The following is a 57,439-nucleotide window of genomic DNA, read 5'->3' as shown; positions in this document are numbered from 1 at the left end:
GGCCGAATGCGCGCCCGGCGAAAACGACGAGCTGTTTTGCGCGACGATCAGCGGACTGGGTCTCACCGGCGTGATCGAATGGGTCGAAATCCAGCTGATGCCCGTGCGCTCCAGCCGCATTTCGATGACCAGTATCCGTTTTGGCGACCTGGACGAGTTTCTGTCGCTATCGAGCGAACTCGATCCGCAGCACGAATATGGCGTCGCGTGGGTCGATTGCCTCGCGAGCGGCGTCCAGTTGGGGCGCGGCATCTACATGTCGGGCGATCATGCCGCCGACGGCGATTTCACGCTGAAAGGCAAGCGCCTGCGCAACGTCCCGTTCGTGCTGCCGTTGTCGCCGCTGAACCGCTACACGCTCAAGGTCTTCAACGAGTTCTACTACCGGCGACAGGCGCAGCGCGTCGAACACACCAGCGTCGATTTCGCGAGCTTCTTCTATCCGCTCGACGGCGTTCGCAACTGGAACCGGATCTACGGGCGGCGCGGCTTCCAGCAACATCAGTGCGTGATTCCCGAGGCGGCGTCGCGCGACGCACTGAAGGCCATTCTTGCGACGATTGCAAAGAGCGGTCTGGGTTCGTGTCTCGCCGTGCTGAAGCGTTGCGGCACGCTGGTTTCGCCGGGGCTGCTGTCGTTTCCGATGCCCGGCGTATCGCTCGCGCTGGATTTCCCGCAGCACGCGCGCCGCAATGAAGCGCTTTTTCGGCAGCTCGACGCAATCGTCAACGAAGCAGGCGGCCGCCAGTATCCGGCCAAGGACGCCCACATGAGCGGGGCGGACTTTCGCGCGGCGTATCCCGCGTGGCAGGAACTTGAACGCAATCGCGATCCTGCCCTGATGTCTCGTTTCTGGAAACGGACCACACAATCATGAAAAATATCCTGATCGTAGGCGGCTCGTCTGCCATTGCTGTCGCGTGCGCGCGGCGCTGGACGAAGGAGGGCGCGAACCTGTTTCTGACGGGCCGGCACGAAGTCCGGCTGGAAGCCGTCGCGCAGGATCTGCGGGTGCGCGGCGCGCCTTCGGTCGAAACCCACCTGCTCGACATGAACGATCACCTGCAGCACGCCACGATGCTGAAGGCCTGTCAGGCGGCGTTTGGCCGGATCGATATCGTGCTGATCGCGCATGGCACGCTGTCCGACCAGGCGCAATGCGAACGCGACGTGGAGGCGGCGATGCGCGAACTGCAGACGAACGCAATGTCGACCATCGCGCTGCTTACGCTGCTGGCCGGCGTGTTCGAAAGCCAGAAGAGCGGCACGATCGCCGTGATTTCGTCCGTTGCGGGCGACCGCGGGCGTCCGTCGAACTACGTGTACGGGGCCGCTAAGGCCGCGGTGGGGACCTTCTGCGAAGGATTGCGCGCGCGGCTCTTCAAATCCGGCGTGCGCGTGTTGACGATCAAGCCAGGATTCGTCGATACGCCGATGACCGCCGGGCTGTCGTTGCCGGGGCCGCTGGTGGCGTCGCCGGATCGGGTCGCGACGGATATCGTGCGCGCCATCGAACGCGGCAGGGACGCGCTGTACACGCCGTGGTTCTGGAGCGGGATCATGCTGATCATCCGCTCGCTGCCCGAATTCGTTTTCAAGCGGGTTTCGCTGTGAACGCGGCCACACGCGCAATCGCGTGGCTTTCGTGCCGGCGATGCCCGGCGTTTCGCGCGCGGAGATCGACATGAACAGTCCGACATTCGACGCGCCCTTTGGTCGCTCGCGCCTTGTAGTCTGGTACGCGATTTTCGCGGCGATCTCGATCGGCGCGAATCTCGGCAGCCAGAAGCTCGCGTTCTGGCTTTATCAGGGACGGTTTGCCGTGCCGCTTTCGGTGTGTATCGGCACGGGCGTCGGTCTCGTCGTCAAATACCTGCTCGACAAGGCGTGGATCTTCCGCTATCCGCACCGTAGTGTCGCGCACGGCATTCAGACGTTTGTGATGTACGTCGCGATGGGCCTCGGGACCACACTGGTCTTCTGGGCGGTGGAATTCGGCGCCGACGCCATCTTCCATTCCGAGCCTGCGCGGCTCACCGGTGGGGCGATCGGCCTCACGCTCGGCTATCTCGCCAAGTATCACCTCGATAAACGCTTCGTCTTCGCGTAATCCGAAGTGCGCTGGCGCACAGAGTTGCGCGCGCCGCGTCGATAGCATTCAGGCAGGTCATGCGTGATTCCGTCAACGGAACGCGCATTACACCGACCGCGTCGCTGTTCATGGTGCCCATGCCGTTCGGGCCACGTGCCGGCGCGGCGGCAAAACCCGGTCCAATGCGAAACCGACGCTCTGGCGGCGAGGTGTGATATGACAAGCGCGACGATCCCGCTGTGTGTGGATCTGGACGGCACGCTCACGCGAACCGACTTTCTGCTCGAAAGCTTCTTCGTCCTGCTGAAGCAGAACCCGTTCGCGCTGTTTCTGTGTATCGGCTGGGTGCTGCGCGGCAAGGCTCATCTGAAAGAACAGATCGCAAAGCGCGTGACGATCGACGTCGGCGTTCTGCCGTACAACACACAACTCGTCGACTATCTGCGCGACGAACATTCAGCGGGCCGCACGCTCTATCTGTGCACGGCGTCGAACCAGCGTTTCGCGAGTCAGGTCGCCGATCATTTCGGGCTCTTCAAGGGCGTGCTGGCGAGCACGGCTGACCATAACCTCATCGGTCGCAACAAGGCCGATGCGCTCGTCGAACAGTTCGGCGATCACGGCTTCGACTATTGCGGCGACGCGCTCGCGGACGTGCCGGTGTGGCGAAGGGCGCGGCAGGCGATCGTCGTCGGCGACAAGAGCATGGCGGCCGCCGCGCGCAAGGTGAATCAGGCAATTATTTTCTTCGAGCGCAAGCGTCAGATCATCCCGCTCGTGCTGAAAGAAATGCGCGTGCATCAGTGGGTCAAGAACGTGCTGATTTTCGTGCCGTTGCTGACCGCCCACAAGTTCACCGATCTCGGGGCGATCATTGCCGCGTGCATCGCTTTCGCGTCGTTCAATCTGTGTGCATCGTCGGTGTATCTGCTCAACGACATGCTCGATCTGGACGCGGACCGGCGCCACGAACGAAAACGCAGCCGGCCATTCGCATCCGGGAATCTGCCGCTGTCATTCGGTATCGTGATGACGATTGGGTTGCTGGTCGCGGGCGCAGGGCTCGCGGCGTTGCTGCCGTGGCAGTTCGGCGTCGTGCTCGCGGGTTACCTTGCAGCGACCGTCGCCTATTCGTTCAGCCTGAAGCGCATGGCGCTGATCGATGTGTTCACGCTCGCGTGTCTCTACACGGTGCGCGTGATCGCGGGCGGCGCCGCCAACGACATTGCGTTGTCGTACTGGTTGATCCTCTTCTGCGTGCCGATCTTCCTGAGCCTTGCGATGGTCAAGCGCTACGTGGAACTCGAAGGCATTCTGCGTCTCGGCAAAATGGAAGCGGCGGGGCGCGGCTACATCACGCAGGACATGTCGATCCTGCGCTCGTTCGGTACATCGTCGGCATATCTTGCGGTGCTCGTGCTGGCGCTCTATCTGAACTCGCCGGAACTCAAGCTGCTGTACCGTCATCCGCAGATGCTGTGGGCTGTGTTCGCGCTCACGCTTTACTGGGTCAGCCGTATCTGGATGTTCGCGTTTCGCGGACAGATGCACGATGACCCGATTGTGTTCGCATTCAAGGATCGCGTGAGTTGTGCGGTGATCGGACTGTGTGGTGTGAGTATGGTGCTCGCGATCTAGTCTTCTACGCGGCTCAGTTCGCTGCGCGTGATGTGACACGTGGCGCAGAAATAAAACGCGGCGGTGCAGGTGCTGAGCCTGTGCCGCCGCGCTGTTATTGACCCCACGCTTGACGTGAAGCCTTGAAACGATCTCACACCGCCGGAATCACCAGCACCTGGCCCGGATAGATCTTGTCCGGGCTCTTCAGCATCGGCGTGTTCGCCTGGAAAATCAGATCGTTCTTCGCGCCGCTGCCGTAATACTTTTCCGCGATCTTCCACAGATTGTCGCCAGAGACGACGGTGTGGAACTGTGCTTCAGGGGCGGGACTGGTGACCGTGAGCTGATCATCGACTTTCTCGACGTTGTGCACGTTACCTGCCGCGACCAGGATTTTTTCTTTCGTTGCCTGATCAGGCGCTTCGCCCGATACGGTGACAGTGTGGCTCGCGCCATCGTATGTGACCAGCAGGTTAGTAGCGCTCAGCCCCTGCACGCTGATGTAGTTCGCAATGGCGTCACCGGCAATCTTGTTCAGCGCGTCGACATCGACTGGTGCAGCGGCGGGAGCATCCTGAGCGGCTTGCGCCGGCGCGGATGCGGTGCCGAACAGCTTTTCGCCTGCTTCCTTGATGAAACTGAGAATACCCATCGATCATTCTCCTGACGTGGTGAACGGGACTGATGCAGTCCTCGGGAATCTGATCGCGAAACAACCAGACGGAACCGATCCATTGTAGGAAAGAATGCCGGGAAGAGTTGTCAAAAAAGGTAGGGGCAGACGGCCCTTTAATCCGGGCAACGCTGCCGTCTATGCAGGAACATGAAATCCGACAGCCGGACACCCGACGACGACGTCTGACCGACCAAGGCTTCCCCGGCATCGCCGGGCGCCGCTGCGGACCCCACTGGCCGCTCTCAGCCCAGAGCGGCTCGATGCCTCACCCGTCACGCGTGCCGCGCACCGGACGAAGCGCCCCACTGATCAGCAGCCTTGAAACGCACGGCCGCTGTGTTCTGGTGCGATGTATTTTGTCGACCCGTATCCGCATCTGTCGTTCCACGATGTGCGCTGGACCGTCGATATGCGTAACGGGCCGTCAAAAGGACTCCGTTCAGGCCGCCTTCGCCTCGTTACCCGGCGCCTGTGCGACTTCGAAGTTCGCCATGATTTCAAGCGCGCGCACCATCGCCGAGTGATCCCATGCCTTGCCGCCGTTTGCCGCGCATACGCTGAACAGTTGCTGTGCGCTCGCGGTGTGGGGCAGCGCGATGCCGAGTTTGCGCGCGCCGTCGAGTGCGAGGTTCAGGTCCTTCTGATGCAGTTCGATACGGAAGCCCGGATCGAACGTGCGCTTCGTCATGCGTTCGCCATGCACTTCGAGAATGCGCGACGCAGCGAAGCCGCCCATCAGTGCCTTGCGCACACGCTCCGGATCGGCGCCCGAACGCGCGGCGAACAGCAGCGCTTCGGCAACCGCTTCGATGTTCAGCGCGACGATGATCTGGTTCGCAACCTTGCACGTCTGGCCCGCGCCGTTGTCGCCGATCAGCGAGATGTTCTTGCCCATCAGGTCGAACAGCGGCTTCGCGAGATCGAACGATTTTTGCGGGCCGCCGACCATGATGGTCAGCGTCGCTTCACGTGCGCCGACTTCGCCGCCCGAGACCGGCGCATCGAGATAGTCGCAGCCGAGCGCGTTGATCTTCTTTGCGAATGCCTGGGTTTCGAGCGGCGAGATCGAACTCATGTCGATGACGAGCTTGCCCTTCGTGAGACCGTTCGCGACGCCGTCGTCGGCGAACAGCACGTTCGCGACGTCAGGCGTGTCCGGCACCATCGAGATGACGATGTCCGAGGCCTTCGCGACAGCAGTCGAGCTCTCGACGACGGTCGTTTGTGTGCGCAGATCGTCCGGCACCGGATACGCGCCGTTGACGATCAGCGTGTGACCGCCCTTGATGAGGTTGCGCGCCATGTGCGCGCCCATGATGCCGAGGCCGATGAAACCGACTGTTGCCATTGATGTGTCTCCAGGATGTTGGGTTTGGATCCGGATGCGGGGTGCGCTGCGTGACGCTCACGCAGCGGCGTGTGCCGCACCGCGCGTCTGGCCGGCGATACGCTGGACCCAGCCGAGACCTTCGGTGGTCGTCGTGCGCGGCTTGTATTCGCAGCCGATGTAGCCTTCATAGCCGAGCGAATCGAGCAGCTCGAACAGGAACGGATAGTTGATTTCGCCGGTGCCCGGTTCATTGCGACCGGGGTTGTCGGCGAGCTGGATGTGCGCGATCTGCGGCAGATTCTTCCTGATCGTCGCGGCGAGTTCGCCTTCCATCCGTTGCATGTGATAGATGTCGTATTGCAGGAACAGGTTGTCCGAACCGACGGCGCGGATCACGTCCAGACCTTCCGACGAACGGTTCAATGCGAAGCCCGGAATGTCGTAGGAGTTGCACGGTTCGACGAGCAGCCTGATCCCTTCTTTCTTTAGTTCGCCTGCTGCAAAACGCAGGTTGTCGACGATGGTCGAGCGCGCCTTGTCCGCGTCGATACCTGCCGTCGGAATGCCGACGAGGCAGTTCAGTTGCGGCACCTTCAGCGCCTTCGCATATTCGATCGCGCGGCCGACGCCTTCCTGAAACTCGCCGACACGGTCCGGCAGACACGCGATGCCACGTTCGCCTGCTTCCCAGTTGCCAGCAGGCAGGTTGTGCAGGACGAGCTTGAGACGATTCTGTTGAAGACGCTCAACGAGCTCCTCGACCTTGTACGGATACGGGAACAGAAATTCGACTGCGTTGAAGCCCGCATCCGCCGCCGCCGCGAAGCGGTCGAGGAACGGGACTTCGTTAAACAGCATGGTCAGGTTGGCTGCAAATTTCGGCATGGTGTCAGTTGATTCCGGCTGGTCGGTCAGTTAAACGAAAGAAGCTCAGTCGAGCATGCTGATGGCGGTCGGCGCGTCTTCGCGCCTTTCGGCAAGCTCTTCGAACTCGTTGATCGCATCGATTTCGGTGCCCATCGAAATGTTGGTCACACGTTCGAGGATCACTTCGACGATCACCGGGACGTTGAACTCGGAGAGCATCGACTGCGCACGTTCCAGCGCAGGCTTCAGTTCTTCCGGCTTGAACACGCGGATCGCCTTGCAGCCGAGACCTTCGGCCACCGCGACGTGATCGACGCCGTAACCGTTCACTTCCGGCGCGTTGATGTTGTCGAATGCGAGCTGTACGCAGAAGTCCATGTCGAACGCGCGCTGTGCCTGACGGATCAGGCCGAGGTACGAGTTGTTCACCACCACATGCACGTACGGCAGCTTGAACTGCGCACCGACGGCCAGCTCTTCGATCATGAACTGGAAGTCGTAGTCGCCGGAGAGCGCGACGATCGGGCGTTGCGGATCAGCGGCGCGCACACCGAGCGCCGCCGGAATTGTCCAGCCGAGCGGGCCGGCCTGACCGCAGTTGATCCAGTTACGCGCCTTGTACACGTGCAGGAACTGCGCACCGGCGATCTGCGACAGACCGATCGTGCTCACATAGCACGTGTCGCGGCCGAACACCTGGTTCATCTCTTCATACACGCGCTGCGGCTTCATCGGCACGTTGTCGAAGTGCGTCTTGCGAAGCATCGTGCTCTTGCGTTGCTGGCAATCCTTGACCCATGCGCTGCGATCCTTCAGCTTGCCCGCAGCCTTCCATTCCTTCGCCACTTCAACAAAGAGTTCGAGCGCCTTCTTCGCATCCGACACAATGCCGAGATCCGGACCGAACACGCGGCCGATCTGCGTCGGCTCGATGTCGACGTGCACGAACTTGCGGCCCTTCGTATAGACCTCGACGCTGCCTGTATGGCGGTTTGCCCAGCGGTTGCCGATGCCGAGCACGAAGTCGGACGCGAGCATCGTTGCGTTGCCGTAGCGATGCGACGTCTGCAGACCGACCATGCCGACCATCAGCGGGTGATCGTCAGGAATCGCGCCCCACGACATCAGCGTCGGAATCACCGGCACGCCGAGCGTTTCTGCGAATTCGACGAGCAGATCTTCGGCGGCTGCGTTCAGCACGCCGCCACCGGAGACGATCAGCGGCTTGTCTGAATCGTTGAGCATCGTGAGCGCGGCTTCGATCTGCTTGCGCGTCGCGGCGGGCTTGTAGACCGGCAGCGGTTCATACGTATCGATGTCGAATTCGATTTCGGCGAGCTGTACGTCGATCGGCAGATCGACCAGCACCGGACCCGGACGGCCCGAGCGCATCAAATGGAATGCCTGCTGGAAGACGCGGGGCACGAGCGCGGGCTCGCGCACGGTGACGGCCCACTTCGTGACGGGCTTCGCGATCGATTCGATATCGACGGCCTGGAAGTCTTCCTTGTACAGACGCGCGCGCGGCGCCTGGCCCGTGATCGCGAGAATCGGAATCGAATCGGCCTGAGCGGAATAGAGACCGGTGATCATGTCGGTGCCGGCGGGGCCCGAGGTGCCGATACACACGCCGATGTTGCCCGCCGATGCCCGCGTATAGCCCTCGGCCATGTGCGACGCGCCTTCGACGTGCCGTGCCAGCACGTGGCTGATGTTGCCGGCCTTGCGCATCGCCGAATAGAACGGGTTGATCGCGGCGCCCGGCACACCGAATGCCGTATCGATACCTTCTCTCTCGAGCACGAGTACGGCTGCGTCGACGGCTCTCATCCTGGCCATGGAATGTCTCCTGATGTCTGCGAATATTTCTTGAACTGCGTCGGACGGACCGTTGCAGGCTGTTGGGATCCACTTTAGGCTTCACGCGAAGGTTTGATAAGATCGGTTCAGGTCGCTTATTTCGAAACAAAAAGTACGGAATGAGGGTTTTGCCCCCGGCGCGTGAAAGCGGGGCAGGCGCCGCCGAAAAAGGGCAGCAACGATCTTGCATGGGACCAGAGCACGACGCTAAAGCGTCAACTCTGGGCGACAGGAGACAGGGAATGGACCGCTTCAAGCAGATCGAAACCTTCGTGCGCGTCGCTGACGCGGGCAGTCTTGCGGCGGCGGCGCTGGAAGAGGGCGTGTCGCCGGTGATCCTCGGACGGCGTATCGACGCGCTCGAAAAACGGCTCGGCGTGAAGCTGATGTACCGCTCGACGCGGCGGCTTGTCGTCAGCGAGGAAGGCGCCGCGTTTCTCGAACGGTGTCGCGGGCTGCTGACGGAGTGGGATCAGGCGGAAGACGAGTTGACGGCAGGGCGGCGCGCGGTGACCGGCCATCTCATCGTATCGGCGCCGGCAGCGTTCGGACGCAAGCACGTCGCGCCGCTCGCGCCCGCGTTTCTGGCTGACAAGCCAGAATTGCAGCTGTCATTCAACCTGACCGATCGCGTGGTCGATCTCGTGCGCGAGGGTTACGACCTGTCGATTCGCATCGGCGGCGCGGTCGATCCGAATTTCGTCGCGGTGAAGCTCGCGACGAACCGGCGCGTGGTGTGCGGCACGCCGGAGTATTTCCGCAAACACGGCCGGCCGAAGACGCTCGAAGACCTGCCGCAGCACAATTGCCTCGCGTTCAACCTGCAGGGCGGCCAGAACCGCGGCTGGTACTTCCGGCGCAATGGCAAGCTGGCGACGGTACGCGTCGGCGGGACGCTCGATTGCAACGACGGCGAACTGCTGCATCGCTGGGTGTCGGAAGGGCTCGGGCTCGGCTGGCGCTCAACGTGGGAAGTGCAGCAGCAACTCGCCCGCGGCGAACTCGAAACCGTGCTCGATGAATTCGCGCTGCCCGACTACGACATTCTCGCGGTGTACCCGCAGCAGCGTTACGTGCCGGCGAAGGTGCGCTACTTCATCGATTTTCTGAAGGACGTGTACGCGCGCGACGGTTACTGGAGCGGCGTGGTGTGATCGCGTGAACTGCACGGAGAAGAAATCGTCGTCGCGTGCCCGGTTCCAGCCGGGCAGCCCGGACGCGGGCCTTATTCCTGATTTATTTCGCCGTGATGCGGCAGGTGCGGGAATAAACTCGGTGTGCAACCAGTATTCCAGCCGTGAAGCCAGGAGGGCCCGCGTGCGCCAGACCGAAACAACCGCAACAGGAAACGGCGACGAAGCCGCGCGCAGTCGTCGTTTCCAGCAACTGGCGCTGCCGCATCTCGATGCTGCTTTCAACCTCGCGCGCTGGTTGTCCGGCAATGCCAGCGATGCCGACGACATCGTCCAGGAAGCCTATATGCGCGCATTCCGTTTTTTCGATACGTTCCGTGGCGACAATGCCCGCCCATGGCTGCTCGCGATCGTGCGTCGCACGTGGTACACGGAGTGGCGCAGAAGGGCGTCGTCGCGCGAAGTCGCCGGGTTCGACGACTCGCAGGAAGAGGCCGCGTTCGACGGCTGGAGCGAGGCGAGCATCGATCCGCAGGCACTGCTGATCCGTGAGGAAGACACGCGGCGCGTGCATGCGGCGCTCGAAAAACTGCCGGTGGAGTATCGCGAGGTGCTGATTTTGCGTGAACTGGAGGAACTGAGTTATCGCGAGATCGCGATCGTCGCCGATCTGCCTGTCGGGACGGTGATGTCGCGGCTGGCACGGGGCAGGCGAAGGCTGGCTCTGGCGTTGACCGCGCTGGAGGCGCGGGGTAGCGAGCGGAGGCATCCGGATGCCGATGGCGGACGGGATAGCGCACGAACTCGCCAGGCGGACGCTTCGGCGGAGCGTGCTTCCGCGCGGGGCGCGTCTGAAGGTGGTTGGACGTCGTCCGGGGATCCGGGTGCCGCGGCCGCTGGAGCAAACCGGGAGACGCCAGATGGACTGTAACGAAGTGCGTCCGCTCCTCGATGCCAGCGTCGACCGGGAGCTGCCACCGGTCGATGAGCGCCGCGTACAGCAGCATGTGGCCGGTTGCGCGGCGTGCCAGCGTGAAACCGAGATCGTGCGTGCGCTGAGCGGTGCGATCCGTCAGGCGGACTATCATCGTGCGCCGGATGCGCTGCGCTCGCGCATTCTCGCGGGTCTGCCTGCGGCGGAGTTTTCATCTTTGCCGGCGGGGGCGCGAAAGCGTGGCTGGCGGTTTCCCTGGTTCGACGGTTTGCGCCTGCCGGTGGGTGGGGGCGGCGGCGCGGCATATGGAAGGACGCTCGGCTCGGGCTGGCTGACCGTGCTGATGATCGCGTTGTGTGCGGTCGTCGCGAGCGTCGCGTTGACACTGCGTCGTCCCGCCGACGCCAACCCGTTCGTCGACGAACTGGTATCGAGCCACGTCCGCGCACAGCTGTCGGGACGCGACATCGACGTCATCTCGTCGGATCAGCACACCGTGAAGCCGTGGTTCAACGGCCGGCTCGACTATGCGCCGCCGGTTGTGGATCTCGCGGCGAGCGGTTTCCCGCTGGCCGGCGGCCGGCTGGATTACGTCGGCCATCGGAGGGTGGGAGTGCTGACCTACCGCTACCGCAAGCACGTCATCGACGTGTATGTGTTTCCTGACGCGGATCCGGGGGGCGCGGGCGGTTCCACCGCTACGTCCGCTTCGACGCAGGTTCGTGACGGCTATTCGCTTGCGCGCTGGCACGAAGGGGGCATGATCTGGTGGGCGGTCACGGACGCCGCGCCCGAGACGCTGACTGCGCTGGAGGCGGCGTTCAAGGCCCGTCCGCAGACGTCTGAGTGAGTTTATTATCCGGATTCGCCCGGATCCGCGATGATTCGTGCCGGTTTGCACCCGCACGTGTCCGCACTTGCCCGACCGTGCCGTCAGTCATTGACGGCCCGTAGCTTCTCCTCTGGGCCGATTCGACGGCGATCGTTGTCCCGCGCGATAACCCATTGAAAACACGGTTGAATCGATGCGGAAATCCACGTCAGGCCTTGCGTGCTGACCCCATTCGTGCTACATTCTCCGGCTTCTCACTTGCCACACCGGTTTCGACGCCCGGGTGGCTTCTATCCATAAGTCAGCACAAGGAGTGAATATGCGTCATTACGAAATCGTATTTATCGTGCATCCCGATCAAAGCGAGCAGGTGCCCGCCATGATCGAGCGTTACAAGAGCACGATCACGTCGCACGGTGGTCAGATCCATCGTATCGAAGACTGGGGCCGTCGCCAGCTGGCCTACATGATCGAGAAACTCGCGAAGGCACACTACGTCTGCATGAACATCGAATGCGATCAAACCACGCTCGACGAGCTGGAACACGCATTCAAGTTCAACGACGCGGTTCTGCGTCACCTCATCGTCAAGCAGAAGAAGGCTGAAACCGGCCCGTCGCCGATGATGAAGGAAGTGCAGCGCGAAGAAGCCAAGAAGGCGGCTGCTACGCAACCGTCCGAAGCGCAGGCTTAAGACAGTTAGTTATTTAAGCCACCAGGAATAAAGCGTCGCTCTCGTGAACAGGCTGCAACTGACAGGCAGCGTTGTCGAACGCGAACCGGTGCGGTACACCCCCGCCGGCGTTCCGATTGCAAGCTGTACGTTGCTTCACCGCACGGAAGTCGTCGAAGCCGGCATTACCCGGCAAGTCGAACTGACCATGCCGGCGGTGGCCGCCGGCGAGACGAGCGGCAGGCTGGAAAAGTGTGGAATGGGCGTCGAAACGCTCTTCACCGGTTTTCTGGCTAAAAAGAGCCGCAACGCGCGAACCCTGGTGTTTCACATCACAGAATTGCAGGACATTGGAAAGGACTGAACATGCCCCGCCCGACTGGTAAGAAATTCGACAAGCGTCGTCAGCAACAAAATCCGCTCTTCAAGCGCAAGAAGTTCTGCCGTTTCACGGCAGCCGGTGTCGACCAGATCGACTACAAGGACATCGAAACGCTGAAGGACTTCATCGGCGAGAACGGCAAGATCACGCCGGCGCGTCTCACGGGTACGAAGTCGCACTATCAACGCCAGCTGGATACGGCAATCAAGCGCGCGCGTTTCCTCGCGCTCGTGCCGTACACCGACCAGCACAAGGCCTAACCCGACGACGCAACAAGGAGCATCCGAATGCAGATCATTCTTCTCGAAAAAGTCGTCAACCTGGGTAACCTGGGCGATATCGTCAAGGTCAAGGACGGTTACGCACGTAACTTCCTGATCCCGAACAAGCGCGCTCGCCGTGCCACGAAGGAAGCGATCGCTGAATTCGAAGTCCGCCGCGCGGAACTCGAAAAGATCGCCGCTGAAAAGCTGGCAGCCGCTCAAGCCCAAGGCGAAAAGCTGGCAGGCTCGACGGTTCAGATCGGCCAGAAGGCTGGCGTCGACGGCCGTCTGTTCGGCTCGGTGACGAACGCTGACATCGCTGACGCACTGGTCAAGCAAGGCTTTGCCGTTGAGAAGGCGCAAGTGCGTCTGCCGGAAGGTCCGCTCAAGCTGGTCGGCGACCATCCGGTGCAGATCTCGCTGCACACCGACGTTCTCGTCGATGTGACGGTGTCGGTGCTGGGCGAGCACGTCTAAGACGACGCCCACGTACTGAGCAGTATTTGCCAGATTGTTTCTGGCAGAAGGCGGGAGCCGGGTAACCGGCTCCCGCTTTTTTGTTTCTGTCGTTTCCGTCCCCGACGCTGCATTTCTGGTTTCCTGACGCCGTCATTTACCCGATAATCCGTTTCCATGAACGCACCGTCGAAAGATCCCCAACTCGAATCGCTGAAAGTCCCGCCGCACTCAATCGAGGCCGAGCAATCGGTGCTCGGCGGCCTGCTGCTGGACAATGCCGCGTGGGACCGCATTGCGGATTTCCTGTCGCAGAGCGATTTTTACCGCTACGACCACCGGATCATATTCGAGCACATCGGCAAGCTGATCGCGGCGACGCGTCCGGCCGACGTGATCACGGTGTACGAGGCGCTCGGGACGTCGGGGAAGGCGGAAGACGTCGGCGGCCTCGCGTATCTCAATGCACTCGCGCAGAACACGCCGAGTGCGGCGAATATTCGCCGGTACGCGGAAATCGTGCGGGATCGGGCGGTGTTGCGGCGCCTCGTTTCGGTGGCTGATGAAATTTCGGCTGACGCGTTCAATCCGCAGGGCAAGGAAGTGCGCCAGTTGCTGGACGAGGCGGAATCGAAGGTGTTTTCGATCGCCGAAGACGGTGCGCGCGGGACGCAGGGCTTCCTGGAAATCGGACCGCTGCTGACGCAGGTCGTCGAGCGGATCGACACGTTGTACCACACGGCCAATCCGAGCGACGTCACGGGCACGCCGACGGGTTTCGTCGACCTTGACCGGATGACGTCCGGTATGCACGGCGGCGAGCTGATCATCGTCGCCGGCCGGCCTTCGATGGGTAAGACGGCGTTCTCGATGAACATCGGCGAATACGTCGCCGTGGAGTATGGCTTGCCGGTTGCGGTGTTCTCGATGGAAATGCCGGGCACACAGCTGACGATGCGTATGCTCGGCTCCGTCGGCAGGCTCGACCAGCACCGGATGCGAACCGGCCGCCTGACCGACGAAGACTGGCCGAAACTGACGCACGCCGTGCAGAAGATGAGCGAAGCGCAAATCTTCATTGATGAAACCGGCGGTCTGAACCCAATGGAACTGCGCTCACGCGCGCGACGCCTGTCGCGTCAGTGCGGCAAACTTGGCCTCATCATCATCGACTACCTGCAGCTGATGAGCGGTTCGTCATCGGGTGAGAACCGGGCGACCGAAATTTCTGAAATTTCCCGTTCGCTGAAGAGTCTGGCCAAGGAACTCGATGTCCCGGTGATCGCGTTGTCGCAGCTGAATCGCGGCCTCGAACAACGTCCCAACAAGCGTCCGATCATGTCGGACCTGCGTGAATCCGGTGCTATTGAGCAGGACGCGGACGTGATTCTCTTCATCTACCGCGACGAAGTCTATAACCCGGACAGCCAGGACAAGGGCACGGCCGAAATCATCATCGGCAAACAGCGTAACGGCCCGATCGGTCCGGTTCGGCTCACGTTCCACGGTCAATTTACGAAGTTCGACAATTTTGCCGGCGCGCAGAACTTCTACGGCGAGTAAAGCCGTATCTGGCTGATCTGTTGTAACCACGCTGTCACAAGTGCGACATCCCGGTCGCGACGGTACAATATTGCGGTTTTATGACAGCCACAACCGTGACTAATTTCCGGGATCCCAATGTTCGGTCGATTCATGCCCACCGAGGGCAAGTTCTTTGAAATTTTCAACGCGCACGCCAGTTGCATTATCTTGGCAAGCCGCGAACTCGAGCTGCTGATCGACAACCTGTCGGACGCCGAGATCCACAAGCAGAACGTGCAGTCCGCCGAAAAGGCCGCCGACAAGCTGACGCACGAAGCCATCGACCTGCTGCACAAGACCTTCATCACGCCGCTCGACCGCGACGAGATCCACAAGCTGATCACGACGATGGACGACATCCTCGACCTGATGGAGGACGTCGCTACCGCCATTTCGCTCTATGACGTGCAGGCGGTGACCTCCGAAGCGAGCCAGCTGGCGCATATCTGCACGGCCGCGTCGGAGCGTGTGCAGTTCGCGGTCAGTCTGCTATCCGACATGAAGCAGGCGAGCCAGATACTGAAGGCGTGCGAGGACATCGACCGTCTCGAATCGGAAGCGGACCGCGTACTGCGTTCCGCGATGTCGAAGCTCTTCCGCGAGGAAGACAACGTGAAGACGCTGATCAAGCTCAAGGCAATCTACGAACTGCTCGAGACGATCACGGACAAATGCGAGGATGTGGCGAACATCATCGAAGGCATCGTGCTGGAAAACGCCTGAGATGCAATCGATTCAACTCGCTATATGGATAGTCGTCGCCCTCGTCGCTGTCGCCCTTGTATTCGACTTCATGAACGGTTTTCACGACGCCGCGAATTCGATCGCGACCGTCGTATCGACTGGTGTTCTGAAGCCGCAACAGGCAGTAGCTTTCGCGGCGGCTTTTAACGTCATCGCGTATTTCATCTTTCACCTGAAGGTCGCGCAGACGGTTGGCAAGGGCACGATCGACCCGGGCATCGTTGACCACTACGTCATATTCGGCGCGCTTGTCGGTGCGATCGGCTGGAATGTCGTCACGTGGTACTACGGTATTCCGTCGAGTTCGTCGCATGCGCTGATCGGTGGTCTCGTCGGCGCGGCGCTGGCGAAGTCGGGGTGGGGGGCGCTCAATTTCGACGGCCTCCTGAAAACGGTCGCGTTCATTTTCTTCTCGCCGCTGCTGGGCTTTGTGCTTGGATCGTTCTTCATGCTGGCGGTGTCGTGGCTCTATTTCCGTACGCCGCCAAGCAAGGTCGACCGGCGTTTCCGGCGGCTGCAGCTGGTGTCGGCTGGACTGTACAGCCTCGGTCACGGCGGCAATGACGCGCAGAAAACCATCGGCATCATCTGGATGCTCCTCATCGCGACCGGCTACGCGTCGGCAACAGCCGATGCTCCGCCGATCTGGGTGATCGGCGGCTGCTATCTTTCGATGGGCCTTGGCACCCTGTTCGGCGGCTGGCGGATCGTCCGTACGATGGGCCAGAAGATCACGAAGCTCAAGCCGGTCGGTGGTTTTTGCGCTGAGACGGGCGGCGCGATCACGCTGTTCATCGCTTCCTGGCTCGGCATTCCGGTATCGACCACACATACGATCACCGGCGCGATTGTCGGCGTCGGTGCAACGCGAAAGCTGAGCGCCGTACGCTGGGGCGTGGCCGGCAACATCGTCTGGGCCTGGGTTCTCACGATCCCGGCATCGGCGGCGCTCGCTGCGGCCGGATGGTGGGTCGGTCACCGTCTGATGTAAGTCTGTCAGACTGGTCGCGCGCCGCATCGCTTCAGATCAGCGGCGCGCTTCCACCGTCCATGGGGATGATCGCACCCGTTACGTAACTCGCGCGGCGGCTGGCGAGGAAGAGGACGACGTCGGCGATTTCTTCCGGCTTTGCGTAGCGCCCGAGCGGCACCTTCGCCTGTCCACGCGAGAGCGCTTCTTCTGTGCCGATACCCTGCTGGTCGGCTTCCAGTTTCAGGGCTTCCTCGACCCGCTCGGTCAGCGTTGCGCCCGGGTTGATTGCGTTGATCCGGATACCGTAGCGCGCGTAATAGTGCGCGAGCCCGACCGTGGCCAGCATCAGTGCCGCGTTCGCGGCGCCCCCGGCGATGTGAATGTCGCTGGCGATCTTCCCGCCCATTCCAATCACGTTCACGATCGTGCCGGGCTCCGATCCTCCTCCCGCCTTTACGCGTTCGACCATCCGGCGTAGCACTTCCTGCTGGGGATAGATGTACGGAAAATATTTGGCCTCCATCGTTGCCTTGAACGCGGCCGCGTCGAGCGACTCCGGATCGTAGCGTTTCGCGGCGCCAGCGCTGTTGATCAGGATATCGATGGGGCCCATGGCCTGGCTGGCTTCTTCGACGACATCCGCAGCACTGTGCGGCTCGTGCAGATCCGCTCGCGTCAGGTGAACATGCAGACCTTCTTTCGCCAGTTGCTCGCGGGCACGGGCGAGATTCGCAGGGTCGCGGGATACGATCGCGACTTTCGCGCCTTCAGTGGCAAATGCGCGTGCACAGGCGAGCCCGATACCTTTGCTGCCGCCCGTGATCAACACTACTTTGTCTTTCAGACCGAGATCCATCGTTTGTCACCCGCCGTCAGGAGAATATGGGCAACGATAGCAGAGCCTCGGACCTCCGGCGAGTCGGCCGAACGGCATATGGACTGAGCAAAGCGAAAGTCAGAAACTGCCGATAGCGAAACGGGCGATTGGGTCATCGCCGGTTTGAGTGGGAGCGGGAAGGGGGCGAGAGGCGGTCGATGCGCGCATGATCGGTACGCCGCTATCGCCATCGGATGGCGGCGTTTGTTGTGTCTGCCGGGATTGTTGCGCCTGCTGTGCCTGACGCGCTGCGACCGCAGCGGGCGGCGGTGGTTCGAAGGCATCGGCTGCGGCGTCGATGGCGTCGGGCACGCGGGCGGTTGCGGTCGAAGGCGATTGCGATGACGGAGAAACGGCGGTTTGGGCTGAAGCGGGCACACCCGAGTCCGTCTGGGCCCGCGCGCCGGATACGACGAGCGGAGTCGTCGCACCGGCGCCCTGCGCCTGTATCTGTGCAGCGGTCATGCCGGGAGGCGGTGGCTCGAACGGATCGGGAGATGCCGCACCCGGAGAGGCCGGAACGGTGGCAAGCGCGGCAGGCGAAGGCGCGGTTGACGCGCCCGGCGACATCGTACGCGGCGCACTGGCTACGACGCGCATAGACGGCTGCGCGGACGAAACGCCCGCACCAGCGGCGCCGTACGCAGACTGGGCGGCCGGCCGGGAGCCCGCCTGCGCAGGAGACGAGCCGTCAGACCCTGGCGCAACCGATGCCTGATAAGTCGGCGTATCGAACGGCGCGGGCTTCGCACCCGGCGGCGCAACCCGGCGTATGCCGTCGAACCGCTTCGCCCAGTACGGATTTGTCAGATAGTCGAGTCGCACGGTGCCACCGGTCGAAGGGGCATTCACAAAGCGGAGTTTGCCGACGTAAATGCCGACGTGCGAGTGCGGTCGTCCGGTCGTGTTGAAGAAAATCAGGTCGCCGGTTGCGATTTCGTCAGGTTCGATCGATTCGCCGCGGCCGCTCATGTCGGCTGTCGTGCGCGGCAGGTCCACGGAAGCGGCTCGCGAAACCACATACCGCACCAGCCCGCTGCAGTCGAAGCCGCTATCCGGTGTATTGCCGCCCCAGCGATACGGGACGCCGACGAGGCTCATCGCCTGAATTGAGATTTCTTCCCGTCCTACCGTATGGTCGATGAAGTTGGGGAAACCGGGCGGGGTTGTGCGATAAGCGCCGGCGGTCGATGTGGAGGACCCGGCGGTGCCGCGCGTAGTCTTCTGCGGCGCGCCGGAGCAGGCAGCGAGCAAAAGCACGATCAGCAGCGAAAACCCGAGTCGGCGCATGGCGACGCGGACGAGCGTAAGCGTCCGCTTAAGGCGAAGATGTGGCGATGTTAGCCCGTCTGAAGAGGGCTGGGCAACAAAACCTGATAATTTACTTGAAGTTAACGCGCTAAGTGTTGCCTTCGCGAAACGCGAAGCCATGAAAAAAGCCGCGTCGGATCTAACCGGCGCGGCTTCCAGACCAACCAGAAGAACCTGGACCTACAGAATCTCGGACGCGTAATCCGCCAGCCGTGAACGTTCGCCTCGCGCCAGCGTCACGTGCCCGCTGTGCGCCCAACCCTTGAAGCGGTCGACCACATACGTCAGGCCCGAACTCCCTTCCGTCAGGTAAGGCGTATCGATCTGCGCAATGTTGCCGAGACAGATGATCTTGGTACCCGGACCCGCGCGCGTGACCAGCGTCTTTATCTGTTTCGGCGTCAGGTTTTGCGCCTCGTCGATGATCAGATACTTGTCCACGAACGTCCGGCCGCGCATGAAGTTCATGCTCTTCACCTTCAGGCGCGAGCGGATCAGTTCCTGCGTCGCGGCGCGGCCCCATTCGCCGGCGGCGTCGTCGGTTTTCTGGAGCACTTCGAGGTTGTCGTCGAAAGCGCCCATCCACGGCTGCATCTTTTCTTCTTCCGTGCCCGGCAGAAATCCGATGTCTTCGCCGACCGGCACCGTCGCCCGCGTCACGATGATCTCGTTATAGCGCTTGTCGTCCAGCACCTGCGCAAGCCCGGCCGCCAGCGCGACGAGCGTCTTGCCGGTACCAGCCTGCCCGAGCAGCGTGACGAAATCGATCTCCGGATTCATCAGCAGGTTGAGCGCGAAATTCTGCTCGCGGTTGCGCGCCGTGATGCCCCACACGTTGTTCTTGTGATGGCCGTAGTCGCGCAGCGTCTGCAACAGCGCCGTCTTGCCGTTCAACTCGCGAACGAGCGCGTGGAACACCGGCTCGCCGTTCTGCGGCTCAAGGTAGACGAATTCGTTGACGAGCATCGACGCACACAGCGGACCGGTCACACGGTAGTACGTGGTCCCGGTCTTCGTGTCCTGCCAGCTTTCCATGCCCTTCGCGTGCTTCGTCCAGAAGTCCTGCGGCAGCGCGCGAATACCGGAATAGAGCAGGTCGCTGTCTTCGAGAACCTGGTCGTTGAAATAATCTTCCGCGGGCAGCCCGAGCGCGTGCGCCTTGATCCGCATGTTGATGTCTTTCGACACCAGCACGACCTGGCGATCCTCGCGATCACGCTGCAACGCACGCACCACGCCGAGAATCTGGTTGTCCGCCTTACCTTGCGGCAGGCCTTCAACGGGCTCGATGTGCGTCAGTTTCGTCTGGAAGTACAGCCGGCCGGCGGCCTCGCGGCTGCCAAGGCGGGAAAGCGAAATGCCTTCCGACATTGCGCCTGCGTTGGCGACGAGCGCGTCGAGCGTCCGGCTCACCTGGCGCGCGTTACGCGCGACTTCCGACATACCTTTCTTGTGGTTGTCGAGTTCTTCCAACGTCATCATCGGCAGATAGACGTCGTGTTCCTCGAAACGGAACAGGCAGCTCGGATCGTGCATCAGCACATTCGTGTCGAGCACGAACAGCTTGCGGACTTCGATTTCATCCGTTTTGCGGCCGCGGCTTTTCGCCGTGCCGCGGGTAGTCGGCGCGGCTGCGGCGGGCGTCGCGGCATCCGCCTGCTTGCCCGCGCGGGCCACAACAGGCTGTGTCGCGGGTTGCGCTGGCTCGGCGCGCGCGGACGGCACCGGCTGCAGCAACGCGGCGGTCTGTTTCTGCTTGCGGCCACGTCCGGGCGCGGGTGCTTCAGCCGGCGCGGCAGCGGACGACGCCGGAACAGGGCGCAGCGTCGTGGCGGCGTTGGCCGCGTGCGTCATTGGCGTGGCGACATGGGCGCGGCCGTAATCGGTGGGCTGCGCGGCCGTCTGTGCCGGCTCTCCTTCGTGTGCCTGTTTGCGGGCGGATTTTGCCGCAGTCGTGGCTTTCGCCTTGTATTCGTCAGGCGGCAGGAGATTGCCGAGCTTGCTGGGTGCGGTAGGCAAAGGCATGGTTTCCCTCGAAAAAGCGGGTCACATATCGTGCGTCGCCTGTCGCATCCTGCCGTGCCTGAACCGCGCACGCAGTTTGCGTCCGGAGACGCGCTTTGGTCTAGAAATGCCGGTTCGCCTGAGTTTCGATGAGCTCCTTGAGGAAAACGCGTTGCTGTACGAAAGAGCGGCTTCGCGCAAATAAAAAAGCCGCCGCCCCGGCAACCGGGGCAAGCGGCTCAACTTCGGTCGTCGCGTTGCGCCTCACTTCTCCGACGGGAGCGGTATCAGAACCGGCGTCGAAGGCGGCACAGCGGCGGAAAGAATGGGATGGACAGTCACTCATTGCAGCCCAATATAACGCGCCTCAAAGGCCTTGTACAGTTTCCAGAATCTCGTCGACATGCCCCGGCACCTTGACGCCGCGCCATTCCTGGCGCAGCACGCCTTCGGCGTCGATCAGGAACGTCGAACGCTCGATGCCACGTACTTCTTTGCCATACATTTTCTTCAGTTTCATGACGCCGAAGAGCTGACACAACGTTTCTTCGGGATCCGATACCAGAGTAAACGGCAGTTCGAGCTTTGACTTGAAATTGTCATGCGAACGGACGCTGTCGCGCGACACGCCGACGATCTCCGCGCCAGCCTTCTTGAACTTCGGATACAGATCGCGGAACTGCAGGCCTTCGGTTGTGCAGCCCGGCGTGTTGTCCTTCGGATAGAAATACAGCACCACCTTCTTGCCCCGAAGACTGGACAGCGTGAACTCGCCGCCCGTTGCGGCAGCGGTGAAGTCGGGGACGGGTTGGTCGACTGCGATGGGCACGAGGTTCTCCGGTTGTTATTGGCCGGCGCGCCGCGGTGAAACGGCTGCGCAGGACCTTAAGCATCGAGCGGGGGAATAGGCGAATCGGCGAAACAGCGAACTGGCGCGGTACGCGGGACGGCCGGAAAACGCGGCACAGATCAGTCAGGCTGGACGATCAGTTCGCCGGAGCGGCCGGGAATTTCACCCCACGTAACAGGGTACGATGGCAGCGTGCTGCGGTCCAGTGTGGCGTGATAGTCGCCCATGGTCGCAAACGTGTAGCCTTGCGCGCGCCAGCCGTCGAGCAGTTGCTCGAACACGGGCGCAAGTTTCTGCCCCTCGAGTTCCGCATGCAGGGTGAACACGTGATCGCGCGGATTATTCCCGGTAAGTTTCAGATACCAGGCCGCCACGTTACGGGTGTCCACGCCATCGACGCCCAGCACTTCATCGAGCGTCGGCAGTGTGGTGGGCATCTGCACATGCGAGAGCTGCCGGCCATCGACCACCGGAAAATACGGCGAATGACCCCGGCCGTCGGACGCGTACTGCATGCCCCACGCGTCGATCTGTTCGAACGCGTGGCCATTCATCTGCCAGCCGGCCGCGCCGTGCGTGACCGGCGGCGAACCGAACACTTCGATAAAGCGCGCGTGGCTTTTCTGCATCTCGCCTGCCGTCCATTCGCGCGAACGCGAGCGGACGTTGTCCTGCCAGTACACGTGATCCCACGTATGGATGCCGCACTCGAAGCCGGCTTCGTGGATCGCGCGCATTTCCGACGCCGCGCGCGCGCCGACGTCGGGGCCGGGCAGCAGCACGCCGTACATCAGCTGCTTTACGCCGTAATGTTCGACGACCGATGTGCGCGACACCTTCTTCAGAAAACCCGGCCGCAAAACACGGCGCATTGCCCAACCGGTGTGATCGGGCCCGAGGCTGAAGAGGAATGTTGCGCGCGCCTTGAAACGGTCGAAAATGCGTGCGAGATTCGGCGCGCCTTCACGCGTGCCGCGCAACGTGTCGACGTCGATCTTCAGAACGATACGAGGCAAGGTCGGCCCTTTACTGCTGTTCGACCAGCGCGCGTGCTTCGCCCACATGCCCGCGATACGCTTCGAAAATCTTGCGCAGCGCTTCGTCGAAGGTGGAAGTCGGCTTCCAGCCGAGTTCCTGCATCGTATTGTCGATCTTCGGCACGCGGTTCTGCACGTCCTGATAGCCCGCGCCGTAATACGCACCCGACGACGTCTCGACGAGCTGGACCTTCTTCGCCGTTTCCGCGTATTCGGGGAATTCGGCGGCAAGCGCGAGCATCTTGTGCGCGAGTTCCCGCACCGAGAAGTTGTTCACCGGATTGCCGATGTTGTAGATCTTGCCCGACGCAACACCGTTCTTGTTATCGATAATTTTCATCAGCGCATCGATGCCGTCGCCGATATCGGTGAACGCACGCTTTTGCGCGCCGCCATCGACGAGGCTGATGTTTTCGCCGCGCACGATGTGGCCGAGGAACTGCGTGACCACGCGCGAGCTGCCTTCCTTCGGCGTGTAGATCGAGTCGAGGCCCGGGCCGATCCAGTTGAACGGACGGAACAGCGTGAAGTTCAGGCCTTCCATGCCGTAACCCCAGATCACACGGTCCATCAGCTGCTTCGAGCACGCGTAGATCCAGCGCGGCTTGTTGATCGGGCCGTAGGTGAGGGCCGATTCATCCGGATCGAACTGCTCGTCGGAACACATGCCATAGACTTCCGACGTCGACGGAAACACCAGATGCTTGCCGTACTTGACGGCCGAACGCACGATCGGCAGGTTCGCCTCGAAGTCGAGTTCGAACACGCGCAGCGGCTGCTTCACATACGTGGCCGGCGTAGCGATCGCGACGAGCGGCAGGATCACGTCGCACTTCTTCACGTGATACTCGACCCACTCCTTGTTGATCGTGATGTCGCCTTCGAAGAAGTGCATCCGCTCGTGGTTGACGAGGTCGCCGAGGCGCTCGGTCTGCATGTCCATCCCGAACACTTCCCAGTCGGTCGTTTCGAGAATGCGTTTGGACAGGTGATGGCCGATGAAGCCGTTCACACCCAGAATCAGGACTTTTTTCATGAAGGATGGCGGGAAGAATGAATGAGCTGGGCGAATCCGGCGGGGGTGACGACGGTTTCCTGCCCGTCGCGCTGATGCCGCAATTCGTGGATGGCGATCGAGCGACCGTCGCCGCATATCGCAAAAACGGCATTATCGCTTACGTGCAGACCCGGCGGCAAATCTGACTGTATCGCGCCAGGACGTACCAGTCGCGCCCGCGCGACGATAAAACGCTCGCCGTCGATATCCGTGAACGCGCCGGGATACGGCGGCGCGACTGCGCGGATCAGGTTGTAGACCTGCTGCGCGGGCTTGCTCCAGTCGATGCGGCCGTCCTCGGGCTTGCGGCCGCCGAAGTAGCTGCCGTGCGTCAGGTCATTCGGCAGATGCGGCGCCTCGCCCGCGAGCAGCGCGGGCAACACGCGCCACAACGTCTGTTCGGCGGCCACCGTTACCTTGTCGAACACCTGTGCGGCGGTGTCGTCGGGCAGGATCGGCACGGGTGTCTGCGCGAGAATCGCGCCGGCGTCCGGCTTCGCGGCCATTTCATGCAGCGTCGCGCCGGTTTCCGTTTCACCGTTCAGCACGGCCCAGTTGGTCGGCACGCGGCCGCGATATTTCGGCAGCAGCGAGCCGTGCATGTTGTACGCGCCGCGCGCGGCAATCGCCAGCAGGTCGACGGGCAGCATGTGCCGGTAGTAGAACGAGAAGATGAAATCCGGTCGCGCGGCACTTACCGCCGCGCGCAGTTCGGCGCTGCGCGGATCGGCCGGCGTGACGACGGGAATGCCATGCCCGGCGGCCACCGACGCCACGCTGCCGAACCAGATGTTCTCGGTCGGGCTGTCTTCGTGCGTGACGACGAGCGCCACCTCGACGCCGCGCGCGAGCAGCACCTGCAGGCAGCGCACGCCGACGTTGTGATACGCGAAAACGACGGCGCGTGGCTTCATGACTGAGATCCCTGATCGATCAACGGTGCGTTCTGCACATTCTGCACGCCCTGAACGACGGTCTGACGCGGCGTCTGCGTGACCGTCGTGCCGTCGCGCTGTTCGAGGATCGTTTGCACGAGATAGCGCGGCCGCGCACGGACCTGCTGATAGATGCGGCCGATATATTCGCCGAGCAACCCGAGCGCGAAAATGATCACGCCGAGCAGGAAGAACGTGATGGCGAACAGCGTGAACACACCTTGCACTTCCGCCCCGATGATGAAGCGGCGAATCAGCAGCAGCACGAACAGCGCGGCGGATCCGAACGACAGGATCACCCCGATGAACGACAGCCATTGCAGGGGCACCACCGAAAAACCGGTCACCAGGTCGAAATTCAGCCGGATCAGGCTGTAAAGCGAATACTTCGATTCGCCGGCAAAGCGCTCTTCGTGGGCGACCTCGATCTCGACCGGATTTTGCGCGAACGTGTACGCCAGCGCCGGGATGAACGTGTTGATTTCGCCGCAACGGTTGATCGTGTCGATCACCTGGCGGCTGTACGCACGCAGCATGCAGCCCTGATCGGTCATCTTGATGCGCGTGATGCGCTCGCGCAGACGGTTCATCGCGCGCGATGCCTTGCGCCGGAAGAGGCTGTCCTGACGTTGCGTGCGGATCGAGCCGACGTAGTCGTAACCTTCGCGCATCTTGGCGACGAGCTTGGCGATTTCTTCGGGCGGATTCTGCAGATCGGCATCGAGGGTAAGGACGATCTCACCGCGGGATTGCTCGAAGCCCGCGAGAATCGCCATATGCTGACCGAAGTTGCCGTTCAAAAGGATCACGCGCGTCACGTCCGGCCGGGCGCGGAACTGCCCGGCGAGGATGGCGGCGGATTTGTCGCGGCTGCCGTCGTTGATGAAGATCACTTCATACGTCGTGCCAAGCACGTCGAGTGCTGGATACAGGCGCTCGAAGAGGGCAGCAAGACCCTGCTCTTCGTTGTACACCGGAATGACGATCGAGACTTCCGGCGCGACGGCGTGATGTTCCGTATGACTCATTTCCGCTTATTTTCCGTATTGTTCGCAAATTTCATTGACCGCGCGGCAGACACGCGCCACGTCGCCTTCGTTCATCAGAGTGAACAGCGGCAGCGTGACCGTGGTCGCGCCGAAGCGCTCCGCGTGCGGGAACATGCCTTCCTTGAAGCCGCGGGCGCGATACAGCGAAAACAGATGAATCGCCGGGTAATGGACGCCCGAGCCGATCCCGCGTTCCTTCAGTTGCGCCATGAAGCCGGCGCGATCCAGCGACAGCGTTTCCAGCGGCAGCGTGATCTGGAACATGTGCCAGTTGCTGTTCTCGAAGTCCGCAAGCGGCAGGCCCACGCCGAGCTTCACTGCCGCTCCGCCTTCGAAACCAGCGAAATACGCGCGCGCGAGCTTCTTGCGCTGCGCGATGAAGCGTTCGAGGTGCGGCAACTGGCCGAGGCCGACGCGCGCCGCGACGTCGGTCAGGTTGTACTTCCCGCCCAGCACGTCGCAGTCCATGCCGTCGAAGCCGGTTCGCGTGATGCCCTGCAGACGGTATTTCTGGGCGAGGATCGCCTCGTCTTCGTTGTTGAGCACGAGCGCGCCGCCTTCGATTGACGTCAGGTTCTTGTTCGCGTGGAAGCTGAACGACACCATATCGCCGATCTTGCCGATCCGCTCGCCTTTCCACGTCGAGCCGAACGCCTGCGCCGCATCTTCGATCACGCGCAGCTTGTGGGCGCGGGCGATTTCATAGAGACGGTCCATGTTGACCGGCAGCCCGGACAGATACACCGGAATGATCGCCTTGGTGCGGGGCGTGATGGCCTTTTCGAGCAGTTCCAGGTCGATATTGCGCGTTTTCGGGTCGATATCGACGAACACCGGCGTCGCGCCCGTTTCGATGATCACGTTGCTGGTCGCAACCCAGGAAGCGGGCGTCGTGATGACTTCGTCGCCTTCCTTCACACCCGCGATACGCAGGCCGATTTCGAGCGTCGCCGTACCGGAATTGAACGTGCGTACCGGCCGGCCGCCGCAGAAGGCCGACAGCGCCGCCTCGAACTGCTGGTTCTGCGGGCCGGTCGTGATCCAGCCGGAGCGCAGCACGTCGGCGACGCCCTGGATCGTTTCTTCATCGATTTCCGGACGCACGAACGGTAAAAACGGGACGGATGACTGGGTCATGAATGCTGTGCTCTATAAAAATGTGCAAATTGGCGTTTAGCGCGGCCCGGTTTGCCGCTTGAGACCGGCTAGCTTCGTGCAAGCACGACGACACCAACCAGAATGATGCCGATGCCGACCATCTTCTGGATCGACATGATCTCGCCGAACAGATACCAGGCGGCGAACGCGTTGACGACGTATCCGAGCGACAGCATCGGATACGCAATCGACACGTCCACCCGCGACAACCCCACGACCCACACCGCAACGCTGATCACATAGCAGGCGAGGCCGCCGATGATCGGCGGTTGTGTCGCGAGCCGGAAAGCAACAGGAATGATGTTCGCACGGGTGAATTCAAAGTGTCCAACGGCATTCGTACCGGCCTTGAGCAGCAACTGGGCGCCCGCGTTCAGCGAAACGCCCGCGAGAATACAGAAAAGGGAAATGGGGTTCATCAGCGAAGGGCGTTCCCGTAGTCGATATGTGGGGTCACTGTTGCGGTTTTTCCACGATTACGCGCCGCGAATCGCGCGCGACGACCTGCATCGGCACATGCCGGGCCGACAGATCGTTGAAACGCTGGGTCGTCATCAGGGCGAGCGCATACGGCTCCGAATTCCAGCGCTGGATCCATTCAGCGACGGTCGGCACCCATTTCTGCGGTTCGACGGTCACGCCGAACCGCAGTTCGTCAGGGTTCTCGACCATGATCATCGTATGGCCGACGTAGAAAGGCATCGTATGGTCGAGTACGCCGACCGAGTAGAACGGCGCATCGGGCGGCAGCTTCGCAATGGCGGCGCGCACGGCCGGCGCGAGCGGTGCGCCGGAACTCAGGCGCCCGAACACGTCGTGTCCAGTGCCCGCGATTGTGCCGAGCAGCACCCACCCTGCGGCGAACGCAACTGTCGCACCGACGATGCCGCCGCGGCTGCGACGGTTGATCCACAACGCGGCGGCCGTCAGCAGGAAAGCCACGCCGAGCGCCGCGAAGACCCAGACCTGGAACGCCCGGTACAGCTCGTTCGGATTGCGCGCATCGCCGGCCCGGCTCAGGAAAATCGCGCCGAACGCGGCGACGACGAGAAACACCGCGTAACCCGCCAGATGACGGCGGAATTCGTCGCGTTTCAGGAGCGGCAGATACAAGCCGATCAAGAGCGCCAGCGCGGGCGCGACGGGCAACGTATACGACAGCAGCTTCGAATGCGACGCGCTGAAGAACACAAAGATGAACGCCGACCAGACGATCAGCAGCATCGGCGGCGAAAAGCCGTTCGGCTGACGCGGCACGCGCAGCGCGTGCCGGATGCTCTGCACGCTGACCGACAGCCACGGCAGGAAGCCGACCAGCAGCACGGCTGCGAAATAGTAGAACGGGCCGGGGCGGTTCTGTTCGGGCGTCAGATAGCGCTGGAACTGCTGCACGATGAAGAAGAAGTTCAGGAACTCCGGATTGCGCTGTTGCACGAGCACGAACCACGGCGTCGCGATCACGAAGAACACGATGAGGCCGCTCACCAGATACAGGCGCTTCCAGATCGCCCAGTCGCGAGCGACGAGCGTGTAGAGCACGAGCGCCGCGCCCGGCAGGACCACGCCGATCAGGCCCTTCGACAGCACGGCGAGTGCCATCGAGCCCCAGCACAGCCACATCCAGAGGCGCACCTGGCTCGCGGGCAGATTGGGGCGCTGCGCGAGCAATAACGCGCAGAGCGTGATTTCCATCCAGAGCGACAGGCCCATGTCGAGCGTGTTGAAGTGGCCCATCAGGTTCCAGTACGGCGCGCTCGCGAGCACGATCGCGGCAAAGATGCCGGTCGCGGCGTTGAAGACGCGCGCGCCGGTATAACCGATGAGCAGCACGCCGGCAAAGCCCGTCAGCGCCGTATAGAGCCGCGCCTGCCATTCGCCGATGCCGAACCAGGCGAACGTCAGCGCGTTCAGCCAGGTTTGCAGCGGCGGCTTCTCGAAGTACTTGTAGCCGTTGTAGCGTGGCGTGATCCAGTCGCCGGTCAGAAACATTTCGCGTGCCATTTCCGCGTAACGGCCTTCGTCGCTTGGCACCAGATGGCGCCAGCCGAGCGGCACGAACCAGACGAGGGCGAGTGCGAGGAGCAGCAGCAGGATCGCTGTACGGTTGAGCGGTAGCCGGGACGGCGTATCGTTCATATGGGGTCAGCCTGTTTGTCAATGCCGCGCGGGCGGCTTTTTTGAGGTTGGAATCGATCGCGCTTCAGGTACGCAGCCGACGCTCGGACGCGCCGGGCGCTTCAGGCACTATTCAGGCACTCAGGACACGTTGGCCCGGCGACGAATGTCGCGCAGTGTACGTCACCGGCGCGGCGCGGGAACCCGTGTTCCATGCCGGCTAGCCTTCGATCAGCAACGCAGCCGCGACCTTGCGGCCCTCGGCCATCAGGATGTTGTAAGTCCGGCAGGCGGCCTTGAAGTCCATCGTCTCCACACCGATGCGATGTTTCGCGAGGGCGGCCGTCAGGCGCGGATGCGGAAAACGCAGGCGCTCGCCGCTGCCGAACACGACGACTTCCGGCGCGGGGGCGATCAAAAGCTCGAAATGTTCGGCGGTCAGCGCTTCGAACGAAGACACCGGCCAGGGGATGACGGGCGCATCCGGCAGCACGAGAATGCTGCCTTGATGGCGCTCGAGGTTGATTTCGACGTAGTCGGGCCCGTAACCGGTAACCGTGTTGAGGGCGCCGCTGGAATCCTGGTGTAGTTTCAAATTCGTGATCCGGGGTCGTCGTGGAGCGTTGTGTCAGATGCAGCGTGGGTTCCAGTGCGCCTGCAGTGCGATACTGGATGCGCCGGTCGGACCGGCGCGCATTGTAAAGGTTTCGCGCAAATTGACACGAAATGGCCGAAAAGGCCCGCCGACGTGGTTGGTGCATTGCGGAAGTCGGCCAAAATCCGCTAAATTATAACTTTTTAGCCGCCCGGCGGCGCCCCCTTGCTTCGCGCGTCGCCACAAGCAGCGCGCGAGCGTTCCGCCAGACGGCGGACGGGCGCGATCAGACAGGTCCGCACACCCCGCGCATGGACCGGCCCACCCGGGTCCGGTTTTCCGTCTTCAGGCTTTCCCCGGCCGGTTCACCCCGGCTGAACTATCCAGACTGACTTATCTGGCCGATTGATGTGGCTGACTTATTTGGCTGACTAATGTGACTGGTTCACCTGGCTCATTTGCCAGGTCGAATTCGCAGGCTGATTTACAGGACCCCGTGCCCGCCGTGAAACCGATTCTGAAATCCAACAAGCTGTTGAATGTCTGCTACGACATCCGCGGGCCCGTTCTCGAACACGCGAAACGCCTCGAAGACGAAGGCCATCGCATCATCAAGCTGAACATCGGCAACCTCGCGCCGTTCGGTTTCGATGCGCCGGACGAAATCATCCAGGACATGATCCGGAATCTGCCCGGCTCCTCGGGGTATTCCGACTCGAAGGGCGTGTTCTCCGCGCGCAAGGCGATCATGCACTACGCGCAGCAGAAGAACGTGCAGGGCGTCGAGCTCGACGACATCTTCATCGGCAACGGCGCGTCCGAACTGATCGTGATGGCGCTGCAGGGCCTCATCAACGACGGCGACGAAGTGCTGCTGCCCGCGCCCGATTACCCGCTTTGGACCGCCGGCGTGAGCCTGTCGGGCGGCACGCCGGTGCACTACATCTGCGACGAATCGAACGGCTGGATGCCCGATCCGGACGACATCCGCGCGAAGATCACGCCGAATACGCGCGCGCTCGTCGTGATCAACCCGAACAACCCGACCGGTGCGCTGTACTCGGACGAACTGCTGCTGGAACTGATCCAGATCGCGCGCGAACACGGCCTCGTGATCTTTGCCGATGAGGTCTACGACAAGATCATCTACGACGGCAAGACGCACACGGCGATAGGCGCATTGTCGGAAGACGTGCTGACGGTTACGTTCAACAGTCTGTCGAAGAGCTACCGTTCGTGCGGCTATCGCGCGGGCTGGATGTTCATTTCGGGCCTGACCGGCGAAAACCGCCGCCGCGCGAAAGACTATGTCGAAGGGCTGGGCATTCTCGCTTCGATGCGGCTGTGCCCGAACGTGCCGGGTCAATACGCGATCCAGACCGCGCTGGGCGGCTATCAAAGCATCAACGATCTGATCGTGCCGGGCGGCCGCCTGTATAAACAGCGCGAACTCGCGTACGACATGCTGACGTCGATTCCTGGCGTGACGTGCGTGAAGCCGCAGGCGGCGCTCTACATGTTCCCGCGTCTCGATCCGAAGATGTATCCGATCCAGAACGACCAGCAGTTCATCCTCGATCTGCTGCTCGCTGAGCGCGTGCTGCTCGTGCAGGGTACGGGCTTCAACTGGAATGCGCCCGACCATTTCCGCGTCGTGTTCCTGCCGAACGTCGACGATCTGGCGGATTCGATCAACCGGATCGCGCGTTTTCTCGACGGTTACCGCAAACGGCATATGGCGTAAGGCCAGGTTTTCAAAGGCATCGCCGTCCGCAATACTGTTCCCTTAATCTCTTACACGAAAACACACGCTGCATGGAACCGATCAAAGTTGGACTGCTGGGCTTCGGCACGGTAGGCAGCGGCACCTTCACCGTACTGCGCCGCAATCAGGAAGAAATCAAACGTCGCGCGGGCCGCGGTATTGAAGTCGCACGCATTGCCGTGCGCAATCCGGCGAAGGCGAGCGCGGCGCTTGGCAGCGAAGCCGGCTCCGTGCAGGTCACGGACGACTTCGGTTCGGTGGTCGACGATCCGTCGATCGATATCGTCGCGGAAATGATCGGCGGCACGGGCATCGCGCGCGAACTCGTGCTGCGCGCGATCAGGAACCGCAAGCATGTCGTCACCGCGAACAAGGCGCTGCTCGCCGTGCACGGTACGGAGATTTTCGAGGCCGCGCGCGCAAATGGCGTGATGGTGTCGTTCGAAGCGGCGGTGGCCGGTGGCATTCCGATCATCAAGGCGCTGCGTGAAGGGCTGACGGCCAACCGCATTCAATACATCGCTGGCATCATCAACGGCACGACGAACTACATCCTGTCGGAAATGCGCGACCGCGGTCTCGATTTCGCGACCGCATTGAAGGCCGCGCAGGAACTGGGTTATGCCGAAGCCGATCCGACATTCGACATCGAAGGCGTCGACGCTGCGCACAAGGCGACGATCATGAGCGCGATTGCGTTCGGCGTGCCGGTGCAGTTCGACAAGGCTTATGTCGAAGGCATCAGCAAGCTCGCCGCGATCGATATCAAATATGCCGAAGAACTGGGCTATCGCATCAAGCTGCTCGGCATCGCGCGCCGCACGGGGAAGGGCATCGAGTTGCGCGTGCATCCCACGCTGATTCCGGAAAAGCGCCTGCTCGCCAACGTGGAAGGCGCGATGAACGCGGTCGTCGTGCACGGCGACGCTGTCGGTTCAACGCTGTACTACGGCAAGGGTGCGGGCGCGGAACCGACGGCTTCGGCCGTGATCGCCGATCTGGTCGATGTGACGCGTCTGCATACAGCGGACCCGGAACATCGCGTGCCGCATCTGGCATTCCAGCCGGACAGCCTGTCGAGCACGCCGATCCTGCCGATCGACGAGGTGACGAGCGGTTACTACCTGCGTCTGCGTGTCGCTGATGTGACCGGCGTGCTGGCCGACATCACGCGTATCCTGGCTGATTCGGGTATTTCGATCGACGCGCTGCTTCAGAAGGAGTCCGAGCAGGTCGACGCGAACGGCAAGGGCGAAACCGACATCATCCTGATTACGCACGAAACGGTCGAAAAGAACGTGAATGCGGCGATCAAGAGAATCGAGGCGCTCAAGACGGTCGTATCGAACGTGACGAAGCTGCGCATGGAAGCGCTGAACTAGGCAGACACATGAACTACATCTCCACGCGCGGCGCCGGTACCGGCGAGCGCCACACTTTCTCCGACATTCTGCTTGGCGGTCTCGCGAAGGACGGCGGCCTGTATCTGCCCGCCGGATACCCGCGCGTCTCCGCTGACGAACTGGCCCGCTGGCGCACGCTGCCGTACGCGGATCTCGCATTCGAGATCCTGTCGAAATTCAGCGACGACATTCCCGCCGAAGATCTGCGCACGCTCACGCGCCGCACGTACACGGCCGAAACGTATTGCAACGTACGCGACGACGAAAGCGCCGCGCAGATCACGCCGCTGAAAACGCTGGGCGTCGAAAACGGTGCGCCGCTGTCGCTGCTGGAACTGTCGAACGGTCCGACGCTCGCGTTCAAGGACATGGCGATGCAGCTGATCGGCAACCTGTTCGAGTACGCGCTCGCGAAGCACGGCGAGACGCTGAACATCCTCGGCGCGACGTCGGGCGATACGGGCAGCGCGGCCGAATACGCGATGCGCGGCAAGAAGGGCATCCGCGTCTTCATGCTGTCGCCGCATAAAAAAATGAGCGCATTCCAGACGGCGCAGATGTATAGCCTGCAGGATCCGAACATCTTCAATCTGGCGGTTGAGGGGGTATTCGACGATTGCCAGGACATCGTGAAGGCGGTGTCGAACGATCACGCTTTTAAAGCGAAGTACAGGATCGGCACGGTCAACTCGATCAACTGGGCGCGCGTGGTGGCGCAGGTCGTGTACTACTTCAAAGGGTATTTCGCCGCGACGAAGTCGAACGACGAACGTGTGTCGTTCACGGTGCCGTCGGGCAATTTTGGCAACGTCTGCGCGGGTCACATCGCGCGGATGATGGGTCTGCCGATCGAAAAGCTCGTGGTCGCGACGAACGAAAACGACGTGCTCGACGAGTTCTTCCGCACGGGCATCTATCGCGTGCGCAAGGCCGCCGAGACGTATCACACGAGCAGCCCGAGCATGGATATCTCGAAGGCGTCGAACTTCGAGCGTTTCGTGTTCGATCTGCTCGGCCGCGATCCGAAGCGCGTGCTGCAACTGTTCCGTGACGTCGAGGAGAAGGGCGGTTTCGATCTGGCGGCAAGCGGTGATTTCGCGCGGGTGGCGGAGTTCGGCTTCGTGTCGGGACGGAGCAGCCACGCGGACCGCGTCGACGCGATCCGCGACGTGTTCGAGCGCTATGACACGATGATCGACACGCACACCGCCGACGGCCTGAAGGTCGCGCGCGAGCATCTGCAGCCGGGCATTCCGATGATCGTGCTGGAGACCGCGCAACCCATCAAGTTCGGCGAGACGATCCGCGAAGCGCTGCTGCGTGAGCCGGAGCGGCCGGCGGCGTTTTCCGGCATCGAAGCGCTGCCGCAACGGTTCGAAGTGCTGCCGGCAGATGCGCAGCAGGTGAAGGATTTTGTCGCCGCGCACACGGGCGACTGAGCAGGTAACCGGGCGGCCGCCTGAATAAGCGTCGCGTGTGGGTAAGCTGGCGAAGGTTGGAGCGCTGCAAGGCTGAAGGACGGCCATGATGCGGGTCTCGCGATGTGAGGCAGGCGTCATGGCCGTTTTGCGGTCTGCAGCCCTGGCCGGATGGCCAACATGCCGGCGCGTACGCCCGTCAAAGGCCGCTGACCGCTACAATATTCCTTTCGGTCCTGTGCCAGCCCATTCGATGTCCACGCCTCCATCTTCCGCGCCTCGTGCGCCGATGCTCTCGACTGCCGATGCGCTCGTCACGCTTCTGGGCGCAGCCCGCGCGGTCGATGGCGCTGAAACGTTGCCCACGCTCGACGCCCTGAACCGCGTGCTCGCCGCCGACGTCGTCTCGCCGCTTGATGTGCCGCCAATGAACACCAGTTCGATGGACGGCTACGCGGTGCGCGTGGCCGATCTTTCTCAAGGCGATCGCCGGTTGCCGGTGTCGCAGCGCATTCCGGCCGGTCATGCGCCGCAGCCGCTTGCAGCGGGCACGGCGGCGCGCATTTTCACGGGCGCGACGGTGCCGCCCGGCGCGGACGCGATCGTCATGCAGGAACAGGCCGAAGCCGACGGCGCGGAGGTCTCGATCCTGCACACGCCGAAAGCGGGCGAGTGGATTACGCAGCAGGGCGCGGATATCCGCAGCGGGTCGGTGATCCTGCCAGCGGGCACGCGCCTGACGCCGCAGGCGCTGGGGCTGGCGGCGTCGGTCGGAAGCGCATCGCTGAACGTGGTGCGTCGCGTGAAAGTCGCGGTCTTTTTTACCGGCGACGAACTGACGATGCCCGGCGAGCCGCTGAAGCCTGGTGCGATCTACAACTCGAATCGCTTTACGCTGCGCGGCCTGCTCGAAAACCTCGGTTGCGAAGTAACGGATTACGGCATCGTGCCCGACCGGCTCGACGCAACCCGCGCAACGCTGCGCGAGGCGGCACAGGCGCACGATCTGATTCTGACCTGCGGCGGCGTGTCGGTTGGCGAAGAAGATCACGTGAAGCCCGCCGTCGAGGCGGAAGGTCGTCTGTCGATGTGGCAGATCGCGATGAAGCCAGGCAAGCCGCTCGCGTTCGGCGCAGTGCGTCGCGCGGGCGAGGCAAATGCAGATGCGTCGGAGTCGAACGAAACGTTTTTCATCGGGCTGCCCGGTAATCCCGTTTCCAGCTTCGTCACGTTCCTTTTGTTCGTCCGCCCGTTCGTCCTGCGACTCGCCGGCGTGCGCACGGTGACGCCGCGCGCGTTGTCGTTGCGCGCCGATTTTTCGCAGTCGAAGGCTGATCGGCGCAATGAATTCCTGCGCGCGCGTGTCAATCCGGCGGGCGGACTCGAGCTGTTTCCGAACCAGAGCTCGGCCGTGCTGACTTCGACAGTCTGGGGGGACGGGCTGATCGACAATCCGCCGAATCACACGATTACCGCAGGCGAAACCGTGCGGTTCATCCCCTTTTCCGAATTGCTGAACTGACGCTGTCGCTAGCGGCATCAGAGACCGAACATGAAGATCCAGCTGAAATATTTTGCGAGCGTACGTGAGGCGGTCGGCATCGCGAACGAATCCGTGGTCATTCCAGACGGTGTCGCCACACTGGGCGATGTCCGCGCCTGGTTGCGTGTGCGCGGCGGCGCGTGGGCAGAGGCGCTGGCCGAAGGCCGCGCGTTGCGCATGGCTTGCAATCATGTGATGACCGATGCCGGCACGCGCATCACCGAAGGCTGCGAAGTTGCATTTTTTCCGCCGGTCACGGGCGGTTGAGAGACGATCGATGACTGTCCGCGTCCAGACTGAAGATTTTGACCTGACAACCGAGGTGGCCGCCCTACGCGCGCTGAATCCGAAGGTCGGCGCGGTGGCGTGTTTCGTCGGTACCGTGCGCGACCTGAACGACGGCAGTGCGGTCGAGACGATGGAGCTCGAACATTACCCGGGCATGACGGAAAAGGCGCTGGAAGCGATTGTCGCTACTGCACGCGAGCGCTGGTCGGGGATCGAAGTGCTGATCGTGCATCGGGTGGGCAAGCTCTGTCCGCTCGACCAGATCGTGCTGGTCGCGACGACCGCCGCGCACCGCGGCGACGCGTTCGCTTCGTGCGAATTCGTGATGGACTATCTGAAAACGCAGGCGCCGTTCTGGAAGAAAGAGAAAACCGAACACGGCGAGCGCTGGGTCGATGCGCGCGTCACCGATGATGCCGCGCTAGCGCGGTGGGGTGTGGATTCGGGGAATGCGGAGTAGCGAGGCGCCGGTCGGCGCGACCCGATAAGAGCGGCGGCGCGGCGGTCTCGCGTGTTTGTTCACGGCTCGTTCGTGCAACGTTTTGCCGATCGGTCCGTCTTCTGGACGTGGCCGGAGAGACCGTGCGAACACAGCTGTGCGGCGCCGGACCGTCGCGAGCGGCAGCACCGGCACAGTTCGCTCAATCCCCGGTCGACCGCCCTATGATTTTTGTCGGAAACGGTTCGCCGCGACGGGGCGTGCTCTCACGTGCGTCGTCTTCATCCCTGTGCCGGCGCGGCGCCAGCTGTTCCAGCAGCGCCTTCTGCTCCGCCGGAATCGTGTAATCCCAGCCAAACTTTGACAGTTGCAGGCTCTGTGCGATACGCAACGCGGGTTCCATGAAACGCACCGCCGCCGCCGGCTCATAGCGCGATTCCACTGTGTCGAGGAACAGATAGAGCCAGCGGCTGAAATGCCGCGGCTCGATCCCTGGTAGCGGCTGGTGCGCCTGCTGCACGTTCCCACGGTAACCCTTCTGGCCGAGCACGATGCTCGCCCAGAACGTACACATCTTCGGCAGATGTTCGTCCCATTTGCCGGCGAGCGTCTGCTCGAAGACCGGGCCGAGCATCGGGTCGGCCTGCACACGGTCATAGAACGCATAGACGAGCGCGCGGATATTGTCTTCAGTCGGTTCGGGTTCGCGCACGGCGGCTGGCAAGGGCGGGAAGGACGGATTCATTCGGTGATCACGGTGAAAAGCGTCAACGCGCAAGGGACGCGAGGCGCGGGGCAATGAGTGAAGCACAACAGGGTGGACGCATCTCGCTCGCGACCGCGGGGACCCGGCACGTCGCGTGACAACCTCCAGCGCCCGGCACGAATAGTCGCATCCAGGCGGCATGTTATTGCGTACATAGAGGATCGACAACCCTCGCGCCGACGCGGTGATGGTCCTCGTCCGTTCACTCCGGACTGGCGCTGTCATCCGCTTTTGCCGCTAGTGCAACTCCCCTGCCATGAGATTAACTGACTATACCGATTACTCGGTGCGCGTGATGCTCTACCTCGCAGTCCGGCGCGATGGACTGTCGACGATCCAGGATATTTCCGATGCGTACGGCATTTCGAAGAATCATCTGATGAAGGTCGTGCAGCGCCTCGGCGAACTCGGCTGGATCGAGACCCTACGCGGCCGGAACGGCGGCCTGCGGCTCGTCGAGCGATCGGAATCGCTGACGATCGGTCAGATCGTGCGGGCCACCGAGCGCGACCTTGCACTGGTCGCATGTTTTGCCGCCGGGCAACACGCGGAGCGCGACGGCAAGCCATGCTGCGTCATTCAGTCGCAATGTGGTCTGAAGGGCGTCCTCGAAGCCGCGCGCGATGCATTTTTCGCCGAACTCGACCGTCACACAATAGGCGAACTGGCGCAACCGGCCGCGCCACTTGCCGCGCTGCTCGGTATCGGGCAGATTGTCCCGATCGCGCAGGTCGCCAGAGCGGCATCAGGCCGGCGCTGAAACGAGCGTCGGCGGTTTGTTGGTGTATTCGTCAAAAAAACTCCTGTCGAACGCGAAAAGGCGCTTGAAACCCGCACAAAACGCCTCATTTTGGTGATATTCGAAATTGGAGGTCTCTTGATGAGAATCGACAAACTCACCACCAAATTCCAGGAAGCATTGGCGGATGCGCAAAGCCTGGCTGTCGGTCACGACAATCAATACATTGAACCGGTCCATGTCCTCTCCGCGCTGCTCGCGCAGCAGGACGGCTCGGCCCGCTCACTGCTCTCGCGTGCAGGTGTGCACGTGCAGACGCTACAAACCGCGCTGAACGACGCAATGACGCGTCTGCCGCAGGTGCAGGGCACCGACGGGAACGTGCAGATCGGTCGCGAACTCACCGGCCTGCTCAACCAGGCCGACAAGGAAGCGCAAAAGCTCAACGACACGTTCATCGCAAGCGAGATGTTCCTGCTTGCTATCGCCGACGACAAAGGCGAGGCGGGCCGGCTCGCACGCCAGCACGGGCTGACGCGCAAGTCGCTCGAAACCGCAGTCGTCGCGGTGCGCGGCGGCGCGCAGGTGCACAACCAGGACGCCGAAAGCCAGCGTGAAGCGCTGAAGAAATACACGGTCGACCTGACCGAGCGCGCGCGGGCCGGCAAGCTCGATCCGGTGATCGGCCGCGACGATGAAATCCGTCGTTCGATCCAGATCCTGCAGCGTCGGACCAAGAACAATCCGGTGCTGATCGGCGAGCCGGGCGTCGGCAAGACGGCAATCGTCGAAGGGCTCGCGCAGCGCATCGTCAACGGCGAAGTGCCGGAGACGCTCAAGGGCAAGCGCGTGCTGTCGCTCGACATGGCGGCGCTGCTCGCCGGCGCGAAGTATCGCGGCGAGTTCGAAGAGCGCCTGAAGGCCGTGCTGCACGACATCGCGAAAGACGAAGGCCAGACCATCGTCTTCATCGACGAAATCCACACGATGGTCGGCGCCGGCAAGGCCGAAGGTGCGATGGACGCAGGCAACATGCTGAAGCCGGCGCTTTCGCGCGGCGAACTGCATTGCGTCGGCGCGACCACGCTCGACGAATACCGCAAGTACATCGAGAAGGACGCGGCGCTCGAACGCCGGTTCCAGAAGGTACTGGTCGACGAACCGACTGTGGAGGCAACCATCGCGATCCTGCGCGGTCTGCAGGAAAGGTATGAGCTGCACCATGGCGTCGATATCACGGACCCGGCGATCGTCGCGGCGGCGGAACTGTCGCATCGCTACATCACCGATCGTTTTCTACCGGATAAGGCAATCGACCTGATCGATGAAGCCGCTTCGAAGATCAAGATGGAAATCGATTCGAAGCCGGAAGAGATGGACCGGCTCGACCGCCGCCTGATCCAGCTGAAGATCGAACGCGAAGCCGTCAAGAAGGAAAAGGACGAAGCGTCGCAGAAGCGTCTGCAACTGATCGAGGAAGAAATCGAGCGTCTGAATCGCGAATATTCGGATCTCGAAGAAATCTGGACGGCTGAAAAAGCGGCGGTGCAGGGCAGCGCGCAGTTGAAGGAAGAGATCGAGAAGACACGCGCCGAAATCGTTCGTCTGCAGCGTCAGGGCAAGCTCGAAAAGGTCGCGGAATTGCAATACGGCACACTGCCGCAACTCGAAGCGCAACTGAAGCAGGTTACGCAGGCTGAAGCGCAGGAGCAGAACAATCCGACGCGTCCGCGTCTGTTGCGCACGCAGGTCGGTGCGGAAGAAATCGCGGAAGTCGTGTCGCGTTCAACCGGCATTCCGGTGTCCCGGATGATGCAGGGCGAGCGCGAGAAGCTGTTGCAGATCGAAGAGAAGCTGCATGAGCGCGTCGTCGGTCAGGACGAAGCGATCGGCTCGGTCGCGGATGCGATCCGTCGTTCGCGTGCGGGTCTCGCCGATCCGAACCGTCCGTATGGTTCGTTCCTGTTCCTCGGGCCGACGGGTGTCGGCAAGACCGAACTGTGCAAGGCGCTGGCGTCGTTCCTGTTCGATTCGGAAGATCATCTGATCCGCATCGACATGAGCGAATTCATGGAGAAGCACAGCGTCGCGCGTCTGATCGGCGCGCCGCCGGGCTATGTCGGATACGAGGAAGGCGGTTATCTGACGGAAGCCGTACGCCGCAAGCCGTACAGCGTGATCCTGCTCGACGAAATCGAGAAGGCGCACCCGGATGTGTTCAACGTGCTGCTCCAGGTGCTCGACGACGGTCGGATGACGGATGGCCAGGGTCGTACCGTGGACTTCAAGAACACGGTGATCGTGATGACGTCGAATCTCGGGTCGCAGGTAATCCAGTCGATGGTCGGCGAGCCGCAGGACGCAGTGAAGGACGCGGTCTGGGAAGAGGTGAAGCTGCACTTCCGGCCCGAGTTCCTGAACCGGATCGACGACGTCGTGGTGTTCCATGCACTCGATCGCTCGAATATCCAGTCGATCGCGCGGATCCAGTTGCAGCGTCTGCAGGAACGGCTCGCGAAGCTCGATATGCAGCTCGTCGTGTCTGACGGCGCGCTGGAACACATCGGCAAGGTCGGTTACGACCCGCTGTTTGGCGCGCGGCCGTTGAAGCGTGCGATCCAGCAGGAGATCGAGAATCCGGTCGCGAAGCTGATTCTGGCCGGCAGGTTCGGTCCGAAGGATGTGATACCGGTCGAAGTGGATAACGGCAAACTCGTGTTCGAGCGTGTCGTGCATTAAACGAAGTGAACATGGGGCGGCGCCTGGCGTCGCCCCATGTTCCAGCGTTGTAGCAACAAAAAGGGGCAGCGAATTTTCGCTGCCCCTTTTTGCTTTCTGCGAAGGCTCGACCTGCTATGTGTTACGCGGTCTTGTCGTCCTTGCCGAGGAACGATGCAAGACCACCCAGCGCGCCGAGCACGGTCGTTGTGTTCAGCTTGCCATCGGCGGGTACTTCACCTTCGGGTGTCGCGGCGTTGACCACGTGCGGCAGGATCTGCGAGAGCAGACCCGTGACCTGATCGGGCGCCACGCCGGCCTTCGACGCGAGATTCGTGACGGTGTCCGAACCGAGCACGCTATGCAGCGTGTCAGGCGAGATCGCCTGATTCTCGCCATTGCTGACCCACGAACTGATGATGTCGCCGGCGCCTTTGTCCTTGAACTGCTGGATCAAGCCATTCAGGCCGCCCGGCTGGTTGTTCACGAATTCGAGCGCGGTGGTGACCAACGCCTGCTGTCCGCCGCCGCCTTCGGGCGATTTACCAAGCAGGGAACCAATGGTGTCGAGTAGGCTCATGGCGATCTCTCTGGAATGCCGGCACGATATGAACGCGCCAGCGGGGTGAAATGCGCCGCGCGGGGGCGCGGCGGGGATTGCGCCGGTCGCTCCGGCAATGCGGCCGGAGCGATCGTCAGATGTCGAACTTCAGGCGCCTGATGCTGCGGATGCGGCCTTGGCCTTCTTCGACTTTTTCTTTGACGCTTTCGCGTCCGATGCGTCCGCCGGAGCGCTTGCCGCAGCAGCCGCAGTCGTAGCCGGCGCCGATGCGGCGTCCGCTGCCTTGCTCTTCTTCGACTTCTTCGTGCCCGAGGCTGCTGCTGGTGCGCTTGCTGACGCAGTGGCGGGCGTGGCGGCCGGCGCAGCGGGCTTGCTCATCGGCGTGGCCGCAGCCGGTGCCGCCGCCTTCGCGCCGCTTGGCGGCGCAGTCGAACCGTTGATCGTCAAACCGGCCGCTTCGAGATTGACCACCGACTTGGTGCCAATGCCCTTCACGCGCGTCGCGAGATCGTCGGCGTCCTTGAAGGGACCGTTCTTCGTCCGTTCATCGATGATCGCTTTCGCATGGACCGGGCCGATGCCCTTGACCGATTCGAGTGCGGCCTGATCGGCCGAGTTGACTTCGACAGCCGCCGCGAAGCTGGCGGAAAAAGACAGGACGAGAGCAACGCAGAGCATTAACAGCTTCTTCAGCATGGCAGGCACTCCATTGAGGGCAAAAAAGTAGCCGGGAACGGGGGACGCATCCAGTCAGCAGGCGCTGCCTTCAAGCATAGGATAGATTGCGCGCCCTTTTTATGAAAGACGCCGATTTATACCCATCGATTTGTGACAAGTAAATCGATGCGGGCAATATTTGACAATTACTGCCGCGGGACAGGTGCTCGAAACCGGAAGAGGGCCGGGTGCCACGAAGATGCACCACGAAGAAGCGATGCGTTTTGCTTCACTTCGGAGTCACGCGCAATACGGCTATGCGACAGTATCAGCGTGTGACGTTTGTGTATCGGCGCGCAGATACCGCGTGCTGATGGTGCGGCAGTAGAACGCGAGGCCGATGCCCGCGATCGCGAGGCTCGACGCATTGGCGACCCAGAAACCGCGTGCGCCGGTAAGCCATTCGGGGATTGCGCCACCGATGTCGAAGCCGAGCAGATAGCCTCCACCGAGCCCGATGCCCCACAGTGCGACGGCATAAATCACGGTCGGCACAATGGCGACGCGATACGCGCGCAGCACGAAGGCCGTGGTGATCTGAAGTGCATCGAAGACGTGATAGACGATCACGATCAGCACAAGCGGCATCGCGGCCGCAGCGACCTGCGCATTCGACGTATAGCCCGCGACGATAAACGGTCGCAGCACGAGCACGATCACGCCATAGCAACACGCGATCGCACAGGCCATCAAGATGCCGTGCCGCGCGAGCGTGTGTGCGGCGGCAGGACGCTGCGCGCCTAGCGCCTGCGCGACGAGCGTCGATGAGGCGATGCCAATGGAAAGCGGTGTCATGTACAGCACGGCCCCGAGATTCCCGGCGATTTGATGACCCGCGAGTGTCGTCGTGCCAAAGCGCGCGATGAAGAGCGCCATGAACGTGTATGACGTGACTTCGATCAGGTACGAGAGTCCCATCGGAATGCCAAGTTTCAGGAGCGCGACCTGGCGCTTCCACACGGGCCAGCAGAAGCGCGAGAAGGTGGCAAACGGGCTGAAGATGCTCAGGCGCGTCATCAGCGTCATGCCGACGCTGGCAAGCGTCCAGTTGATCGCGGTGCTCGCGAGCGCGCAACCAGGACCGCCGAGCGCGGGCACACCTGCGCCGCCAAAAATAAACCACAGGTTGAGCGGAATCTTGAGAAGCAGCGCGCCGACCTGCAGGATCATCACGAGTCGGGGCTGACCCACGGCATTGGTCAGCGAACTGTAGACGCGAAACGCGAGGCTCGCCGGCAGCCCGAACGAGAGGATCTGGAGATACGCGACGGTACGCTCGCGCAGCGCCTCCGGCGCGTGCGCGATCCGCAGCAGCGGGCCTGGAAAGTAGAGAATCGAGAAACCGAGCGCCATCAACGCGAGCGCAAGCCACAGCGCCTGACGTACCTCTTCGCCGATCTCGCGATAGCGCCGCGCGCCATAAAGCTGACCGGTGATCGGCTGCAACGCGGTCAGAATGCCGGTCAGGCCGATATACACCGAGATATAGATCGACGAGCCAAGGCCGAGCGCCGCGAGATCGATCGCCGAGTAACGGCCGACCATCGCCGTGTCGAGCACGCCAAACGCGATGATCGCCAGTTGTCCGATCAGCACGGGCCACGCGAGCGCGGCAATTTTTCGCACATCGGCGAACATGGTCAGCCTGGTTTCTGGCGCAGGTTCGGGCGTTTGACCGGCGGCTTCGGACGGTCGATGCGCACGTACAGACGGAAGCGTTCATCGCGGTCAGCGACGCGCCGGCCTTCCCATACCAGCTTCCATACGAAGTTCGACATCGAGCTGGGCTCGCCGAAATCCTGCGTGTCCTGACGCAGGATCACGTCGCAGTCATCGTCGAACGAGAAATGCATCTGGCCGAAATACGCGAACGTCGCGATCTGCGCGTTGCCGAGCCGTACCGGCGAGATGCACGTGTAGTCTTCCGGCAGATGGCTCGAGATCTGTTGCGCCACATCCTTATACGTCCGGCTGTAGTTCACGACCGGCAGCCAGAGCGTCATCAGCAGCACCCACATGAGCGTCGTGCCAGCGCTCGACAGCACCACGCTGCGCCAGAGCACCTTTGGATGCCGCGCGATACGCCATTGAACCAGCACGACCCAGCAGACCGTGACGGCGACCGCGCACACGAAAGACAGGATCTTGAACTGCGGCGTGAAGCCCGGCGCGAGGCGCGCCAGATTGCGCGCGAGCGGATGCGGAAAACCGGTCAAACCGGCGAGCCAGACGAGCCACACGAAGCTGCCGAGGATCGTGAAGCTCAGCACGGCGAACCAGTCGATCGCGTTGATCGTGCCGCGCTTCAGCGTAGGCAGCGCAAACGCTGCGAGCACCGCGAGCGGGGGCAGCAGAAGCATGAAGAGCAGGTTCGTCGAGTGACTTTGCAGCACGACGAGGATCAGGAGCGGAGTAATGACCGACACCGGAATGGCGACGTGCGGTGCGCGGCGCAGCCCCGACCAGCTGACCCACGCCCAGATGCCGAGCGGCCAGGCCGGCCACGTGAAGAGCGGCAGATTTTTCAGCGCGTAGCGCAGCACGGAGCCAGGCGGACCGCCGAAGGTGTTGATGCTAACGTGCACCCACTGGTTGAGGAACCATACGGCATCGTCAGGAAACGCAATCAGCGCCGCAACAGGCCACGCCACCGACAGCACCAGGGCGACCGGCAAGCCGGCGAGCAGCAGCCAGCGTAGCTGCGCTTCGCGCACGATGAGCGTCATGACCAGTGTGCCGACCAGCAATGCGCCGACCAGCACGGGATTGCTTGTCAGCGCAACGAGCCCGAGCGAAAGGCCCCACAGCAGCGACCCTTGTACCGGTTTGTCGATCATCCGCACGAGCCCATATACGAGCATCGCGATACAGACGAATTGCGCCAGTTGCGGCGTGGTTTCGTGGCCGCGTTCAGCGAGACCGAAGCAGCCGAGCAGAATCAGCAGGGCGCCGTCGGCGAGCGTGCGGCCGTAGTCGCGCGGTTCCGGTTCGCCGCCGAACGCATACTTGAATGGCTGCACTTCGGGGCGACGGCCGAGCAGATACGCGGCGTACCAGACGAACGCACAGGCCGCGCAGAACAGCAGCCCGGTGAACACGCGCGATGCATTGCTCGCATCGACCCACGGCGACAGTACGCGGATTGAAATAGCGCCGAGCCAGTAACCGAGCGGCCCGTAGGACGTGATGTATTTACCGACGAGGTTCGGCAGCAGCCAGTCGTGCGCGGTGCCTTTGGCCATTGTCCACATGACGCCGAAGCCGGCTGCGTCTTCGTTCTTCCACGGGTCGCGCCCGAACAGACCGAACGACGCGTAGACGATACAGATAGTGAGCAGCAGCCAGCGCGGCAGGGCGCTGGTGGCGGAGGCAGTCAGACGGACGACAGATCTCATGCAGATGGGCGGTATCGGATAAACGGACTGGCGGGCGATGGACGGCGTGTCCGGGCTGGGCCAGCCCTGAGCATCCGGCATTGTAGACGGGCGGCATGACGCGCGTCACGACGGATAGCAGGCGGCAACAGCCATATTGCAACAGTCGGCGATGCGTGATGACAAGGAAGCCCTGCCAGCGAGGTCATTCCTTCGCTGACAGGCAAAACATGGGGACAAAAAAAGGGCAGCTTTCGCTGCCCTTTCTTGCATCGATCCGGCTGACGTTCAACACGAAGCCGGTAACGAAGCGATATTACTTGGTCGCCTTGCCCGTAGCACGTGCGCCGAACTTCTTGTTGAACTTCTCGACGCGGCCGGCCGTGTCCATGATCTTTTGCTGACCGGTGTAGAACGGATGCGATTCCGACGACACTTCGATCTTGGCGAGCGGGTACGTCTTGCCGTTGAACTCGCCCGTTTCACGCGTCTGGATGGTCGAGCGCGTCACAAACTTGAAGTCGATCGACATATCGACGAACAGGACTTCGCGGTAATCGGGGTGAATGCCTTCTTTCATGGTCTTTCCTTTAATCTGGCGGTAGCCAACCCGCGTGCCGTTGCGAACCGACGCAGCGGACTTCGGCGCGAGCCACTTGCCTAAGGTCGAAAAACGGCGATTATGCCAGAAAATCAGTCCCTTGACGAATTTCTCGGGCTATTTTGCCGGGGCAGGGCCGGTTTCCGGTAGTAATGCGCCCACCCGAGCTGGATCCTGGCGATAAAAGCGGGCCAGAAGGCGGTAAAGCTCTGGATATTCGGCCTCGAACGCCTGCGGCCGGACAAACAGCGCCTCGCTGCAGACCGCGAAAAACTCCGACGGATGATCTGCGGCGTAAGGATCGATCAGCGAGTCGCGCTCGAAACGCGCCCAGCGGCGGTCAGGCACCGCGTCGACCCTGGCGCAGAACTGGTCGTACGCGACATCGAACACGTCGGCCCATGCGGTGGCGTCGAGCGGCGCGTGCCAGCGTCGAAAGAGCGGCGGATGGCCATCGGCTTCGCCCGTCAGCATGTCGATCTTGTGCGCGAACTCGTGGATGACGACGTTATAGGCGTCCGTGCCGTCGGTCATCTGCGCGTCTTCCCACGACAGCACCACGGGTCCGCCTTCCCACGCTTCGCCGCTCGCGTCGTGCTCGATCTCGTGAACGACGCCGTCTTCGTCCTCCACCGTCTTGCGGATCACGAATTCGCCCGGATAGACGATCACGCCGACCCAGCCGCGGTACAGGTCGAGGCTCAGGTTCAGGACCGGCAGCGACGCCTGAACCGCGATGCCGACGGTCATCGCGTCGGTCAGTTCGAGTTCGTGCGCCGTCGAAAACGACTTCTGCGCGATAAAGAGGCTGGTCAGCTCGCGCAAACGGACGAGATCGGCGGCATCGAGATGCGCGAGAAAGGGCAGGCCATCGAGTGTGGTTCGCCACAGCGCGTCGGGAATCGCGTGCGTGCGCAGCGCGCGGTCGCGGCGGCGGGTGTCGAGCCAGTGCGTGAGTTTCGAAAGCATCGGTCAGTCGATCTGTTTTTGCCACGCGGCGAAAATCCCGCCGCAAACGGCGACGCCGATCAGAAAATAGAAGCCATCCAGCGACGCAAGGAAACTCGCCTGCTGCGCCACCATCCGGCTCACCTGAACCACCGCGAGCGCGTGCGCTTCGCTGATCGAACGGCCGGCGGCAGCGAACCCGTTCGTCAACGTTGCAATCGTGCTCTGAAAAACTGGATTGTACGGATTCGCGAATTCAGCGAGCCGCGATTGATGCAACGCCTGCCGATGCTGCTCGACGATGATGACCGACGCGGTGGCAAACGAGATCGTCAGTTGCCGGACGACGTTCTTCAACCGGTAGCCGTGCGTAAACTCCTCGATCGCGAAGATTTTAAACGTCAAATTGGCCACCGGCAGCACGATGAAAAGCAGCAGCAGACCGCGCAGCAGCAACGGACCGATCAGCGCGCGCTGGTCGACGTTGGGCGCCATATGCGCCATCCACGCAGCGGCCAGCGCGGCGACGGCAAAGCCCGGCACGATGATCCACTTCTTGCGCGGCAACAGCTTCGCATAACGCAGATACACAAAGAGCGCGCTCGACGAAATCAACGACGTGACACCGACCAGCCGTCCTGCGTTTTCGACCGGATAGCCGAGCCCCTGTTCGAGAAAGCGCGAGACCAGATAGCTGAACCCGGTCGACTCATAGTAATAGAACATGTAAAGGACGAGGCCGACCTGAAATGTCTTCTCGCGCAGCGCATGCAGGCGCATCAGCGGCGATGGATGATGCCACTGCTGCCAGGCGAACCATGCGAGCCCAACGATTCCCGCAGCCGTCAGCATGATGAGCCCAGGCGATGCGCTGAACAGCTGGTAACGCACCTGCTGCATGACGATCTGCAGCGCGCCTTGCGCGAAAGCGAAGATGATGTACGGCCAGAAGTGTGAGGCGCCGCGTTGTTCCGGCTGCAGATCGCCCGAGTCCGGCAACGCGAGCAGTGCGAGGCCCGCGAACACCACGCCGGCCGGCGCGGTGCACATGAACAGCGCGCGCCAGTCGAAATGCGCAACGAATTGCCCCCCGACGAGCGGCGCAAGCGCGCTGCCCAGCACGATCAGGATGAGGAACGCGCGCGTCGCGCCGGCGCGCTGCTGCGCTGTGAAACTGATCTGGATCAGGATCCGGCAGGTGCCCATCATCGGGCCGATGAAGTAACCCTGAAAGCCGCGCGCGAACGCCAGTTCAATCGACGTTTCGCATAACGCCGCCGCAACCGCACCCGCCGAAAACAGCAGCATGCAGCCGGCGACGTAGCGTCGATAGCCGAAGCGCTCGACCCACCATTGCTGCTGCAGAATGCCCAGCACCGCCGCCACCGCATACGCGCTCGACGACCACACGAGCTCATCCGGCGAAGCGTTGATACCGCCCGCGATATAGCTCGCGAAGAAAGAGAAGATCGCGTTGTCGAAGTAATCGAGGCCGGTGACGAGGGCAAGCACCCACGGGAAAAAGTCGCCGCGCAGCTTCGCGACGCTGAAGAGCGGCACGCGTGGGGACGCCGCTTTCATGCGGATTCGCCGTCGGGATTGTCCTTTTTGCCGAGCCTCGTTTTCGTAGCTGACTGTGTCTGCGCCTTCCTTTTCAGGCGGGCGGCGCTGCGTTGTGCGAGGAGGGCATCGGCGCTTTCACCTGCAAGCCGACGCTGCACGTAATCGAGGTCGTCGCTGAGTTCAGCTTTCAGCGTCTGCACTTCCTTCAGTTCGCGTCGCGCCGATTCGACGCGCGCGTTGAGTGCATCGACCTGTTGCGCAAGTGCGTCACGGATTTCAAGCAACGATTCGGTGGAGTAGCGGTTGCGTCCGCCTTCGACGGGTTCAAGCGGGCGCTTCAGCATCTCCGTGATGCCTTGCAGTGAAAAGCCAAGCGCGCGGAAACGCAGGATGCGCGCGAAACGCTCGAGGTCGTTTTCGTCGTACAGCCGATAGCGGCCTTCGCTGCGCGTCGGCGTGACGAGCCCGCGCTCCTCGTAGTATTTGAGCGTGCGTGGCGTGACGTTCAGGCGTTCCGCTGCATCGCGGACGGTCAGCAGGGTGGGACTTTCTTCACTCGACATGGCGGCGCTGGAATCTCAGAATCTGAGCCGCATTATAGTTCAACGTGAACGTTCACGTACAGGTTGTGCTGTGATCCGGATGTTCGGGCGAAAAAAAACCGCCCGCAAAAGCGGGCGGTTTTTATCTGAAGCGTACCTGCGTGCAGCGAAGAATCAGCTGCCGCGGCGCATCATGTCGAAGAACTCGGAATTGCTCTTTGTCTGACGGATCTTGTCGAGCAGGAATTCCATTGACTCGACTTCGTCCATGTCGTGGATGAACTTGCGCAGCACCCAGATCTTTTGCAGCACTTCGGGCTTGATCAGCAGTTCTTCGCGACGCGTGCCCGACTTGTTCAGGTTGATCGACGGATAGACGCGCTTTTCAGCAAGGCGACGTTCGAGGTGCACTTCCATGTTGCCGGTGCCCTTGAACTCTTCGTAGATGACGTCGTCCATGCGGCTGCCGGTTTCGATCAGCGCTGTGCCGATAATGGTGAGCGAACCGCCTTCCTCGATGTTCCGTGCCGCGCCGAAGAAGCGCTTCGGACGTTGCAGCGCGTTGGCATCGACACCACCCGTCAGCACCTTGCCCGACGCCGGCACGACCGTGTTGTACGCACGTGCGAGACGCGTGATCGAGTCGAGCAGAATCACGACGTCGTTCTTCATTTCGACGAGACGTTTCGCCTTTTCGATCACCATTTCGGCGACCTGCACGTGACGTGCAGCCGGTTCGTCGAACGTGGAGGCGATCACTTCGCCTGCCACTGAACGCTGCATTTCCGTCACTTCTTCCGGGCGTTCGTCGATCAGCAGCACGAACAGCACGATATCCGGATGGTTCTGTTTGATGGCGTGCGCGATGTGCTGCAGCATCACGGTCTTGCCGGATTTCGGCGACGCCACCAGCAGGCCGCGCTGGCCCTTGCCGATCGGCGAGATCATGTCGATGATGCGGCCCGTGACGTTTTCCTCGCCGCGCATTTCGCGCTCGAGCAGCATCACCTTGTTCGGGTGAAGCGGCGTCAGGTTTTCAAACATGATCTTGTGCTTCGAGGCTTCCGGCGGCTGGCCGTTGACCTTGTCGACCTTCACCAGCGCGAAATAGCGCTCGCCGTCTTTCGGCGTGCGGACTTCACCTTCGATGGTGTCGCCGGTATGCAGATTGAAGCGGCGGATCTGCGACGGGCTGATGTAGATGTCATCCGTGCTGGCGAGATACGACGTTTCCGGCGAGCGGAGGAAGCCGAAACCGTCCGGGAGCACTTCGAGCGTGCCGTCGCCGAAGATAGTGTCGCCGGTCTTGGCGCGCTTTTTAAGAATGGCGAACATCAGTTCCTGCTTGCGCAGGCGATTGGCACTTTCGATCTCGAGGCCATTGGCCATCTCGATCAATTCGGACACGTGCAGAGTCTTAAGCTCGGATAAATGCATACGGAGAACCCGCCGGGGAGGAGAAGGTGCGACGAAATGGAATCTGGGAGGAGAAGTGAGCGGAACCGCTCAGGGACTTACACGTCTTTTCGACGTTTAATTGATTCTAGCATAGCACATGCCGGATTCCGCCAGTGCAGCGGAAAAGCATGTTCTCGTGGCGCATTGTTGTCAGGCGACAACAATGCGCCACGAGCGCGTTACACGACCGGCTTAAAGGTTGCCGTCGAGGAACGCGGTGAGTTGCGATTTCGACAGAGCGCCGACTTTCTGCGCGGCGACAGCGCCGTTCTTGAAGAGGATCAGCGTGGGGATGCCGCGCACACCGAACTTGACCGGCGTCGACTGATGTTCGTCGACGTTGATCTTCGCGATCTGCAGACGATCCGCATAATCCTTCGCGACTTCATCGAGGATCGGCGCGATCATTTTGCACGGGCCGCACCATTCGGCCCAGAAGTCGAGGAGCACGGGTTTATCGGATTTCACGACGTCCTGTTCAAACGATGCGTCGCTGATATGCTTGATTTGTTCGCTCATTGTATGAATACCTCTATCGGATCGGGGCCCGCCTTGATTGGTCGCCACGATACATCAAACCAGGAAAACTTCTGTTCGCCTCGCCGCATTCATCGCCCGGCAGGGCACCCTTCGGCACTACCCGATGGAGGCGCCACGACCATGACTTTGCGGGTCATTCGTACGCCAGTTTAGCCTAAATCGCTATGCGTTGCCGACGCTGATAGTAGTGATGCCGGCAGGCCAATACGCGTGTCACCACGTGTGTCCCAGGTGTGCTGCTTCGAGGCGTATCTGGTGACGCCGGTCGTAAACGCAAGAGCGCTGCGGGCGCGACCGCAACCCTGCTGCAACCCGGTAGTCATGCATTTCGCCTTCATCGGGAGTCGCGTTATGCGACGACCGGTGATAGAATGCTTCGTGACGGGCCTCCTCGCATGGAGGGATGGTCAACCTGGTCAGGTCGGGAACGAAGCAGCCACAGCCGTTTTCCGCCAGTGCCGAGGGTCGGGCTCGTCACCTTCCTCTTTTCTGCTGTTCGTTGTTCTCCCAGTTGTTCGTCTGGCTGTACGTCTGGTTATCTCCAGCTGTTCTGTTTTTCTCTCCTGTTTTCCACGGTTTTCTCTATCGCGTCGTTAGCGAAATACAATGAAGCGGTAGCGCGTCGTCGCGTCTTTCCGATTCGTCTTTGTGCGTCATCGTTGCTGATACAATTTCCGGATGACCTATCAAGTTCTCGCACGCAAGTGGCGGCCGAAGGATTTCGCGTCGCTCGTCGGACAGGAGCACGTGGTGCGCGCGCTCACGCACGCGCTCGACGGCGGGCGTCTTCACCACGCCTATCTGTTTACCGGAACCCGCGGCGTCGGCAAGACGACGCTGTCGCGCATCTTTGCCAAGGCGCTCAACTGCGAAACCGGTGTGACTGCCACGCCGTGTGGCGTCTGCCGTGCGTGCCGCGAGATCGACGAGGGCCGCTTCGTCGATTATGTCGAGATGGACGCGGCGAGTAATCGCGGCGTCGACGAAATGGCGGCGCTGCTCGAGCGCGCTGTTTATGCGCCGGTCGATGCGCGCTTCAAGGTCTACATGATCGACGAAGTGCACATGCTCACGAATCACGCCTTCAACGCGATGTTGAAGACGCTGGAAGAGCCGCCTTCGCACGTCAAATTTATCCTTGCTACGACCGATCCCCAGAAGATTCCTGTGACGGTGCTGTCGCGCTGTCTGCAGTTCAATCTGAAGCAGATGCCGGCCGGACACATCGTGTCGCATCTCGAGCGGATTCTCGGCGAAGAAAAGATTCCGTCTGAAGCGCAGGCGCTGCGCCTGCTTGCGCGCGCGGCCGATGGCTCGATGCGCGACGCGCTTTCATTGACCGATCAGGCGATCGCCTATTCGGCCAATCAGGTCACCGAGGAAGCCGTGCGCGGCATGCTCGGCGCACTCGACCAGAGTTATCTGATTCGTCTCCTCGATGCACTCGCAGCGGGCGATGGTGTGGGCGTGCTCGCGGTCGCCGATGAAATGGCGCTGCGCAGCCTGTCGTTTTCGACGGCGCTGCAGGATCTGGCGAGTCTGCTGCATCGGGTGGGCTGGGCGCAGTTTGCGCCGTCGTCGGTACTGGACGAATGGCCGGAAGCGGGCGATATCCGCCGCTTCGCCGATACGCTGAGCCCGGAGCAGGTCCAGCTTTTCTATCAGATCGCGACGGTGGGGCGAAACGAACTCGGTCTAGCGCCCGACGAATACGCCGGTTTCACCATGACGCTGTTGCGGATGCTGGCGTTCGAGCCCGCGCCCAATGGTGGCGGCGGAGGCGGTGTGGCGCCTGCTTCGCGGTCGGCTGCGGCCGGTGCCGCGTCGGGCTCGCGTGCTGCGGCGCCGGCGGTTGCGGCCCAGCAGGGCGTCGCTGCGAATGCTGTACGCGCGGCTGCTGACGCAGTGGCGCCAGGTGCTGCCGCTTCGTCACGCCCGGTCGCGCCAGAGCGTCGCGAACCGGCGAAGATCGAACCTGACATCAGCGCGCGACCGGCAGTGCGTGTCGAAGATTCCATGCCGGCTGCGCCGAAGGCATCGTTGCCGGCGTCGGGGACCGCAAGCGTCGTCGCCATGCCGGATGCGTCGTCACCCGTACCGGCGGTTGCCGACGGGGTGCCGGCGCGGGGAGCGGCGTCGGGCGAACAGGCCGGCGATGCCGCCGGGGCGCAGTCCGCGCCAGCCGACGTCGGCGATGAGGCCGGCAGCGTCACGCTGAAGCAGGATTCGCGCGAGGAAACGCGCGTTGCGGCGTCGTCAATCCCGGTTGATCACGCCGATGCCTCAAGCGCCGGAATTGCGGCAACGCCCGCGACGGCTGCGCATCAGGACAGCGACGGCTCGCCCGTTGCCACATCTCCGGCACCTGCGTCTGAAATCACTGGTACCGCCTCCACGTTGACCTCGAACGCCGGGGAAAACGAAAACGCCCGTCCGCCAGATACGCCGACGCAACAGCAGGCGCCTGCAGCCGCACCGCGTCGCGCCGGCGGCGCGAGCGCGGCGCTCGACGTGCTGCGCAGCGCGGGCCTGAAGGTGTCGTCCGAGCGTGGCCGCACCGCCGCGCCAGCCGCACCGGCGCCCGCGCCGAAGCCCGCCGCGCCGCGTGTCAACGTCCCGGTGCCGACGCCAGGCGCACCGCGCCGCGCGCAGGAAGCCGCACCCGCACGCGTAGAGCCGCAGCAACAGCCACGCGGCAATGACACGCAGAGCGGTTCGTCCGTCCCGCCGTGGGACGACATTCCGCCGGACGATTACATGCCGGTCGCGTCGGACGAAGCGTTTTTTGGGCCGCCCGACGACAACTACATGCCGGTCTTCGACAGCGGCCCCGACGACGTCCGTCTGACGCCCGCGGCGAAAGAGCCCGCGCCGGTCGTCGACACGCGTCCGCTACCGCCGGCCATTCCGCTCGATGCAATTGGCTTCGAAGGCGACTGGACCGCGCTCGCAGCCGGCCTGCCGCTGAAGGGCATTTCGTATCAACTGGCGTTCAACAGCGAACTGATGTCGCTCGACGGCACGACGCTCAAGCTGAACGTTCCGGTGCCGCAATACGCGGACGCTGCGCAGGTCGCCAGGTTGAAAACAGCGCTGGCCGAGCGGCTCGGTAAAGCGATCGACGTGCAGGTTGAAGTGGGCCCGGCGCGCCGCACGGCCGCCGCGCTCGACGCCGCCGCGCGCGCACAGCGTCAGCAGGACGCCGAGCGCGAGATTCGTCAGGACCCGTTTGTGCAATCGCTGATCCGCGATTTCGGCGCGAGCATCGTGCCGGATTCGATCCGGCCGATCGCGCCCGAAGCCGGGCAGGGCGCTGCCGGCAGCGCGTCCGCCCCGCATTAAACCAGACGCATCGAACACACTCGAATACTCCATAAGGCGCCGGATCACGAAAAACCCGTCGCCAGTTCCCTGAATTTCAAACGATCACGAAGGAGCATGCCATGATGAAAGGTCAACTCGCCGGGCTGATGAAACAAGCCCAGCAGATGCAGGAAAACATGAAGAAGATGCAGGAGCAGCTTGCCCTGATCGAAGTCGAGGGACAGTCGGGTGCAGGTCTCGTAAAGGTGACGATGACGTGCAAGAACGACGTGCGCCGCGTGTCGATCGACCCAAGCCTGCTCGCCGACGACAAGGACATGCTCGAAGACCTCGTCGCCGCTGCGTTCAACGACGCAGTCCGCAAGGCCGAAGCCACCGCGCAGGAGAAGATGGGTGGCATGACGTCGGGTCTGCCGTTGCCGCCGGGATTCAAGCTGCCGTTCTGATCGTGCCGCGCCAGCACGGCGCACAGCACGATCGGTACGATCAGCACCCGCAGCACTTTCGTTTCACCCCTTTCGACGACGCCGATTTCGCATGAAACAACCTTCCGCCCTGTCGGCGCTCGTCGAAGCGCTGCGCGCGCTACCCGGAGTCGGGCCGAAGTCCGCGCAACGCATGGCGTATCACCTGATGCAGCACGATCGCGACGGCGCCGAAAAGCTCGGCCGCTCGCTGCTGTTCGCGACCGAACATCTCCAGCACTGCGAGAAGTGCAACACGTTCACCGAGGCGCAGATCTGCGAGGTCTGTCTCGATGAAGCGCGCGATCCAACGTTGCTGTGCGTCGTCGAGACGCCTGCCGACCAGATCATGCTCGAACAGACGATGACGTATCGCGGCCTCTATTTCGTGCTGATGGGGCGGCTCAGTCCACTCGACGGTATCGGCCCGAAGGAGATCCACTTCGACCGGCTGGTGAGGCGCGCGTCGGATGGCATCGTCAAGGAAGTCGTGCTCGCAACCAATTTCACCAATGAAGGCGAAGCGACCGCGCATTACCTCGGCCAGACGCTGAAGGCGCGCGGCCTGTCCGTGACGCGTCTTGCGCGCGGCGTGCCGGTCGGCGGTGAACTCGAATACGTGGACGCAGGCACCATCGCCCGCGCGATGCTCGACCGGCGTTCGATGTAGCACGGCGTTTGCCGCACAACGCGAACGTCAGGAGCGAACACCTGCCGCAGACCCAGCAATACAGAAGGAGACACATGAGCGTAACCACTGGCCCGCTCGCGGGCGTCAAGGTGCTCGAACTCGGCACGCTGATCGCAGGTCCGTTTGCGGCCCGTTTCATGGGCGAGTTCGGTGCGGACGTCATCAAGATCGAAGACCCCAAGGGCGGCGATCCGCTGCGCAAGTGGCGCAAGCTCTATCCGGAAGTGGGCGGCACATCGCTGTGGTGGGCCGTGCAGGCGCGCAACAAGAAGTCGGTGACGATCAATCTCAAGGCCGAAGAGGGCAAGGAAATCGTCCGGCGTCTCGCGAAGGAAGCCGATATCGTCATCGAAAATTTCCGGCCGGGGCTGCTCGAAAAGCTCGGGCTCGGTTATGACGTGCTGTCGGCGGAAAATCCTGGTCTTGTGATGGTTCGGCTTTCGGGTTACGGCCAGACCGGGCCGTATCGCGACCGTCCGGGTTTCGGCGCGATCGCTGAATCAATGGGCGGGTTGCGTCATATCACGGGTTATCCCGATCTGCCGCCGCCACGCATCGGCATTTCGATCGGCGATTCGATCGCAGCGCTGCACGGCGTGATCGGTGCATTGATGGCGCTGCATCACAAGCAGGTGAACGGCGGCAAAGGGCAGGTCGTCGACGTCGCGCTGTACGAAGCCGTCTTCAACATGATGGAAAGCGTCGTGCCGGAATACGGCGTATACGGCATGGTCCGCGAGCGCACCGGCGCATCGCTGCCGGGCATCGTGCCGTCGAATACCTATCCGTGTCGTGACGGCAGCATCGTAATCGGCGGTAATAGTGATCCGATCTTCAAACGCCTGATGATCGCGATCGATCGCGAAGACCTCGCGAACGATCCGGGCCTCGCGCAGAACGACGGCCGCGTGCCGCGCACGCAGGAAATCGACGGCGCAATTGCCGCGTGGCTGTCCACGCGCACGATCGACGAGGCGCTCGCGGTGCTGAACGCCGCCGATGTGCCGGTCGGCCGCATCTTCAGCGTCGCCGACATGTTCACCGATCCACAGTTTCTCGCGCGCCAGATGATCCAGCGCTTCAAATGGCAGGACGACGTCGAGATCACACTGCCTGGCGTCACGCCGAAGCTCTCGGAAACGCCGGGCGAAACGCGATGGCTGGGCCCGGAACTGGGTGAACATACCGATGAAGTCCTTCATTCGCTAGGTTATGATGCAGACCACATTGCCCGGCTGCATGCGGAACAGATCGTCTGAGTTGGGCTGATTCGAGCCGACGCGTATGCACGCGAGGCGAAGGAAGAAAGCAACACACAGCGGACCGGCATAAGGTCCGCAAGAACCCGGCACACGGGGCCGGGTGCAAAAAAACACAACGAGGACGGAGACTCCAGGATGCAACGCAGAACGTTCCTGACCGGCTCGGCCGCATTCGCTGGCGCCGCGCTCGCCGGCAAATCGCCTGCCTTCGCGCAGGGCAAACCTGAAACGACGAAGGTGTCGATCGCCGTCGGCGGCAAGAACCTGTTCTATTACCTGCCGCTCACCATCGCGGAGCGTCGCAACTACTTCAAGGACGAAGGCCTCGACATCGAAATCTCCGATTTCGCGGGCGGCTCGCAGGCGTTGAAGGCCGCGGTCGGCGGGAGCGCGGATGTGGTGTCCGGTGCGTTCGAACACACGCTGTTGTTGCAGGCGAAAAGCCAGATGTTCCGCGAGTTCGTTCTGCAAGGGCGCGCGCCGCAGATCGTGCTCGCCGTGTCGAAGAAAGCGATGCCTGACTACAAGACCATCGCCGATCTCAAAGGCAAGAAAATCGGCGTGACCGCGCCGGGCTCATCGACGTCGATCATGGCGAGCTTCGTGCTCGCGAAAGCCGGCCTGACGGCGAAGGACGTGTCGTTCATCGGTGTGGGCGCGGGCGCAGGCGCGATCTCGGCGTTGCAGTCTGGTCAGATCGATGCAATCGCCAATCTCGATCCGGTGATGACGAAGCTCGAACGCTCGGGCGATATCCGCGTGGTGTCCGATACGCGCACGCTCAACGACACGCGGACGGTGTTCGGCGGCAACATGCCGGCGGGCTGCCTGTACGCGTCGCAAAGCTTCATCACGAAGAATCCGGGCACGACGCAGGCACTGACCAACGCGATGGTCCGCGCGCTGA

54 protein-coding genes and 1 other RNA gene (2 of these 55 only partly in view) are annotated in these 57,439 nt (G+C 62.3%); 28 read left to right on the top strand and 27 right to left on the bottom strand.

Annotated features, from left to right (window positions below; all coding sequences use genetic code 11):
- The 4 genes from P3T21_RS13895 to P3T21_RS13880 all read left to right on the top strand — a co-directional run.
- On the top strand, positions 1 to 877 hold the 3' portion of the coding sequence (locus P3T21_RS13895; RefSeq protein ID WP_429256504.1) for an FAD-binding oxidoreductase. It extends 446 nt beyond the left edge of the window; only the last 877 of its 1,323 coding nucleotides appear in the window; its start codon lies off the left edge, out of view; its stop codon occupies positions 875 to 877.
- Positions 874 to 1,614 carry an SDR family oxidoreductase gene (locus P3T21_RS13890; protein WP_429256503.1) on the top strand — a complete coding sequence of 247 codons (741 nt, stop codon included), beginning with the start codon at positions 874 to 876 and terminating at the stop codon, positions 1,612 to 1,614. Before P3T21_RS13895 ends, P3T21_RS13890 begins: the two co-directional genes overlap by 4 nt.
- A gap of 70 nt (positions 1,615 to 1,684) precedes the next feature.
- On the top strand, positions 1,685 to 2,110 hold the full coding sequence (locus P3T21_RS13885; RefSeq protein WP_429256502.1) for a GtrA family protein: 426 nt from the start codon (positions 1,685 to 1,687) through the stop codon (positions 2,108 to 2,110).
- Between the two features lie 198 nt (positions 2,111 to 2,308).
- The gene (locus P3T21_RS13880) at positions 2,309 to 3,730 is read left to right on the top strand and encodes a UbiA family prenyltransferase (RefSeq protein WP_429256501.1); all 1,422 of its coding nucleotides are present in this window, start codon (positions 2,309 to 2,311) and stop codon (positions 3,728 to 3,730) included.
- A 133-nt stretch (positions 3,731 to 3,863) separates the two neighbouring features.
- Here the strand turns inward: P3T21_RS13880 and lysM are convergent, their stop codons facing one another.
- The 4 genes from lysM to gcl form a co-directional block, all read right to left on the bottom strand.
- Entirely contained in the window at positions 3,864 to 4,364 is a 501-nt protein-coding gene (gene lysM / locus P3T21_RS13875) for a peptidoglycan-binding protein LysM (protein WP_429256500.1), read from the bottom strand.
- 463 nt (positions 4,365 to 4,827) lie between these two features.
- Positions 4,828 to 5,736 carry a 2-hydroxy-3-oxopropionate reductase gene (locus P3T21_RS13870; RefSeq protein ID WP_429256499.1) on the bottom strand — a complete coding sequence of 303 codons (909 nt, stop codon included), beginning with the start codon at positions 5,734 to 5,736 and terminating at the stop codon, positions 4,828 to 4,830.
- 57 nt (positions 5,737 to 5,793) lie between these two features.
- Positions 5,794 to 6,603, bottom strand: coding sequence for a hydroxypyruvate isomerase (gene hyi, locus P3T21_RS13865; protein WP_429256498.1), 810 nt, complete (start codon positions 6,601 to 6,603; stop codon positions 5,794 to 5,796).
- Positions 6,604 to 6,648: 45 nt separating this feature from the next.
- Positions 6,649 to 8,424, bottom strand: coding sequence for a glyoxylate carboligase (gene gcl, locus P3T21_RS13860; protein WP_429256497.1), 1,776 nt, complete (start codon positions 8,422 to 8,424; stop codon positions 6,649 to 6,651).
- A 263-nt stretch (positions 8,425 to 8,687) separates the two neighbouring features.
- On the opposite strand from gcl, the gene P3T21_RS13855 reads away from it, so the two are divergent.
- The 10 genes from P3T21_RS13855 (at position 8,688) to P3T21_RS13810 (ending at position 16,437) form a co-directional block, all read left to right on the top strand.
- Positions 8,688 to 9,599: a LysR family transcriptional regulator gene (locus P3T21_RS13855; RefSeq protein WP_429256496.1), complete on the top strand. Its 912-nt coding sequence runs from the start codon at positions 8,688 to 8,690 to the stop codon at positions 9,597 to 9,599.
- Between the two features lie 163 nt (positions 9,600 to 9,762).
- A complete protein-coding gene (locus P3T21_RS13850; protein WP_429256495.1) occupies positions 9,763 to 10,509 on the top strand; it encodes an RNA polymerase sigma factor in 747 nt (248 codons plus the stop codon).
- Positions 10,499 to 11,362: an anti-sigma factor family protein gene (locus P3T21_RS13845; protein WP_429256494.1), complete on the top strand. Its 864-nt coding sequence runs from the start codon at positions 10,499 to 10,501 to the stop codon at positions 11,360 to 11,362. The genes P3T21_RS13850 and P3T21_RS13845 overlap by 11 nt, the downstream gene beginning before the upstream one ends.
- Before the next feature lie 301 nt (positions 11,363 to 11,663).
- Complete coding sequence (gene rpsF, locus P3T21_RS13840; RefSeq protein ID WP_137958266.1) at positions 11,664 to 12,038, top strand: 30S ribosomal protein S6; 375 nt, start codon at positions 11,664 to 11,666, stop codon at positions 12,036 to 12,038.
- A 43-nt stretch (positions 12,039 to 12,081) separates the two neighbouring features.
- A complete protein-coding gene (gene priB, locus P3T21_RS13835) occupies positions 12,082 to 12,381 on the top strand; it encodes a primosomal replication protein N (RefSeq protein WP_228974515.1) in 300 nt (99 codons plus the stop codon).
- 2 nt (positions 12,382 to 12,383) lie between these two features.
- Positions 12,384 to 12,659, top strand: coding sequence for a 30S ribosomal protein S18 (rpsR, locus tag P3T21_RS13830; protein ID WP_074264854.1), 276 nt, complete (start codon positions 12,384 to 12,386; stop codon positions 12,657 to 12,659).
- A 27-nt stretch (positions 12,660 to 12,686) separates the two neighbouring features.
- Positions 12,687 to 13,139 (top strand): 50S ribosomal protein L9, encoded by a 453-nt coding sequence (gene rplI, locus P3T21_RS13825; protein WP_429256493.1) that lies wholly within the window; start codon positions 12,687 to 12,689, stop codon positions 13,137 to 13,139.
- Between the two features lie 156 nt (positions 13,140 to 13,295).
- Positions 13,296 to 14,681: a replicative DNA helicase gene (locus P3T21_RS13820; protein ID WP_429256492.1), complete on the top strand. Its 1,386-nt coding sequence runs from the start codon at positions 13,296 to 13,298 to the stop codon at positions 14,679 to 14,681.
- A 117-nt stretch (positions 14,682 to 14,798) separates the two neighbouring features.
- Entirely contained in the window at positions 14,799 to 15,425 is a 627-nt protein-coding gene (locus P3T21_RS13815) for a DUF47 domain-containing protein (RefSeq protein ID WP_429256491.1), read from the top strand.
- Between the two features lies 1 nt (position 15,426).
- Entirely contained in the window at positions 15,427 to 16,437 is a 1,011-nt protein-coding gene (locus P3T21_RS13810; RefSeq protein ID WP_429256490.1) for an inorganic phosphate transporter, read from the top strand.
- 31 nt (positions 16,438 to 16,468) lie between these two features.
- On the opposite strand, the gene P3T21_RS13805 is transcribed toward P3T21_RS13810, so the two are convergent.
- The 12 genes from P3T21_RS13805 to P3T21_RS13750 all read right to left on the bottom strand — a co-directional run bounded on the left by P3T21_RS13805 (position 16,469) and on the right by P3T21_RS13750 (position 29,407).
- Positions 16,469 to 17,275, bottom strand: coding sequence for an SDR family NAD(P)-dependent oxidoreductase (locus P3T21_RS13805; protein ID WP_429256489.1), 807 nt, complete (start codon positions 17,273 to 17,275; stop codon positions 16,469 to 16,471).
- Between the two features lie 99 nt (positions 17,276 to 17,374).
- Positions 17,375 to 18,586, bottom strand: coding sequence for an NlpC/P60 family protein (locus P3T21_RS13800; protein WP_429256488.1), 1,212 nt, complete (start codon positions 18,584 to 18,586; stop codon positions 17,375 to 17,377).
- 201 nt (positions 18,587 to 18,787) lie between these two features.
- A complete protein-coding gene (locus P3T21_RS13795; protein WP_429256487.1) occupies positions 18,788 to 20,632 on the bottom strand; it encodes a PhoH family protein in 1,845 nt (614 codons plus the stop codon).
- 346 nt (positions 20,633 to 20,978) lie between these two features.
- Entirely contained in the window at positions 20,979 to 21,440 is a 462-nt protein-coding gene (locus P3T21_RS13790) for a peroxiredoxin (RefSeq protein ID WP_429256486.1), read from the bottom strand.
- A 140-nt stretch (positions 21,441 to 21,580) separates the two neighbouring features.
- Positions 21,581 to 22,477, bottom strand: a complete 897-nt coding sequence (locus tag P3T21_RS13785; protein ID WP_429256485.1) for a polysaccharide deacetylase family protein — start codon at positions 22,475 to 22,477, stop codon at positions 21,581 to 21,583.
- A gap of 10 nt (positions 22,478 to 22,487) precedes the next feature.
- Entirely contained in the window at positions 22,488 to 23,534 is a 1,047-nt protein-coding gene (locus P3T21_RS13780; protein ID WP_429256484.1) for a bifunctional UDP-4-keto-pentose/UDP-xylose synthase, read from the bottom strand.
- Positions 23,531 to 24,469 (bottom strand): formyltransferase, encoded by a 939-nt coding sequence (locus P3T21_RS13775; RefSeq protein WP_429256483.1) that lies wholly within the window; start codon positions 24,467 to 24,469, stop codon positions 23,531 to 23,533. Before P3T21_RS13775 ends, P3T21_RS13780 begins: the two co-directional genes overlap by 4 nt.
- Entirely contained in the window at positions 24,466 to 25,518 is a 1,053-nt protein-coding gene (locus P3T21_RS13770; protein WP_429256482.1) for a glycosyltransferase, read from the bottom strand. Before P3T21_RS13770 ends, P3T21_RS13775 begins: the two co-directional genes overlap by 4 nt.
- A gap of 6 nt (positions 25,519 to 25,524) precedes the next feature.
- Positions 25,525 to 26,676 carry a DegT/DnrJ/EryC1/StrS family aminotransferase gene (locus tag P3T21_RS13765; RefSeq protein ID WP_429256481.1) on the bottom strand — a complete coding sequence of 384 codons (1,152 nt, stop codon included), beginning with the start codon at positions 26,674 to 26,676 and terminating at the stop codon, positions 25,525 to 25,527.
- A 68-nt stretch (positions 26,677 to 26,744) separates the two neighbouring features.
- Positions 26,745 to 27,116: an SMR family transporter gene (locus P3T21_RS13760; RefSeq protein ID WP_429256480.1), complete on the bottom strand. Its 372-nt coding sequence runs from the start codon at positions 27,114 to 27,116 to the stop codon at positions 26,745 to 26,747.
- Between the two features lie 34 nt (positions 27,117 to 27,150).
- Positions 27,151 to 28,833 carry a glycosyltransferase family 39 protein gene (locus tag P3T21_RS13755; protein ID WP_429256479.1) on the bottom strand — a complete coding sequence of 561 codons (1,683 nt, stop codon included), beginning with the start codon at positions 28,831 to 28,833 and terminating at the stop codon, positions 27,151 to 27,153.
- Between the two features lie 199 nt (positions 28,834 to 29,032).
- Positions 29,033 to 29,407 carry an Mth938-like domain-containing protein gene (locus tag P3T21_RS13750; protein ID WP_429256478.1) on the bottom strand — a complete coding sequence of 125 codons (375 nt, stop codon included), beginning with the start codon at positions 29,405 to 29,407 and terminating at the stop codon, positions 29,033 to 29,035.
- A 496-nt stretch (positions 29,408 to 29,903) separates the two neighbouring features.
- On the opposite strand from P3T21_RS13750, the gene P3T21_RS13745 reads away from it, so the two are divergent.
- The 6 genes from P3T21_RS13745 (at position 29,904) to P3T21_RS13720 (ending at position 36,284) form a co-directional block, all read left to right on the top strand.
- Positions 29,904 to 31,151 (top strand): pyridoxal phosphate-dependent aminotransferase, encoded by a 1,248-nt coding sequence (locus P3T21_RS13745; RefSeq protein WP_429256477.1) that lies wholly within the window; start codon positions 29,904 to 29,906, stop codon positions 31,149 to 31,151.
- A gap of 71 nt (positions 31,152 to 31,222) precedes the next feature.
- Positions 31,223 to 32,554: a homoserine dehydrogenase gene (locus tag P3T21_RS13740; protein WP_429256476.1), complete on the top strand. Its 1,332-nt coding sequence runs from the start codon at positions 31,223 to 31,225 to the stop codon at positions 32,552 to 32,554.
- An 8-nt stretch (positions 32,555 to 32,562) separates the two neighbouring features.
- Positions 32,563 to 34,014, top strand: a complete 1,452-nt coding sequence (gene thrC, locus P3T21_RS13735) for a threonine synthase (protein ID WP_429256475.1) — start codon at positions 32,563 to 32,565, stop codon at positions 34,012 to 34,014.
- Positions 34,015 to 34,282: 268 nt separating this feature from the next.
- Positions 34,283 to 35,515: a molybdopterin molybdotransferase MoeA gene (locus P3T21_RS13730; RefSeq protein WP_429256474.1), complete on the top strand. Its 1,233-nt coding sequence runs from the start codon at positions 34,283 to 34,285 to the stop codon at positions 35,513 to 35,515.
- A gap of 30 nt (positions 35,516 to 35,545) precedes the next feature.
- Complete coding sequence (gene moaD, locus P3T21_RS13725; protein WP_429256473.1) at positions 35,546 to 35,803, top strand: molybdopterin converting factor subunit 1; 258 nt, start codon at positions 35,546 to 35,548, stop codon at positions 35,801 to 35,803.
- 10 nt (positions 35,804 to 35,813) lie between these two features.
- Positions 35,814 to 36,284, top strand: a complete 471-nt coding sequence (locus tag P3T21_RS13720) for a molybdenum cofactor biosynthesis protein MoaE (RefSeq protein WP_429256472.1) — start codon at positions 35,814 to 35,816, stop codon at positions 36,282 to 36,284.
- Positions 36,285 to 36,465: 181 nt separating this feature from the next.
- Here P3T21_RS13720 and P3T21_RS13715 read toward each other — a convergent pair whose 3' ends face one another.
- Positions 36,466 to 37,008 (bottom strand): group III truncated hemoglobin, encoded by a 543-nt coding sequence (locus tag P3T21_RS13715; RefSeq protein ID WP_429256471.1) that lies wholly within the window; start codon positions 37,006 to 37,008, stop codon positions 36,466 to 36,468.
- Between the two features lie 277 nt (positions 37,009 to 37,285).
- On the opposite strand from P3T21_RS13715, the gene P3T21_RS13710 reads away from it, so the two are divergent.
- Both P3T21_RS13710 and clpB read left to right on the top strand, forming a co-directional pair.
- The gene (locus tag P3T21_RS13710) at positions 37,286 to 37,789 is read left to right on the top strand and encodes an RrF2 family transcriptional regulator (RefSeq protein ID WP_429256470.1); all 504 of its coding nucleotides are present in this window, start codon (positions 37,286 to 37,288) and stop codon (positions 37,787 to 37,789) included.
- Between the two features lie 120 nt (positions 37,790 to 37,909).
- Positions 37,910 to 40,507, top strand: coding sequence for an ATP-dependent chaperone ClpB (gene clpB, locus P3T21_RS13705; RefSeq protein WP_429256469.1), 2,598 nt, complete (start codon positions 37,910 to 37,912; stop codon positions 40,505 to 40,507).
- 121 nt (positions 40,508 to 40,628) lie between these two features.
- On the opposite strand, the gene P3T21_RS13700 is transcribed toward clpB, so the two are convergent.
- From P3T21_RS13700 to trxA, 10 genes are all read right to left on the bottom strand, one after another.
- Positions 40,629 to 41,066: a YidB family protein gene (locus tag P3T21_RS13700; RefSeq protein WP_429256468.1), complete on the bottom strand. Its 438-nt coding sequence runs from the start codon at positions 41,064 to 41,066 to the stop codon at positions 40,629 to 40,631.
- Positions 41,067 to 41,195: 129 nt separating this feature from the next.
- Positions 41,196 to 41,744 carry a ComEA family DNA-binding protein gene (locus P3T21_RS13695; protein ID WP_429256467.1) on the bottom strand — a complete coding sequence of 183 codons (549 nt, stop codon included), beginning with the start codon at positions 41,742 to 41,744 and terminating at the stop codon, positions 41,196 to 41,198.
- A gap of 276 nt (positions 41,745 to 42,020) precedes the next feature.
- Positions 42,021 to 43,403 (bottom strand): MATE family efflux transporter, encoded by a 1,383-nt coding sequence (locus P3T21_RS13690; RefSeq protein ID WP_429256466.1) that lies wholly within the window; start codon positions 43,401 to 43,403, stop codon positions 42,021 to 42,023.
- 2 nt (positions 43,404 to 43,405) lie between these two features.
- Entirely contained in the window at positions 43,406 to 45,160 is a 1,755-nt protein-coding gene (locus tag P3T21_RS13685) for an ArnT family glycosyltransferase (protein ID WP_429256465.1), read from the bottom strand.
- A gap of 295 nt (positions 45,161 to 45,455) precedes the next feature.
- Complete coding sequence (locus P3T21_RS13680) at positions 45,456 to 45,719, bottom strand: type B 50S ribosomal protein L31 (protein WP_429256464.1); 264 nt, start codon at positions 45,717 to 45,719, stop codon at positions 45,456 to 45,458.
- 138 nt (positions 45,720 to 45,857) lie between these two features.
- Positions 45,858 to 46,709, bottom strand: coding sequence for a M90 family metallopeptidase (locus P3T21_RS13675; protein ID WP_429256463.1), 852 nt, complete (start codon positions 46,707 to 46,709; stop codon positions 45,858 to 45,860).
- A 3-nt stretch (positions 46,710 to 46,712) separates the two neighbouring features.
- Entirely contained in the window at positions 46,713 to 48,269 is a 1,557-nt protein-coding gene (locus P3T21_RS13670; RefSeq protein ID WP_429256462.1) for an MFS transporter, read from the bottom strand.
- Positions 48,266 to 48,814: a MerR family transcriptional regulator gene (locus P3T21_RS13665; protein WP_429256461.1), complete on the bottom strand. Its 549-nt coding sequence runs from the start codon at positions 48,812 to 48,814 to the stop codon at positions 48,266 to 48,268. The genes P3T21_RS13670 and P3T21_RS13665 overlap by 4 nt, the downstream gene beginning before the upstream one ends.
- A 153-nt stretch (positions 48,815 to 48,967) precedes the next feature.
- On the bottom strand, positions 48,968 to 50,230 hold the full coding sequence (gene rho / locus P3T21_RS13660; protein ID WP_228878634.1) for a transcription termination factor Rho: 1,263 nt from the start codon (positions 50,228 to 50,230) through the stop codon (positions 48,968 to 48,970).
- Between the two features lie 213 nt (positions 50,231 to 50,443).
- Positions 50,444 to 50,770 (bottom strand): thioredoxin TrxA, encoded by a 327-nt coding sequence (gene trxA, locus P3T21_RS13655; protein ID WP_006048864.1) that lies wholly within the window; start codon positions 50,768 to 50,770, stop codon positions 50,444 to 50,446.
- Positions 50,771 to 51,171: 401 nt separating this feature from the next.
- Here trxA and ffs point away from each other — a divergent pair.
- From ffs to P3T21_RS13625, 6 genes are all read left to right on the top strand, one after another.
- An RNA gene (gene ffs / locus P3T21_RS13650) (signal recognition particle sRNA small type) lies at positions 51,172 to 51,270 on the top strand.
- A gap of 199 nt (positions 51,271 to 51,469) precedes the next feature.
- A complete protein-coding gene (locus P3T21_RS13645) occupies positions 51,470 to 54,133 on the top strand; it encodes a DNA polymerase III subunit gamma/tau (protein ID WP_429256460.1) in 2,664 nt (887 codons plus the stop codon).
- Between the two features lie 101 nt (positions 54,134 to 54,234).
- Entirely contained in the window at positions 54,235 to 54,561 is a 327-nt protein-coding gene (locus P3T21_RS13640) for a YbaB/EbfC family nucleoid-associated protein (protein ID WP_007182071.1), read from the top strand.
- A gap of 91 nt (positions 54,562 to 54,652) precedes the next feature.
- Positions 54,653 to 55,249, top strand: a complete 597-nt coding sequence (gene recR, locus P3T21_RS13635) for a recombination mediator RecR (protein ID WP_429256459.1) — start codon at positions 54,653 to 54,655, stop codon at positions 55,247 to 55,249.
- A 74-nt stretch (positions 55,250 to 55,323) separates the two neighbouring features.
- A complete protein-coding gene (locus tag P3T21_RS13630; RefSeq protein ID WP_429256458.1) occupies positions 55,324 to 56,529 on the top strand; it encodes a CaiB/BaiF CoA transferase family protein in 1,206 nt (401 codons plus the stop codon).
- Positions 56,530 to 56,667: 138 nt separating this feature from the next.
- Positions 56,668 to 57,439, top strand: partial view of an ABC transporter substrate-binding protein gene (locus tag P3T21_RS13625; protein ID WP_429256457.1) — the 5' portion only. It continues 266 nt past the right edge of the window; only the first 772 of its 1,038 coding nucleotides appear in the window; its start codon is at positions 56,668 to 56,670; its stop codon lies off the right edge, out of view.

The sequence above is a fragment of the Paraburkholderia sp. GAS334 genome, from assembly GCF_050436625.1.
In the GTDB taxonomy this organism is placed as follows: domain Bacteria; phylum Pseudomonadota; class Gammaproteobacteria; order Burkholderiales; family Burkholderiaceae; genus Paraburkholderia.
Note: the sequence above shows the minus strand (reverse complement) of the source record. Positions and strands in the feature narration are given on the sequence as shown.

Bases quoted from the DNA above. Each gene is read 5' to 3' on its own strand.
- P3T21_RS13890 (WP_429256503.1), top strand. From the start codon at position 874: ATGAAAAATATCCTGATCGTAGGCGGCTCGTCTGCCATTGCTGTCGCG.
- P3T21_RS13885 (WP_429256502.1), top strand. From the start codon at position 1,685: ATGAACAGTCCGACATTCGACGCGCCCTTTGGTCGCTCGCGCCTTGTA.
- P3T21_RS13880 (WP_429256501.1), top strand. From the start codon at position 2,309: ATGACAAGCGCGACGATCCCGCTGTGTGTGGATCTGGACGGCACGCTC.
- lysM (WP_429256500.1), bottom strand. From the start codon at position 4,364: ATGGGTATTCTCAGTTTCATCAAGGAAGCAGGCGAAAAGCTGTTCGGC.
- P3T21_RS13870 (WP_429256499.1), bottom strand. From the start codon at position 5,736: ATGGCAACAGTCGGTTTCATCGGCCTCGGCATCATGGGCGCGCACATG.
- hyi (WP_429256498.1), bottom strand. From the start codon at position 6,603: ATGCCGAAATTTGCAGCCAACCTGACCATGCTGTTTAACGAAGTCCCG.
- gcl (WP_429256497.1), bottom strand. From the start codon at position 8,424: ATGGCCAGGATGAGAGCCGTCGACGCAGCCGTACTCGTGCTCGAGAGA.
- P3T21_RS13855 (WP_429256496.1), top strand. From the start codon at position 8,688: ATGGACCGCTTCAAGCAGATCGAAACCTTCGTGCGCGTCGCTGACGCG.
- P3T21_RS13845 (WP_429256494.1), top strand. From the start codon at position 10,499: ATGGACTGTAACGAAGTGCGTCCGCTCCTCGATGCCAGCGTCGACCGG.
- rpsF (WP_137958266.1), top strand. From the start codon at position 11,664: ATGCGTCATTACGAAATCGTATTTATCGTGCATCCCGATCAAAGCGAG.
- rpsR (WP_074264854.1), top strand. From the start codon at position 12,384: ATGCCCCGCCCGACTGGTAAGAAATTCGACAAGCGTCGTCAGCAACAA.
- rplI (WP_429256493.1), top strand. From the start codon at position 12,687: ATGCAGATCATTCTTCTCGAAAAAGTCGTCAACCTGGGTAACCTGGGC.
- P3T21_RS13820 (WP_429256492.1), top strand. From the start codon at position 13,296: ATGAACGCACCGTCGAAAGATCCCCAACTCGAATCGCTGAAAGTCCCG.
- P3T21_RS13815 (WP_429256491.1), top strand. From the start codon at position 14,799: ATGTTCGGTCGATTCATGCCCACCGAGGGCAAGTTCTTTGAAATTTTC.
- P3T21_RS13810 (WP_429256490.1), top strand. From the start codon at position 15,427: ATGCAATCGATTCAACTCGCTATATGGATAGTCGTCGCCCTCGTCGCT.
- P3T21_RS13805 (WP_429256489.1), bottom strand. From the start codon at position 17,275: ATGGATCTCGGTCTGAAAGACAAAGTAGTGTTGATCACGGGCGGCAGC.
- P3T21_RS13800 (WP_429256488.1), bottom strand. From the start codon at position 18,586: ATGCGCCGACTCGGGTTTTCGCTGCTGATCGTGCTTTTGCTCGCTGCC.
- P3T21_RS13795 (WP_429256487.1), bottom strand. From the start codon at position 20,632: ATGCCTTTGCCTACCGCACCCAGCAAGCTCGGCAATCTCCTGCCGCCT.
- P3T21_RS13780 (WP_429256484.1), bottom strand. From the start codon at position 23,534: ATGAAAAAAGTCCTGATTCTGGGTGTGAACGGCTTCATCGGCCATCAC.
- P3T21_RS13775 (WP_429256483.1), bottom strand. From the start codon at position 24,469: ATGAAGCCACGCGCCGTCGTTTTCGCGTATCACAACGTCGGCGTGCGC.
- P3T21_RS13770 (WP_429256482.1), bottom strand. From the start codon at position 25,518: ATGAGTCATACGGAACATCACGCCGTCGCGCCGGAAGTCTCGATCGTC.
- P3T21_RS13765 (WP_429256481.1), bottom strand. From the start codon at position 26,676: ATGACCCAGTCATCCGTCCCGTTTTTACCGTTCGTGCGTCCGGAAATC.
- P3T21_RS13760 (WP_429256480.1), bottom strand. From the start codon at position 27,116: ATGAACCCCATTTCCCTTTTCTGTATTCTCGCGGGCGTTTCGCTGAAC.
- P3T21_RS13755 (WP_429256479.1), bottom strand. From the start codon at position 28,833: ATGAACGATACGCCGTCCCGGCTACCGCTCAACCGTACAGCGATCCTG.
- P3T21_RS13740 (WP_429256476.1), top strand. From the start codon at position 31,223: ATGGAACCGATCAAAGTTGGACTGCTGGGCTTCGGCACGGTAGGCAGC.
- thrC (WP_429256475.1), top strand. From the start codon at position 32,563: ATGAACTACATCTCCACGCGCGGCGCCGGTACCGGCGAGCGCCACACT.
- P3T21_RS13730 (WP_429256474.1), top strand. From the start codon at position 34,283: ATGCTCTCGACTGCCGATGCGCTCGTCACGCTTCTGGGCGCAGCCCGC.
- moaD (WP_429256473.1), top strand. From the start codon at position 35,546: ATGAAGATCCAGCTGAAATATTTTGCGAGCGTACGTGAGGCGGTCGGC.
- P3T21_RS13720 (WP_429256472.1), top strand. From the start codon at position 35,814: ATGACTGTCCGCGTCCAGACTGAAGATTTTGACCTGACAACCGAGGTG.
- P3T21_RS13715 (WP_429256471.1), bottom strand. From the start codon at position 37,008: ATGAATCCGTCCTTCCCGCCCTTGCCAGCCGCCGTGCGCGAACCCGAA.
- P3T21_RS13710 (WP_429256470.1), top strand. From the start codon at position 37,286: ATGAGATTAACTGACTATACCGATTACTCGGTGCGCGTGATGCTCTAC.
- clpB (WP_429256469.1), top strand. From the start codon at position 37,910: ATGAGAATCGACAAACTCACCACCAAATTCCAGGAAGCATTGGCGGAT.
- P3T21_RS13700 (WP_429256468.1), bottom strand. From the start codon at position 41,066: ATGAGCCTACTCGACACCATTGGTTCCCTGCTTGGTAAATCGCCCGAA.
- P3T21_RS13695 (WP_429256467.1), bottom strand. From the start codon at position 41,744: ATGCTGAAGAAGCTGTTAATGCTCTGCGTTGCTCTCGTCCTGTCTTTT.
- P3T21_RS13690 (WP_429256466.1), bottom strand. From the start codon at position 43,403: ATGTTCGCCGATGTGCGAAAAATTGCCGCGCTCGCGTGGCCCGTGCTG.
- P3T21_RS13685 (WP_429256465.1), bottom strand. From the start codon at position 45,160: ATGAGATCTGTCGTCCGTCTGACTGCCTCCGCCACCAGCGCCCTGCCG.
- P3T21_RS13680 (WP_429256464.1), bottom strand. From the start codon at position 45,719: ATGAAAGAAGGCATTCACCCCGATTACCGCGAAGTCCTGTTCGTCGAT.
- P3T21_RS13675 (WP_429256463.1), bottom strand. From the start codon at position 46,709: ATGCTTTCGAAACTCACGCACTGGCTCGACACCCGCCGCCGCGACCGC.
- P3T21_RS13670 (WP_429256462.1), bottom strand. From the start codon at position 48,269: ATGAAAGCGGCGTCCCCACGCGTGCCGCTCTTCAGCGTCGCGAAGCTG.
- P3T21_RS13665 (WP_429256461.1), bottom strand. From the start codon at position 48,814: ATGTCGAGTGAAGAAAGTCCCACCCTGCTGACCGTCCGCGATGCAGCG.
- rho (WP_228878634.1), bottom strand. From the start codon at position 50,230: ATGCATTTATCCGAGCTTAAGACTCTGCACGTGTCCGAATTGATCGAG.
- trxA (WP_006048864.1), bottom strand. From the start codon at position 50,770: ATGAGCGAACAAATCAAGCATATCAGCGACGCATCGTTTGAACAGGAC.
- P3T21_RS13645 (WP_429256460.1), top strand. From the start codon at position 51,470: ATGACCTATCAAGTTCTCGCACGCAAGTGGCGGCCGAAGGATTTCGCG.
- P3T21_RS13640 (WP_007182071.1), top strand. From the start codon at position 54,235: ATGATGAAAGGTCAACTCGCCGGGCTGATGAAACAAGCCCAGCAGATG.
- recR (WP_429256459.1), top strand. From the start codon at position 54,653: ATGAAACAACCTTCCGCCCTGTCGGCGCTCGTCGAAGCGCTGCGCGCG.
- P3T21_RS13630 (WP_429256458.1), top strand. From the start codon at position 55,324: ATGAGCGTAACCACTGGCCCGCTCGCGGGCGTCAAGGTGCTCGAACTC.